This is a genomic window from uncultured Stenotrophomonas sp. (genome assembly GCF_945952405.1).
Lineage (GTDB): Bacteria > Pseudomonadota > Gammaproteobacteria > Xanthomonadales > Xanthomonadaceae > Stenotrophomonas.
This window is the reverse complement of the sequence record NZ_CAMFIA010000004.1, coordinates 112,204-169,166: the sequence shown is the minus strand read 5'-3', so window position 1 is coordinate 169,166 and position 56,963 is coordinate 112,204. Positions and strand designations below refer to the sequence as shown.

Below are 56,963 nucleotides of genomic sequence, written 5' to 3'. Positions count from 1 at the left end.
AGGCGCCACGCCAGGTGCTGGCCCGGCGTCATCAGGATGAAGCTGGCCATCGCCAGGCCCACCAGCACGGTGTTGACCATCAGCACGCGGCGGTAGCCATAGCGCTCGACCAGCTTCACCGCCAGCTTCTTCGAGACCATGCCGGCGGCCGCCACCGGCACCATCATCAGGCCGGCGTTCATCGGGCCGAGGCCGAGGCCCACCTGCAGCAGCAGCGGGATCAGCATCGGCATGGCACTGCTGCCGATGCGCGAGAACAGGTTGCCGAGGATGCCGATGCGGTAGCTGGGCACGCGGAACAATGCCAGCGAGAACAAGGGTGCGGTCGAGTTGGCGGCATGCAGCCAGTAGCCGACCAGCGCCGCCAGGCCGGCGACGGTCATCAGCATCACCAGCGCATGCGGCGTGCCGAGCCCGGAAATGCCGTCCAGCGCCAGCGACAGCACCACCATCGCGAAGGCCAGCATGGTGTAGCCGCGCAGGTCGAAGCGGGTGCGATGGCTGGCGTAGTGGTCCGGCATGATCTTCATCGCAGCGATGAAACCGATCACGCCGATCGGCAGGTTGATCAGGAATACCCAATGCCACGAGGCGATTTCGACCAGCCAGCCGCCCAGGGTCGGGCCGATCAACGGGCCGACCAGGGCCGGGATGGCGATGAAGCTCATGGCACGCAGGAAATCCTCGCGCGACACCGAGCGCATCACTGCCAGGCGGCCGACCGGCAGCAGCATTGCGCCGCCGATGCCCTGCAGCACCCGCGCACCGACCAGCTGGTGCAGGTGCTGGGCCAGCGCGCAGGCCAGCGAGCCGAGGGTGAACAGGATGATCGCCACCAGGAAGGTGCGCCGCGTGCCGTAGCGGTCGGCGATCCAGCCGGAAGCGGGGATGAAGGTGGCCACCGCCAATGCGTAGCTGAACACCACCGATTGCATCTGCAGCGGGCTCTCGCCCAGGCTTGCGGCCATCGCCGGCAATGCCGTGTTGACGATGGTCGAATCCAGCATCTGCATGAAGATCGCCAGGGACACCAGCCACAGCAGCGGGCGGTGGCGGTTGTAGGTCGATGGCGATGTGGGCATGGCGTGCGGCCGGTGCAGCGTGGGGGCCGCCATGATCGCGCAATGCGGGTCATGGCGCGATCAAGATCGCGCTATGCCTGCCTGCGTGGTGCTCAGCGCTGGCTGTGCGCGTGCACCGCGTCGACCAGCACCTGCACGTGGGCCGGGTCCATGTCCGGCGACATGCCGTGGCCGAGGTTGAACACATGGCCTTCGCGCGAACCGCCGTTGCCGGCGGCATAGGTATCCAGCACGCGCGCGGCGGCGGCGGCGATCGCATCCGGCGAGGCGTACAGCGTGGTCGGGTCGAGGTTGCCCTGCAGGGCAACGCGGCCACCGGTCCGGCGCATCGCTTCATCCAGGTCCAGCGTCCAGTCCAGGCCCAACGCATCCGCACCGGTCTGCGACAGCGCTTCCAGGTGCAGGCCGGTGCCCTTGCCGAACAGGATCAGCGGGGTGCGCTCGCTGCCCTCGCCACGGTCCAGCCCTTCGGCAATGCGCTGCAGGTAGCGCAGCGAGAACTCACGGTACATCGCCGGCGAAAGCACGCCGCCCCAGGTGTCGAACACCTGCAGTGCCTGCGCACCGGCCGCGCGCTGCGCGCCGAGGTAGGCGATCACCGCTTCGGTGGTGACGTCCAGCAGGCGGTGCAGGGCCTGCGGGTGGTTGAGCGCCATCGCCTTGATGCGCGAGAAATCCTTGCTGCCACCGCCCTCCACCATGTAGCAGGCCAGCGTCCACGGGCTGCCGGAGAAGCCGATCAGCGGCACCTGGCCGTCCAGTTCACGGCGGATCAGGCGCACCGCGTCCATCACGTAGCCCAGGTCCTGTTCCATGTCCGGCACCGCCAGCCTGGCGATGGCGGCTTCATCACGCACCGGGTGGCGGAACTTCGGGCCTTCGCCTTCGACGAAGTACAGCTCCAGGCCCATCGCATCGGGAATGGTGAGGATGTCCGAGAACAGGATCGCCGCGTCCAGCGGGAAGCGGCGCAGCGGCTGCAGGGTGACTTCGCAGGCGATCTCCGGGGTCTTGGCCATGGCCAGGAAGCTGCCGGCCTTGGCCCGGGTCGCGCGGTATTCCGGCAGGTAACGGCCGGCCTGGCGCATCAGCCAGACGGGGGTGCAGTCCACCGGTTCGCGGCGCAGGGCGCGCAGCAGGCGATCGTTGCGGAGAGGGCTGGTCACGATGGGCATTCCTTGGACGAAAGGGGCAGCGGCGTCAGTCGCCGTGCGAAAGGATCTGGAAGCCGCGATGCAGTTCGGCGTCGCGGGCCTTCTCGAAGGCGTGGCGGGCTTCGTCGGCCTGCAGGAACAGCTCGCGCCGCAGCTGCGAGCGGCTGCCGACGCGACCGCTCTCGCGCAGCAGTTCCCAGCCGCCGAACAGGTCCGGCAGCAGGCTCAGGCGCAGGAAGCGCGGTGCCTGCGCACCGGCGTCGGGATGTTGCAGGTAGACGTGCATGGGCCGATTGTAGCGGGGCAACGGTGAGCCTTGCCGCAACGCGGTAGTGCCGGACGCTGGCCGGCAACCCCAGGAACCTGGGGATCTGACCTGGATGCCGGCCAGCGGCCGGCACGACCACTCAGCCTTCGCCCAGCACCGTCAGCACGGCGGCTTCATCGACGTCCGCCACCACTTCGGCGCGGCCCATGCCCCGCCACAGCACCAAACGCAGGCGTCCGGCCACGTTCTTCTTGTCCAGCCGCATGCGGCCGAGCAGTGCCTGTGGATCCAGTCCAGCCGGGATCGCCACCGGCAGGCCGAGGCGTTCCAGCAGCGCTTGCAGGCGTGCACGGTCGGCATCCCCGGCCAGGCCGAGCTGGGTGGACAGCTTCGCGGCCAGCACCATGCCCACCGCGACCGCCTCGCCGTGGTTCAGCGCATCGCGGCCCGGCGCGGAATAACCCTGTTCGGTCTCGATGGCATGGCCGAAGGTGTGGCCGAGGTTGAGCAGTGCGCGCTCGCCCTGCTCGAACGGATCGCGCTCGACGATGGCGGCCTTGTGCCGGCAGCTGCGCGCGATGGCTTCGGCAAGCACATTGTCTTCGCCGGCGACCAGCGCCTCGGCGTTGTGCTGCAGCCAGTCGAAGAAGTCGGCATCGCCCAGGGCGCCGTACTTCACCACTTCGGCCAGGCCCGCCCGCAGTTCGCGTGGCGGCAGCGTGGCCAGCACACGGGTATCTGCGATCACCGCGCGCGGCGGATGGAAGGCGCCGACCAGATTCTTGCCGGCCGGGATGTCGACCGCGGTCTTGCCGCCCACCGACGAATCGACCATCGCCAGCAGGGTGGTCGGCAGCTGCACGCAATCCACGCCGCGCATCCAGCAGGCCGCGGCGAAACCGGCGAGATCACCGACCACGCCGCCACCCAGGGCGAACACGCAGGCATCGCGGGTGGCACCGAGCGATGCCAGGGCCTCGATCGCGCGGCCGAATTCGGCCAGGGTCTTGGAGGCTTCGCCCGCGGGCAGCACGTGTTCGCCGATGATCAGCTGCGGACGCGCCGCCAGCAGGGCCTGTTTCACTGCGGACAGGTAGCGCGGGGCGACCTCGCTGTCGCTGAGCAGCAGTACGTGGCGGCCACGCACATGTGCGGCCAGCGCAGCGCCATCGGCCTGTGCACCGGCGCCGATGGTGATGGAGTAGGGGCGGTCGCCGCCAACGGCGACCTGCAGCAGGGCGGGGGAGGTCATGCGGTCAGGTCCTGGCGCTGCCATTGCGTGGCCAGCTTGACCACAAGCTGGGCGGTCGCATCGGCAGCGGTGTACGGGTCGGTATCGAGGGTGAGGTCGGCCAGCGCACGGTACAGCGGGTCGCGGTGCGCGGCGAGGTCGTGCAGCACCTGCTCGCGGTCCGGGCGCTGCAGCAGGGGCCGGCCCTTGTCGCGGGCCAGGCGTTCCAGCTGGGCCGCCACGCTGACCCGCAGGTAGACCACGAAGCCGCGTTGGGCGATCAGTGCGCGGTTGTCCGGGTCCAGTATCGCGCCGCCACCGGTGGAGACCAGCTGGCCCTGGCCTTCCAGCACGCGGGCAAGGGCTTCGCGTTCATGGCTGCGGAAGCCGGTTTCGCCCGAGTGCTCGAAGATGGCCGGGATGCTGGCGCCGACGGCATCGACGATGGCCTGGTCGACATCGACGAATGCCAGCGTGAAGCGCTCGGCCAGGCGGCGGCCGATGCAGGTTTTGCCGGCGCCCATCGGGCCGATCAGGATCAGGTTCGGAGCGGGATTCATGCCCTCTGATGCTAACACCTCCGTGCCCCGGCCTTTACGTTCTTCACGTCAGGGTGGTCCTTCCTGCGGGGTTTCCCGCGCCAGCCGGAGTACAGGCCATGACGGTCGCCAAGGTCATCGAAATCACCGCGTCCTCGCCAAAGAGCGTGGAGGATGCGGTGCGCAGCGGGCTGAAGAAGGTCTCGGAGACGGTCAAGGGCATCCAGGGCGCCTGGGTGAACGAGACCAAGGTCGTCACCAACGGCAGCGGCGACATCACCGAATGGCGGGTCAACCTGCGGGTGACCTTCCTGGTGGAATAGGCGCCTTCAGCGCACGGCCTGCACCTGGCGCTGGCCGTCCAGCACCACCACATGGTCGGCGCGCCCGGGCAGGGTGTGCAGCGCTTGCCGGCTGACCCGCTCGTAGTACTGCACGAAGCGCTCCAGCTGCGGCCGGCTCATGCCGTGCCGGCCCGGCTGCGCCGACTGCAGGTTCTGCTCCTGTTGCCAGCGCCAGCGCGGCACCACCGAGAAATCCGGTGGCTGCAGGAACCACAGGCGGTCACAGCGCTGCCACAGTGCCGGGTAGTCGCGGGCCAGCGCCTGGTTGCACCAGCGCCGCCAGCGGCCATCGGCGTCGGCTTCGCGTTCCAGCGCGTTCAGCGGGCTGTCCAGCGCATCGTCATCCTGTGCGGGCGTGCCGAGGAACCAGCCCTCGAACACCAGCAGGTCCAGCGGCTGCTGCAGCCGCGGCCACAGCGCCTCGGGCAGGCGTTCGTCGGCCAGCTTGTCGAAGCGCGGCAGCGCGAACGGCTGGCGTGCGGCGGCGGCGTCGAACACGGCGTGGGCCAGTGCCAGGTCGTGGGTGCCGGGTGGGCCACGGGTGATCAGCAGCGGATGCACCTGGCGGGCCAGCCGCTGGCGCTGCGCGCGGGTCAGGTAGACGTCATCGATCGACAGCGTGGCAGCGTTCAGGCCGCGCGCCTGGGCGCGCGCCACCACCTGCGCGGCCAGCGTCGATTTGCCGCTCCCCTGCAGGCCGCTGATCGCCAATACTGGAACCGCTGCGCCGCTGCCCAGCGCATCATCCAGCGCCTGCTCGGCCAATGTTTCGGGGAATCCTTTCACCTGGGGCATATACGCAGCAGCGGCCATGCAGCCACAATAGCCCAATCCGTGTGAGAAGAACGCAATCATGAGCGACCTGTACGCCGAAGCCCTGTCCACGTTTGCCGCCCTGTTCGAAGAGGCCAAACAGAGCCGCGAGGTCGAGCCGAACGCGATGACCGTGGCCACCGCCGACGTGCACGGCCGTCCCTCGGCCCGCACCGTGCTGCTGAAGGCGTTCGACGAGCGCGGTTTCGTGTTCTACACCCACCTGGACAGCCACAAGGGCCAGGAGTTGCTGGCCAATCCGCAGGCCGCGCTGCTGTTCCTGTGGCGCAGCCTGCGCGAGGCCGGCATCCAGGTGCGCATCGAAGGCCGCGTTGAACAGGTGGCCGACGCTGAAGCCGACGCCTATTTCGCCAGCCGCCCGCGCATGAGCCAGATCGGCGCATGGGCCTCGCAGCAGTCGAAGACGCTGGCGACACGCGAGGAATTCGACGCGCGCGTGGCCGACATCGAGGCCCGCTTCGAGGGCCGGGACGTGCCGCGTCCGGATGGCTGGAGTGGCCTGCGCGTGGTGCCTGATCGCATCGAGTTCTGGTACGGCGCGCAGTTCCGCCTGCATGAGCGCTGGTGCTATGAGGCCGGCGCCGAAGGCCGCTGGAGCAAGCGCCTGCTGTACCCGTGATGGAGGGCGGCCACCCCGGCCAGTAGATTCACGCCATGCGTGGATGGGCGGGCGCGTGCTGCGTGACCGTCGGCTGCACTTCGCGGGGGAGCGGCAAGCCGAGCATGGGCTCGGCTCTACAAGGGGTTACAACCCCTCCGCGCGCAGCCAGCGCCACAGCGTGGTGCGCGATACGCCCAGCACCTGCGCCATGCCTTCGCGGTCATTGCGGTGTTCCTGCAGCAGTGTTTCCAGCTGCGCGCGTGATGGGCGCTTGCCGTGGCTTTCCGCCGGCAGTGAAACGGCGCCCTCGCGTGCCAGTTCGGGTGCCAGCTGCAGCAAGCGGGCGGCATCGATCAGGCCTTCGCCCGGCTGCCAGTGGATGCGCAGCCGATCGACCAGGTTGCGCAGTTCGCGCACGTTGCCGGGCCACTCGGCGGCGCTCAGCAGGGCCAGCGCCTCCTGATCCAGCGGCGCATCGACGCCACGCAGCTGTCGGAAGAAATGCTGTGCCAGCAGCGGGATGTCAGCACGGCGAGCACGCAGCGTCGGCAGCGCGATACGCAGTGCCGCGAGGCGGTAGTAGAGATCGCGGCGGAAGCTGCCGGCGGCTGCGCGCTGCTCCAGCGACTGCAGCGTCGCGGCGACCACGCGCAGGTCGACCGGGGTGGGTTCGGTGGCGCCTACGCGCAGCACTTCGCGCTCTTCCAGTACCCGCAGCAGTCGGGTCTGCAGCGGCAGGGGCAGTTCGCCGATCTCATCCAGGAACAGGGTGCCGCCGTCGGCCGCCTCGACCAGGCCGACGCGGCCACCACGGCGTGCGCCGGTGAAGGCGCCATCGCTGTAGCCGAACAGCTCCGCTTCCAGCAACGACTCGCTGATCGCGCCGCAGTTGAGCGCCACGAAGCGGCCGCGGCGACCACTGGCCGCGTGCAGCTGCCGTGCGACCAGCTCCTTGCCGGTGCCGGTTTCTCCGCTGACCAGTACCGTGCTGTCATGCGGGGCATACAGCGCGATCTGCGCGCGCACCTGTGCCATCGACTCGCTGTCACCGAGCAGCTCATGGACGTCGCTGCGCACTGCAACGCGCCGGCGTGGGGCCGGCCGGTTGCCACCGGAACGGGTCAGCGCCTGGGTCAGTTCCAGTGCGTGCTCGAAGGCCTGGCGCACCGAATCGGCCGAGTACAGCAGCACGCCGGGCAGGCCGGCCTGCTCGGCGTGGTCGATGGCCATGCCGGTACCGACGATCACCTCGATACCGTTGGCACGCAGGTCGGCGATGCAGTCGCGCGCATCTTCACGGGTCACGAAGCGGCGGTGCTCGATCTCCAGGCCGAAGCTCTGCTGGAAGTTGCTGAACACCGGTACGTCGCTGGCGTGGGTGACCAGGCCGATGCGGCTGGCGATGCGGCGTGCGCGCGCCAGCGCTTCCATCAGGTCGAAGCCGTTGGCCTGGATCGGCACCAGCGGCAGCTCCAGGCGGCTGCGCAGCCATGCCGCATTGGAGCCGCCGGCGATCACCACGTCGCAGTGCTCGCGGCGCAGGCGCTGGCCGATCACGTCCACCGCGTCTTCGAAGCCGAGGTTGATCTGCTCGATGCGCGCGCGACGGTCGAACTCGGGAATGACGTCGCCGAGCAGGCCGGTCAACCGCGAGACGCTGACCGTCCAGATCACCGGTCGGCCGGGGTCGGCATCGGCATGGCGCAGGGGCGAGCGGGGCAGGTACATGGCGGCAGAGGGCGGGCAGGGTGTTTCATGATACATCTGTTTCAATGTTTCATATGTTTCATGTCGGTACGCCGGTCATGCCTATGAAATCAACCGCTTGCAGCTTGGCATGGTGCTTGCGCCTCACTTCCTGTTCTTCAACCTGGATTGCCGCATGACTGCTTCCACCCTTTCCTCCGCCGGTGCCCGCTTCCGCGAAGCGCTGGCTGCCGAATCGCCGCTGCAGGTGATCGGCGCGATCAACGCCAACCACGCCCTGCTGGCCAAGCGCGCCGGCTTCCGCGCCATCTACCTGTCCGGCGGCGGCGTGGCTGCAGGTTCGCTGGGCCTGCCGGACCTGGGCATCAACACGCTGGAAGACGTGCTGGTGGACGTGCGCCGCATCACCGATGTCTGCGACCTGCCGTTGATGGTGGATATCGATACCGGCTTCGGCCCGAGCGCGTTCAACATCGCACGCACCGTCAAGTCGCTGATCAAGGCGGGCGCCGCTGCCTGCCACATCGAGGACCAGGTCGGCGCCAAGCGCTGCGGTCACCGTCCGGGCAAGGAAATCGTCTCGCAGGGTGAAATGGTCGATCGGGTGAAGGCGGCTGCCGATGCCAAGACCGATCCGGATTTCTTCCTGATCGCACGCACCGACGCCATCCAGGTGGACGGCGTGGACAAGGCCATCGAGCGCGCCATCGCCTGCGTCGAGGCCGGTGCCGACGGCATCTTCGCCGAGGCCGCCTACGACCTGGACACCTACCGCCGCTTCGTCGATGCGGTGAAGGTGCCGGTCCTGGCCAACATCACCGAATTCGGTGCCACTCCGCTGTTCAGCCGCGATGAACTGGCCTCGGCCGGCGTCGCCATCCAGCTGTTCCCGCTGTCGGCGTTCCGTGCGGCCAACAAGGCGGCCGAGGCGGTCTACCAGGCGGTGCGCCGCGATGGCCACCAGCGCAACGTGGTGGAGACCATGCAGACCCGCGAGGAGCTCTACGACCGCATCGGCTACCACGCCTTCGAGCAGCAGCTCGATGCACTGTTCGCCGCCAAGAAATAAGCAGTACCCTGCACCATCAAGTTTTCGGAGGGAAACATGAACGATACGACCGCAACCCCGACCTTCAAGCCGAAGAAGTCCGTCGCCCTGTCCGGCACCGCCGCCGGCAACACCGCGCTGTGCAGCGTCGGCCGCAGTGGCAACGACCTGCACTACCGTGGCTATGACATCCTGGACCTGGCCAATACCAGCGAGTTCGAGGAAATCGCCTACCTGCTGGTGCACGGCAAGCTGCCGACCCGCGCCGAGCTGGTTTCGTACAAGGCCAAGCTGAAGTCGCTGCGTGGCATTCCGGCCGCGGTGAAGGCGGCACTGGAAGAGCTGCCGCCGTCGGCACACCCGATGGACGTGATGCGCACCGGCGTGTCCGTGCTCGGCTGCGTGGCACCGGAGAAGGATGACCACAACCATCCGGGCGCGCGCGACATCGCCGACAAGCTGATGGCCTGCCTCGGTTCGATGCTGCTGTACTGGTACCACTGGAGCCACAACGGTCGTGCCATCGACGTGGAAACCGATGACGACTCCATCGGTGGTCATTTCCTGCACCTGTTGCATGGCGAGAAGCCGCAGGATTCGTGGGTGAAGGCGATGCACACCTCGCTGATCCTGTACGCCGAACACGAGTTCAACGCTTCGACCTTCACCTGCCGTGTCATCGCCGGCACCGGCAGCGACATGTACAGTGCGATCTGCGGTGGCATCGGTGCGCTGCGTGGCCCGAAGCACGGTGGCGCCAACGAAGTGGCGTTCGAAGTGCAGAAGCGCTACGACAACCCGGACGAGGCCGAGGAAGACATCAAGGCCCGCGTCGAGCGCAAGGAAGTGGTGATCGGCTTCGGCCACCCGGTCTACACCGTCTCCGATCCGCGCAACAAGGTGATCAAGGACGTGGCCCGCGAGCTGTCCGAAGAGCAGTCGAGCATGAAGATGTACGACATCGCCGAGCGTCTGGAATCGGTGATGTGGGACATCAAGAAGATGTTCCCGAACCTGGACTGGTTCAGCGCCGTCAGCTACCACATGATGGGCGTGCCGACCGCCATGTTCACCCCCCTGTTCGTGATTGCCCGCACCGCCGGCTGGAGCGCGCACATCGTCGAGCAGCGCATCGACGGCAAGATCATCCGCCCGAGCGCCAACTACATCGGGCCGGAAGACCGCGACTTCGTCGCCATCGACAAGCGCGTCTGATCCACCTGCTGTATCCGTCCGGCCGGCCCTGTGCCGGCCGGATGCTTTCGCCGCCGCATCGCCGGCACCCGGCCCGCCCCAAGTACTCCGCCAGCCCATGAATACCGATTACCGCAAGAACCTCCCCGGCAGCTCGCTGGACTATTTCGACGCGCGTGCCGCCGTCGATGCGATCCAGCCCGGCGCCTACGCGACCCTGCCGTACACCTCGCGCGTGCTGGCCGAGAACCTGGTGCGCCGCTGCGATCCGGCCACGCTGGAAGCGTCGCTGCAGCAGCTGATCGAGCGCCGTCGCGACCTCGATTTCCCCTGGTTCCCGGCGCGCGTGGTATGCCATGACATCCTCGGCCAGACCGCGCTGGTCGACCTGGCCGGCCTGCGTGACGCGATTGCCGACAAGGGCGGCGATCCGGCCAAGGTCAATCCGGTAGTGCCGGTGCAGCTGATCGTCGACCACTCGCTGGCGGTCGAGTGCGGTGGCTTCGATCCGCAGGCGTTCGAGAAGAACCGTGCGATCGAGGATCGCCGCAACGAAGACCGTTTCCACTTCATCGACTGGACCAAGCTGGCGTTCCAGAACGTGGACGTGATTCCGCCGGGCAACGGCATCATGCACCAGATCAACCTGGAGAAGATGTCCCCGGTGGTCTACGTGCAGGACGGCGTGGCGTTCCCGGATACCTGCGTGGGTACCGACAGCCATACCCCGCACGTCGATGCACTGGGCGTGATCGCGATCGGCGTTGGCGGCCTGGAGGCCGAGAACGTGATGCTGGGCCGTGCCTCGTGGATGCGCCTGCCGGACACCGTCGGCGTCGAACTGAGCGGCCGGCCGCAGCCCGGGATCACCGCGACCGACGTGGTGCTGGCCCTGACCGAGTTCCTGCGCAAGGAGCGGGTGGTCGGCGCCTGGCTTGAATTCTTCGGCGAAGGTGCCGCGGCACTGACCATCGGTGACCGCGCCACCATCTCCAACATGTGCCCGGAATACGGCGCAACCGCTGCGATGTTCTACATCGATGCGCAGACCATCGATTACCTGCGCCTGACCGGGCGCGAGGAATCGCAGGTGGCGCTGGTGGAGAACTACGCGCGTAGCACCGGCCTGTGGGCCGATGCACTGTCCACTGCACAGTATGAGCGCGTGCTGCGCTTCGACCTGTCCAGCGTGGTGCGCAACATGGCCGGCCCGAGCAACCCGCATCGCCGCCTGCCGGTGGCCGAGCTGGCCGAGCGCGGCATCGCCGACGCGGCCAAGCTTGAAGCCGGCAAGGCCGAACAGTCGCAGGGCCTGATGCCGGACGGCGCGGTGATCATCGCCGCCATCACCAGCTGCACCAATACCTCCAACCCGCGCAACGTGATCGCTGCCGGCCTGCTGGCACGCAAGGCCAACGAGCGCGGCCTGCTGCGCAAGCCGTGGGTGAAGTCGTCGCTGGCGCCGGGCTCGAAAGCGGTGCAGCTGTACCTGGAGGAGGCCGGCCTGCTGCCGGACCTGGAGAAGCTGGGCTTCGGCATCGTCGCCTTCGCGTGCACCACCTGCAACGGCATGAGCGGTGCGCTGGACCCGCAGATCCAGCAGGAGATCATCGACCGCGACCTGTACTCCACGGCCGTGCTGTCGGGCAACCGCAACTTCGATGGCCGCATCCACCCGTATGCGAAGCAGGCCTTCCTGGCCTCGCCGCCACTGGTGATCGCCTATGCTATCGCCGGCACGGTCCGCTTCGACATCGAAAAGGATGTGCTGGGCGTGGATGCCGATGGCAACCCGGTGCGCCTGAAGGACATCTGGCCGAGCGATGCCGAGATCGATGCGGTGGTCAAAGCGGCGGTGAAGCCGGAACAGTTCCGCAGCGTCTACAACCCGATGTTCAACGTGCGCGTGGAGCACGCCGCCGCGGTCAGCCCGCTGTACGACTGGCGCCCGCAGAGCACCTACATCCGCCGTCCGCCCTACTGGGAGGGGGCACTGGCCGGCGAGCGCACGCTGGCGGGGATGCGCGCGCTGGCGGTGCTGCCGGACAACATCACCACCGACCACCTGTCGCCGTCCAATGCGATCCTGGCATCCAGCGCGGCGGGCGAGTACCTGGCGAAGATGGGCCTGCCGGAAGAAGACTTCAATTCCTACGCCACCCATCGGGGTGACCACCTGACCGCGCAGCGCGCCACCTTCGCCAACCCGAAGCTGTTCAACGAGATGGTGCGCAACGACGACGGCAGCGTGAAGCAGGGTTCGCTGGCGCGTGTCGAGCCGGAGGGCCGGGTGATGCGCATGTGGGAGGCGATCGAGACCTACATGGAGCGCAAGCAGCCGCTGATCATCATTGCCGGTGCCGATTACGGCCAGGGCAGCTCGCGCGACTGGGCCGCCAAGGGCGTGCGCCTGGCCGGCGTGGAAGCGATCGTGGCCGAAGGGTTCGAACGCATCCACCGCACCAACCTGATCGGGATGGGCGTGTTGCCGCTGGAGTTCAAGCCGGGTACCACCCGCCTGACCCTGGGCATCGACGGCACCGAGACGTTCGATGTGATCGGTGAACGCACGCCACGCGCCGACCTGACCCTGGTCATCCATCGCCGCGATGGGCAGGACCTGATCGTGCCGGTCACCTGTCGCCTGGACAGCGACGAGGAGGTGGCAATCTACGAAGCCGGTGGCGTGCTGCAGCGATTCGCCCAGGACTTCCTGGAAGGCGCCAAGGTGGCGTAAGCCATTCGACGGCCCGGCAACGGGCCGTTTTTCATTGCAAGGAACTGATCCATGGCCTTTCTCCCGCAACTCCGTATTCCCGCCACCTACATGCGTGGTGGCACCAGCAAGGGCGTGTTCTTCCGCCTGCAGGACCTGCCCGAAGCCGCGCAGGTGCCGGGCGCCGCGCGTGATGCCCTGTTGATGCGCGTGATCGGTTCGCCCGATCCGTATGGCAAGCACACCGATGGCATGGGGGGCGCGACCTCCAGCACCAGCAAGTGCGTGATCATCTCGACCGCCTCGGTGCCGGACCATGACGTGGATTACCTGTACGGCCAGGTCTCGATCGAGACCGCCTTCGTCGACTGGAGTGGCAACTGCGGCAACCTCAGCACCGCAGTGGGCCCGTTCGCGATCGCCAACGGCCTGGTCGATCCGGCCCGCGTGCCGCGCGATGGCCTGTGCCGCGTGCGCATCTGGCAGGCCAACATCGGCAAGACCATCATCGCGCACGTGCCGATGCGCGATGGCGAAGTGCAGGAAACCGGTGATTTCGAACTGGATGGCGTGACCTTCCCGGCCGCCGAGATCCAGCTGGAATTCATCGATCCGTCCGATGACGGGGACGCTGGTGCGATGTTTCCGACCGGCAATACGGTGGACACCCTGGACGTGCCCGGTGTCGGCAGCTTCGAGGTGACGATGATCACCGCCGGTATCCCGACCATCTTCCTCAATGCCGCCGATCTGGGTTACAGCGGAACCGAACTGCAGCCGGCGATCAACGAGGACAAGGCGGCGCTGCAGAAGTTCGAGACCATCCGTGCCCACGGTGCACTGCGCATGGGCCTGATCTCGACGCTGGAAGAGGCGGCGACCCGGCAGCACACGCCGAAGGTGGCCTTCGTGGCGCCGGCGCAGGACTACGTGTCGTCCAGCGGCAAGGCGATTCCGGCGTCGGCCATCGACCTGCACGCACGTGCACTGTCGATGGGCAAGCTTCACCACGCGATGATGGGCACCGCCGCCGTGGCGATCGGCACGGCGGCGGCGATTCCGGGCACCCTGGTCAACCGTGCCGCCGGTGGCGGTGAGCGCGAAGCGGTGACCTTCGGCCATCCGTCCGGCACGCTGCGCGTGGGTGCGCAGGCCGGGCGTGTTGACGGGCAGTGGACGGTGACCAAGGCCATCATGAGCCGCAGCGCCCGCGTGCTGATGGAAGGCAAGGTGCGGGTGCCGGCCGGATAACCCGCAGAGGAGATCGATGATGTCGAGCAGCCAGCCCCCTTCCAACGAGCGTGCAGCGTGGGATGCGCTGCTGGTCGACATCGTCGATTACGTGCGCGAGGCGCGCATCGACTCGCCACTGGCGTTCCAGACCGCGCACCATTGCCTGCTCGATACGCTGGGCTGTGGCCTGGAAGCACTGTCCTTCCCGGCCTGCAGCAAGCTGCTGGGGCCGCTGGTGCCGGGCATCAGCGTGGTCAACGGCGCACGCGTGCCGGGCACCCATTACGTACTCGATCCGGTGCAGGCCGCGTTCAATCTTGGCGCGATGGTGCGTTGGCTCGATTTCAACGACACCTGGCTGGCGGCCGAATGGGGCCACCCCTCGGACAACCTCGGTGGCATCCTGTCCGTCTGCGATTGGCTGGGGCGCAACGCGCAGGCCCTGCGCCGGCCGCCGCCGACCCTGCATGACGTGCTGCTGGCGATGATCAAGGCGCACGAAATCCAGGGCGTGCTGGCGCTGCAGAATTCCTTCAACCGGGTCGGGCTCGACCATGTGGTGCTGGTCAAGGTGGCGACCACGGCGGTCGTGGCACATCTGCTCGGGCTGGATCGCGAGCGCATGCTCAATGCGCTGTCGCTGGCCTGGGTCGATGGCCAGGCGCTGCGGACCTACCGGCACGCGCCGAACACCGGCTCGCGCAAGAGCTGGGCGGCGGGCGACGCGACCAGCCGTGGCGTGCGGCTGGCGCTGATGGCAGCCAGTGGCGAGATGGGTTATCCCAGCGTGTTGAGTGCGCCCACCTGGGGCTTCGAGGCGGTGTCCATGCACGGCCAGGCGCTGACCCTGGGGCGACCGCTGGGCAGCTACGTGATGGAGAACGTGCTGTTCAAGATCAGCTACCCGGCCGAGTTCCATGGCCAGACCGCAGTGGAGGCGGCCATCGTGCTGCACCAGCAGCTGCGTGCGGCAGGGCGGCGGGTCGAGGACATCGCGCATATCGCCATCCGCACCCAGCAGGCCTGCATCCGCATCATCGACAAGCAGGGGCCGCTGCATAATCCGGCCGACCGCGACCACTGCGTGCAGTACATGGTCGCCATCGCGCTGCTGCATGGACGGCTGGTGGCCGAGGACTACGAGGATGACGTTGCCGCCGACCCGCGCATCGACGCGCTGCGCGCGAAGATGGCCTGCCATGAGGACGCACAGCTCAGTGCCGACTACCTGGACCCGGACAAGCGCAGCATTGCCAATGGCCTGAGCGTGCGCTTCAGCGATGGCAGCGAACTGCCGGAAGTGCTGGTGGAGTACCCGCTCGGCCACGCCCGTCGCCGCGAGGAGGGAATCCCCTTGCTGATGGACAAGTTCCGCCGGCACCTGGCCCACCGCTTCCCGACCGCCCAGCAGCAGCGCATCCTGGCCGCCTCGCTGGACCCGGTCGCGCTGGCCGCGAAGCCAGTGACCGACTACGTGGACCTGTATCTGCCCGAGTAGCGGATGCCGCTACGGGTATCAGCCGACATGGCATGGAGGGCCCTGTGGCGGGCGTATACGCGCGTGCTATCGCCGGTCATCGCACTCGGCTAAAGTGCAGGGCCTTTCACCCGGCAGTGCGGCGGATGCTGCCTGCTTGAACCCGGCCGGATGCCACCATGCCCCATGCTGCTGCTCGCCTGCGCGATACCGTCCATCATGCAACCCGCGGTCTGATTGACCGCGAACAGTTGGCTGAACTGATGCTGCTTGCGGCCGTGGCCGGCGAACACCTGCTGGTGGTTGGACCACCAGGTACGGCCAAGAGTGCGGTGGTGCGGCGGGTTGCGGCAGGCCTGGGCGGGCGCTACTTCGAATACCTGCTGGGCCGGTTCACCGAACCGTCCGAACTGTTTGGACCGATCGACCTGCGCCGCCTGCGCGAAGGGCGTGTCGAAGCCGATGTGCAGGGCATGCTGCCCGAGGCGGACGTGGCGTTCCTGGACGAGGTCTTCCTCGGCTCCACCGCCATCCTCAATACGCTGCTGGGCGTTCTCAACGAACGGCGCTTCCGCCGCGGCCATACCGATATCGCCTGCCCGCTACGGGTCTGCGTGGCGGCTGCCAACGGCCTGCCGGAAGACCCGGCACTGGCAGCATTCGCCGATCGCTTCATGCTGCGGCTGTTCGTCGGGCCGGTCAGCGACGATCGGCTGGAGCTGCTGCTGGAAGGCGGTTGGGCCAGCGAGTCGACCACGCTGCCGCCGTCGACATCGTTGGCGGATCTGGATCTGCTGGCCACGCGGGTGCCGCAGGTGGATATGTCGCGGGTGCGTCCACGACTGGCGCAGGAACTGCGGCGACTGCGTGCAGACGGGCTGGAACTGTCCGACCGGCGGATCGTCAAGACGCAGCGCCTGGTTGCCGCAGCAGCCGTACTGGCGGGCCGAGAGTCTGCGACCGAGGCGGACCTGTGGCCGCTGATGTATGTGCTGCCCACGGCCGAAGCACAGCGCAAGGCGCAGGACCTGCTTCGTGATTCGTTGCTTGCAACGGCCAACCCGATCCTGCGCAGTGCTGCGGAAGCGGCCGTACTGCAACCGCGCTCGCGGGAGGACCGGCTGCTGCAGGCCGCGCAGGAGTGCCTGCAGGCCGACGCTGCGGAGCGCGGACGTCGTGCCGAGGCGGTCCTTCGCGAGATCGATGCCAACTTCACCCGGGCGGCATTGGGGCCCGAGCTGGCCGCGGCCCGGGGGCAGCTGGCGGAGCAGGTCAGTGCCGATGCATGAGTGGGGCTGGCGGGCAACCGTCGAGCCGCCTGCCGCACAAGGCGTGATTGCACTGGGGGAACCCGCACACGCGCTGCTGGCAGTGCTGCAGCGCAGGCTGGAGCGCAATGCCGACCCCGGCCTGCTGGCGGTGGCCGGGCCGGACCTGCTGATGCTGGCTGCGCCGGCGGATCGCCTGCCCTGGGTGGAGGGCGTGCAGTACGTTGCGCCAAGCCCGGTAGCGGCTTCGCTGTGGCTGCCGACGACCCAGCAGCCGGACGTGGCGGTTGATCTGCTGGCAGCCGGGCTGGCTGCACGCTACCGCACCGAGCCGCTGCTGCTGCTGGCACAACCGGCGTTGGTGGTGCCGCTGTCGGGGCTGCTTCCTGTAAGCCTGGACTGGATGCAGCAGCTGCGCCGCTGCCGGGAGATGGCATGACCGCTGTGCTGGAGCTGCCGCGCGACCTGCTGCCCTGGCAGCCCTGGTTGCAGGTGTTCGACCCGGAGATTGCGGCGATGCTGGGCGACCTGCTGCTGCGGCTGGATCCCCTGCTGGGCAGCGGAATCAGCCAGGTGCAGCACGCACCGGCCACTGCCGACGGCTATTCCGGAGTCGCCGCCCGTGGCAGCTATGAGCGCTTGCTGCTCAGCGAGTGGGGGCTGGCCGACGCAATGCCCGACGAGTTCATCCGGCGCGCGGCGCAGGGCGAACATCTGTTCCTGGCGCCCCAGTTCCATCAGGTGCGCAACGAACCGTGCGTGGTTGCCCTGTTCGATGCCGGCCCGCGCCAATGGGGAGAGCCTCGCCTGGTGCACGTGGCGATGTGGATCCTGTTGCAGCGTCGTGCACGCGACAGCCGTGCCCGGCTGCTGTGGGGAGTGCTGCACCGCCCGGGTGAGCTGCACGATGCTTCGGCCCAGGACATGCTGCTCAGGCTGTTGCATGAGCGCAGCCATGAAGCCGCGGGCCCCGCGCAGTGTCGGGACTGGGCCGTGGATCTGCAGGAGCAGCAGCCCGGCGTGGCGGAGCTGTGGCTGCTGGCGGCCGACAGCAGTGCCGCACAGGTGCTCGGCGCAAGCCATGTGGTCCGCGCGCGCCGCACCTTCGACGCGACCCTGCAGGTTGCGCTGGGACCGGCTGCGCGCCCGCGCGAACTGACCCTGCCATTGCCGGCGCCGATGGCGTCATCGCGATTGCTGCAGGGGCAATGGCTGCAGGTGGTGAAAGGCGATCGGGTGATGTCCACGGCGTCGCGGTTGTCGCTGCGCCAGCCCCCACAGTTCAGTAGCAGTGGGCGCAATGTTGCCGTCGCCTTCGCCGAAGGACAGGCGCATTCGGCATGCATCCTGCGGATCGGGCATGACAACCAGCGCAAGCCTCCGATCCTGCGGTTGCAGGATTGGACCAGGGGACAACGCATGCTCTGTGCGCACGTGGGGGAAAAGAACCTGGGAGGGGTCGTCGGCGACGATGCCCATCTGGTTTTCTGGCAACGTCCAGGCGGGGTGATACGGCGACCTTCCGCGGACGCGCTGACGATCCACCCGGGTGTCGGCCGCTGGCTACCGGCGATCGAGGTGTTCACCGGGCATGATCAGCGCAACCTGCATGTGGTCGACAATGCCGGCCGCCTGCTGCAATGGTCGCGCAAGGCTGGCGGCACGCCTGAGCTGGTGCGGCTGGCTGAAGTGGTCGTGGCGATGCGCGAGGCCGGGCAGGGGGAGCTGCTGTTCGCGCAGTACCGGGCCGCGGAAGTGGTGATCAGCCGGCGGAGCCGCCTGGGCAAGTCCAAGGTCATCATCATGCTGCCAGGCGTAAGCAATCTGAAGAACGTCTGGTTGGCGGCCCCACGCAGCTGGAGCGACCCGCTGTGCTTCGCGCTGGAGCGGCCCGACGGCGACGGAGGGCGCCTGTGTGGCTTCTACCGTGTGCAACGCGAAACCGTGGTTGACCGCCAGGACGTTCGTCTTGCGCCTGGTTTCAAGGTCATTGGCCTGCTTGAAGAGGATGAACATGAAGCCAGCCCGCGTTTGCTGGTGCTGGGCAGTGACCGTCGGAGCCTGATGCTGATCCATCCACAGGGACAACGGATGCTGCACCGATCCCCGGTCGCTGTCGCGACCGCCAGCGTGTCGCCCTGTGGACGACGCCTTGCGTGGGTGGATATCGATGGCCGGCTGCAGGTGATGACCGTTGCCGGCAGAAGCCTGCTGACGCTGTTGGATGGCCGGCGAGGAGCGTCCAATGGATGAGATGTCGGGGAGTGCATTGGCGGTATCCAATGTGCGTCATCCGTTGTGGCGGGGATGGCAGAGCGTGGCCGCTTTCTGGTTCCCGGCACAGGGCGTGTCTGTTGCGCAGCGCGACCGGCGCCTGCTGCAGGCCTGGGCGACCGGCAGCCGCGCATGGCGTTTCGCCGATGGCGACCTGCTGTGCCTGGCACAGCCCTTGTCACTGCAGTGCGACAGCGCCCCCGGCCTCGCGCTGTGCCGCATCGATGGCGTGCTGCATGCCGCTCCCCTGACCGCCGGCGAGCGTCGAGCGCTGCCCAGCGCCGATCTGGTCCTGGTGCAGGGCGCGCAGCCACAGCCGCGCAGGCTGCATGAGGGGGAGCCCCTCGACCTGTCGTCGCTGCTGGATTTCAGCACGCTGGCACTGGCCACGGTGTATCCACTGCGGCCACCGCCATTGCCGGCGGCCGTGAAACTGCCGGGCAGCGATGTGCGCGGTCTGGTCGGCGGCAAGGTGGGGCCGCGCAGCGCGGCAACCGAGTCACTGATGCAGGTGATGCGGGGTGAGCCTGCTGCCCCGGCGGAAGGGCCTGTGCTGCGCCGCGCCGCGCGGTGGGGACGGGATGCCGTGGCGGGCGCTACCGTCGGCCTGCTGGGACGCCTGGCGGGAAAACTCGCGCGCGCTTCCGGTGGTCAACCGGCTTCCGGGTTGCAGGCCCGGCACCCGCCGCAGCGTCCTTCGGCCTGGCGACGGCAGCTGGCCCGGCTGGCCATGCTGACCCGGATCGGTACGGCGTTGGGCCATCGCCAGAGCGCACATCTGCGCAGGATGATGAGCATGTTCGAACGCGGAGACCTCGACGAGGGGTTGCGCAATGCGCTCCCGCTGGACCTGGATGCATCCGTTCCAGAAACCGGCCCGGCATTCGGCGTTCCGGGGCGGCGTGATTCGCTGCAGGTGGGCGCACGCAGGGGCGGGCGGTCGTCAATCGCGCTGGACGATGACCTCGTGCAGAACCTGCAGCGCATGTATCGTGCCGCGTTCGAGCAGCTCGATCGCCGTGGGCGGGTGGACGAGGCCCTGTTCGTGCTGGCTGAACTTCTCGGCGCCCGCACCGAAGCGCTGGACTATCTGGTCCGGCACGGGCGTGCGCGGGAGGCCGCCGAGCTGGCGGTGGGCTGGGACCTGTCGGCGCCGGTTCTGATCCGCTTGCTCCTGCTGGCAGGCGATCACCAGCGCGCCGTGCTGGTGGCACGGCGCGACAATGCCTTCGCCGAAGCCGTCGTACAGCTGCAGCATGAGCATGCGCCGCTGGCCGACCGGCTGCGGTTGGAATGGGCGCGACAGCGCCAGCAGCAGGGGGAGTGGCTGGAAGCGGTGGAGACCGCATGGCCATTGCCGGATGCCCGCGAAGAGGCGTTGGGCTGGTTGCTCGATGCCGAGCGCAGCGGGCAGCTGCTTTCGGCGCGGGCGCTGATGGTGCGTACCGCGCTGTTGCCCGCAACCCTGGTCGAGCATGCGCGCCGGATCGAAGCACTGGTTGCTGCGGACGGCGATCCAGCGCAACGCCTGGCGGCGGCAGACGCGCTGCTGCAGATGCAGCAGCCTACGCCGGCCATCCGCGCGATGGCCGGTCACCTGCTGCCGGCACTGGCGGCGGACCGGGCGGCCAACGTGGCCGATGTACCGCTGGAGCGCCTCAAGGGCCTGCTGAAACTCTCCAGGAACACGGTGCTGAGTGCCGATGTGCCGGACTGGAGCGTGGCCCCGCAGCTGGCAAGCCAGCCGCTGGCCCAGCGCGGTGAGCCGCTGCGGCTGCGCATGCAGCTTGCCGGCAGCTCGGCCCTGGCGCTCCGCGATGTCGTGGTGTTGGAGGGCGAGCGCTGCCTGGTGGCGCTGGGTGAAGCGGGTGTGGCGATGCTGGACGCGCGCGGCAGGGTGCTGCAGCGTCATCGATCTCCTGCCAGCCGGCTGGTTCTCGCGCAGAGTGGCGAGGTTGCGCTGGCCGTGGCCGAACGCGAGCAGGTCTGCCATGTGGCGCGCCTGGATCTGGTGACCGGGCAGTCGCGGGAACTGGGCAGCCTGGTTGCCGATGCCATGTCCCCTGTTTTCGATGGCACCCGTTGGACGGTTCAGAGCGGGCGGGACATCCGCCTGCTGGATGTGTGCAGCAGCCTGCATGAGGTGCTGTGGCACGTGGATCTTCCTGCGGCGCCGGTTGCCCATGGCTTCTTCCGTGAACGCGAGGTCTGGCTGGTGCCCGAGCCCGGCCGGGTCTCGCCGTGGGCCTATACGACGGAGCGCCGTCGACGCATTGCCCAGGAGCCGGTGCCCATCCAGGACGTTGCCGAGCTGGTGGCCTGCCCGCGGCATGGGGCGCTGCAGGTGCAGCTGGCCGCAGGCGACGGCGACAGCCTGCAGTTGCTGATCAGCAGCAGTAGTGGCGGTCATGCCTGCCGCTTGCTGGACGCGGGGGCGGCGCAGGTGCGGGCCGGTGGCGCGATGAAGATGCTTGATTCGGGGCTGCTGGTGACGGTGCCGATGGCGGACGCCACCCATTGCTTCCTGGTCCGTGTCGCCGATGGTGGCCTGCTGGCACAGATCGAATGGCCGCCCGGCGTGGGGGTCCGCGCAGGCGAGCAGGGCGGCCGCGTGTGGCTGCACGACCCGCAGGGCCGGCTGCTGCAGATCGACACCAGGACCTCGGCCAGTACCACCCGCGTATTGGCCGTGGGCTGAGCCATTGCCGAATTCGCGTCAACACCTTGACGCGGCCTGCCTATAATGGCCGCCTCGATCAAGGAGTGACGACATGAGCGGTCCGGCACGGCGGAAGCGGTGGGGATGGGCGGCGGCGGTACTGGCAGGAGGCCTGTTGCTGGGCCTGGCCGGCTGCCGCAACGACAGTGGGCAGTTGCCCAAGGCCAGTGGTGAGGCGATCACCACCAAGGCCGAGCAGGTGAAGGAATTCACCCTGCTGCGCGCGTACCCGGACCAGAAGAATGAAGGCCTGTCGCTGGCGCTGGAGTTCTCGCGACCGCTGGTCGGCACCCAGGATTTCGACAAGCTGGTGCGCTTCGAGGAGAAGGTCGGCACCGACGACAGCAGCTGGACCCTGTCCGATGACGGCCTGACCCTGCGCTATCCGTTCGTCGAGGCCGGCAAGGAGTTCAGCCTGGTGGTTTCGCCCGACCTGCTGGCGGCCGATGGCAGCCGCCTGGGCAAGGAGCTGAAGCAGAAGGTGTTCAGCGGCGAGCTGAAGCCGGTGGTTGGCTTCGCCTCGCAGGGCAGCGTGCTGCCGGCCAAGGACAGCCGCGGCCTGCCGGTGGTCTCGGTGAACGTGCCGGAAGTGGACGTCGAGTTCCTGCGCGTGCGCGAGAAGGACCTGCCGACCTTCTTCAGCCAGTACCAGCGCGGCGGCCGCCGTGGCAGCTGGGAGCTGAGCAGTGACTACGAGCGCAGCCCGATCAACAAGCTGGCCGAGCCGGTCTATGTCAATCGCTTCATCCTGGGCGGCAAGAAGAACGAGCGGGTGCTGACCTACCTGCCGACCCAGGACATCAAGGAACTGCAGGAGCCGGGCCTGTATTTCGCCCTGCTCAAGCGCACCGGTGATTACGAAGGCGAGTTCGATACCGCGTTCTTCTCGGTCAGCGACATCGGTCTGCACACCCGTGCCTACAAGGACAAGCTGTTCGTGCACACCGCCGGCCTGAAGGATGGCGCGCCGCTGAAGGGCATCGACCTGCGCGTGCTGGATGCCAAGGGCGAGGTGGTGCTGAAGGGCAGTACCGATGGCAACGGCAATGCGCTGCTGAACTACACCCTGGATGCCACCCACGTGCTGGTCGCCAGCAGTGGCAAGGACACCAGCTTCCTGCCGTTCAACCAGCCCGCGCTGGACCTGAGCGAATTCGCCGTGGCCGGCCGTGACAATGCCTGGTTCGACGTCTACGCGTGGTCCGGCCGCGACCTGTACCGCCCGGGCGAGACGGTGCGCCTGTCCGCGCTGCTGCGCGACAACGACGGCAAGCCGGTCGGCGGGCCTGGTAAGAGCGTCCAGCCACTCTTCCTGCGCCTGAAGCAACCCGACGGCAAGACTTTCCGCGAGACCCGCCTGCAGCCGGGCGACCAGGGCTACGTCAGTTTCGAGCAGGTGATCCCCGCCGAGGCGCCGACCGGGCGCTGGCAGGTCGAGTTCCGCACCGACCCGGCCAGCAAGGAAGCGATCCAGGGCATGACCCTGCGCATCGAGGAGTTCCTGCCCGAGCGCATGAAGCTGGACCTGGACAGCGCGCAGAAGACGCTCAAGCCGGGCGAAGACCTGCGCCTGCAGGCCAATGGCGCCTATCTGTACGGGGCACCGGCCGACGGCAACCGCTTCACCGCGCGCATGGCGGTGGCCGCCGAGCAGAAGCCGGTGGAGGGGCTGCCGGGCTATTTCTTCGGTGACCCGACCCTGCAGCTGCCGCGCGAAGCCAAGGACGTGATCGATACCACGCTGCCGGCCAATGGCCAGCTGCGCGAAGACGTGGCGTTGCCGGAAGAGGCCGCCAAGGCCAAGGCGCCGGTCGCCGTGGTGCTGTCCGGCAGCCTGTACGAAACCGGTGGCCGCACCGTCACCCGCACCGTGAAGCGGGTGATGTGGCCGGCCAACGCCCTGGTTGGCGTGCGCCCGCTGTTCAACCCGGAGGACGGTGCTGATTCCAATGGCAATGCGCGCTTCGAGCTGATGCGCGTGGATGCTGCGGGTACGCCGCAGCCGGCCAAGGGCCTGAAGATCACCCTGGTGCGCGAACTGCGCGACTATCACTGGACCTTCAATGACAACCGCTGGGATTACGATTTCACCCGGCGCTTCGAGAACAAGGAAACCCGCACCGTCGATGCCGGCAGCAGCGCGGTCGCGTTCGACTTCCCGGTGGAGTGGGGCGAGTACCGGGTGGACGTGTTCGATCCGGCCACCGGCCTGACCAGCCGCTATCCGTTCCGTGCCGGCTGGAGCTGGGGCGATGACAACCGCGGCCTGGATGCACGCCCGGACAAGGTCAAGCTGGGCCTGGACAAGACCGGCTACAAGGCCGGTGACACCCTGGAGGTGACGGTGACCCCGCCGCACGCCGGCAAGGGCATCCTGATGGTCGAGACCGACCGCATGCTGTACGTGCAGGACATCGAGGCCAAGCCGGGTTCGACCTTCAAGATCCCGGTCACCGCCGACTGGGAGCGCCACGATGTCTACATCACCGCGCTGGTGTTCCGTGGCGGCAGCGCGCCGAGCAAGATCACCCCGGCCCGCGCCGTGGGCGTGGTGCACGTGCCGATGGACCGCAAGGGCCGCACCGTTGCCGTCGGCCTGGTCGCGCCCAAGCAGATGCGTCCGGAGCAGGACCTGCCGGTAACGGTCAGCGCGCCGCAGCTGGCTGGCAAGACCGCGCACGTCACGGTCTCGGCGGTGGACGTGGGCATCCTCAACATCACCCGCTTCCCGGTGCCTGATGCCGGTGCCCACTTCTTCGCCCAGCGTCGCCTCGGCATCGATGCGTACGACATCTACAGCCGGGTGATCGAGAGCTTCGATGGCGGCAGTGGCAAGCTCAAGTTCGGTGGCGACATGGCGTTGCAGGCGCTGCCGCAGGCCAAGCGCCCGACCGCGCGCGTGCAGACCGTGGACCTGTTCTCCGGCCCGGTCCAGCTGGATGCCAAGGGCATTGCCCGGATCCGCCTGAAAGTGCCGGATTTCAACGGCACCCTGCGGGTGTCGGCGCTGGTCTACAGCGATGACCAGTATGGCAAGCGCGATGTGGAAACCGTGGTGCGTGCGCCGATCCTGGCCGAGGCCAGCATGCCGCGTGTGCTCGCACCGGGTGACCGCAGCACCGTGACCCTGGACGTGCAGAACTTCACCGGCAAGCCGGGCCAGTTCAACGTGCGGGTGGACAGCGTGGGCCCGCTGAACCTGGGCGAGGGCAGCCGCAGCCTGCAGTTGAATGCCGATGCCAAGACCACGTTGAGCTTCCCGCTGTCGGCACGCGAGGGCCACAGCGTGGCCAAGGTCCGGGTGCGGGTGGACGGCAACGGCTTCAAGGCCGATCGCAGCTACGACCTGCCGGTACGTGCGGCCTGGCCGCAGGTGTTGCGTTCGCAGGTGCGCACGCTCGATCCACTGGCCGCGGTCAGCCTGGACAACAGCCTGACCGACGGCCTGATGCCGGACTCGGTGAATGCCCGCCTGCTGGTCAGCCCGCTGCCGCCGATCCCGTTCGCCAGCGCGCTGCAGGGGGCGCTGAACTATCCCTACGGCTGTGCCGAGCAGACCACCAGCAAGGGCTACGCCGCACTGATCCTGGACCAGGCAACGTCGTCGATGCTCGGTGCCGATGGCCTGGATGCCAAGACCCGCCGTGAACGCATGGAAGGCGCGTTCGGCCGCCTGGCGTCGATGCAGGTGGCGAACGGCAACTTCTCGATGTGGGGTGACGACGGTTACGTGAACCCCTGGCTGACGCCGTACATCACCGAGTTCCTGCTGGATGCCAAGGACGCGGGGTTCGCCGTGCCCGACAATGTGCTGCAGAAGGCGCTCAACCGCCTCAGCGAGGACCTGCTGTCCGGTGGCAACCCGTTCTACGGCCAGGACGACCGCGAGAAGCTGAAGTTCGCCAACCAGGCGTATTCCGGCTATGTGCTGGCCCGGGTCAACCGCGCGCCGCTGGGAACCCTGCGCACGCTGTATGACAACGAGCGCGGCAAGGCGGTCGGCGGCCTGTCGCTGGTCCATCTGGGCGTGGCGCTGTCGCTGCAGGGTGATGCCAAGCGTGGCCAGGCGGCACTGGCGGCGGCCTTCGCCAAGTCCAGCAGCGAACGCCCGTCGTACTTCGGTGACTACGGCAGTGCGATCCGTGATGACGCGCTGATGATCGCGCTGACCCACGAGAACAAGCTGGCCAAGCCGGCCTGGGATGCACGTGCGGTTGACCTCGGCCGTGGCCTGGATGCGCGCCGCAATGCCGGCTGGATGTGGCTGAGCACGCAGGAGCAGGTGGCCATCGCCCGCCTTGGCAAGGCACTGGCCGCCAACCAGAAGGCACTGGTGGCCGGTGAGCTGGTGATCGGTGGCAACACCGAAGCGATCGGCGAGCGCAAGCTGTTCGGCCGCAACTTCAGCGCGGGCGAGCTGGCCAGTGGCGTGCGCTTCACCCCGCAGGGCCAGCCGCCGATGTTCGCCAGCATCGATGTCGCCGGCATCCCGCGTACTGCGCCGGCGCCGGACACCAGCGTGCTGGGGGTCGAGCGCAGCTACTTCGGCACCGATGGCAAGCCGTGGTCGCCACGCCCGCTGAAGGAGGGCGAAGCCCTGATCGTGCGCGTTACGGTCACTGCTGATACCACGATGCCTGATGCACTGCTGACCGATCTGTTGCCGGCCGGCCTGGAGATCGAGAACTTCAACCTGGGCGATGCCAAGCAGTGGGCGGACGTGGTGGTTGATGGCATCACCATCAGCGACCGCGGCGAAGCCGCCGATACCAAGCACGAGGAGTTCCGCGACGACCGCTACGTGGCCGCGCTGAAACTCTCGCGTGGCAGCAAGGCCAACGTGTTCTACCTGGTGCGTGCGGTGACCCCGGGCACCTACTCGGTGCCGCCGCCGCTGGTGGAGGACATGTACCGGCCGCAGCTGCGTGGCGTCGGCCGCAGCAATCCGACCACGATCACGGTGGTGCAGCCGTGACCGCGCGGACGGGCCGCGACGGCGCGGCCCGTCCCACCGGCACCCGGCAATGAAGCGCGCGATGCCGCCCCGGCTGGCGGCCCTGCGCCGCTGGCTGCAACCGCTGTGGCCGTGGCTGCGCTGGGGCACGGCGGGCCTGCTGGCCCTGCTGCTGGTGCTGGATCTGGCGTTCCCGCCGCCGCTGCCGAAGCAGCGCGACACCAGTACCCTGGTGGTGGCTGCCGATGGCACGCCACTGCGTGCGTTCGCCGATGCCGAGGGCGTGTGGCGCTATCCCGCCTCGGTCGACAGCGTCTCGCCGTTGTACCTGCAGGCGCTGCTGACCTACGAGGATCGCTGGTTCTGGACCCATCCCGGCATCAACCCGCTGGCGATCCTGCGTGCCGGCGGCCAGCTGCTGCGGGGAGGGCGCATCGTGTCCGGTGGCTCGACCCTGACCATGCAGGTGGCACGCATCCTCGACCCGCACTCGCGCACGCCGTGGGGCAAGCTCAAGCAGATGCTGCGCGCGGTGCAGCTGGAAGTGCACCTGAGCAAGCAACAGATCCTGGCGCTGTACCTGGAGCGCGCGCCCTACGGTGGCACCATCGAGGGCGTGGAGGCCGCCAGCTGGGCCTATCTCGGCAAGCCGGCCGCGCAGTTGTCGCATGCCGAAGCCGCGCTGCTGGCGGTGCTGCCGCAGGCGCCGAGCCGGCTGCGCCCGGACCGCCACCCGCAGGCGGCGCAGAAGGCACGCGACAAGGTGCTGTCACGCATGGCCGAACTGGGGGCGTGGACCCCGGAAGAAGTGCAGGATGCGCGCATCGAGAACGTGGTGGCGCGCTCGCTGCGGCCACCGCTGCATGCTGCGCTGCTGGCGCAGCGCCTGCATTCGACGCATCCGGGCCAGGCGCGCATCCAGAGCAGCATCGACATCGGCCTGCAGCGCACGCTGGAAGAACGCGTGGCCAGCTATTTCTCGACGCTGCCCGAGCGTACCTCGGCGGCGCTGCTTGTGGTCGACAACCAGACCCTGCAGGCGCGTGCCTATGTCGGCACCTTGTCCTTCGGCGACCGCCAGCGCCTGGGTCATGTGGACATGGTGCAGGCATGGCGCTCGCCCGGCTCCACGCTCAAGCCGTTCCTCTATGCAATGGCGCTGGATGATGGCCTGATCCATTCGGAAAGCCTGCTGGTGGATGCGCCGCAGAGCTTCGGCAGTTATCGGCCCGGCAATTTCGACATGTCCTTCAATGGGCCGGTCGGTGCGTCCACTGCGCTGCGCCTGTCGCTCAACGTGCCCTCGGTGGACCTGCTGCAGCGGGTCGGCGCCGCGCGCTTCGCCGCGCGTCTGTCGCACTCCGGCATCCAGCTGCGCTTCCCGCCGGGCAGCACGCCCAACCTGTCGCTGATCCTTGGCGGTACCGGTGCGCGGCTGGAGGACCTGGTCGGTGCCTTCGCCGCGTTCAACCGCAATGGCATCGCCGGCCGCGTCCGCTACACCGATGACGAGCCCTTGATCGAACGGCGGCTGGCCTCGCCCGGGGCCAGCTGGATCGTGCGCGAGATGCTGGAATCGAATCCGCGCCCGGGCTACAGCGTCGGCACCTTCGACGTCGGTGGCCGCCCGCGCGTGGCCTGGAAGACCGGCACCAGCTACGGCTACCGTGATGCCTGGGCGATTGGCAGTACCCGCCATTACACCGTGGGCGTGTGGGTCGGGCGGCCGGACGGCACGCCGTTGCCGGGGCAGTATGGTGCGGTCACCGCACTGCCGCTGATGTTCGAGGTGGTGGACAGCCTGCCGCGCCAGCGCGGCGATTCGGCGGCCGCACCGATGCCGGGCAGCGTCAGCCAGGAGGACATCTGCTGGCCGACCGGCGAACGGGCCGAGGGCCTGCCGGCGGCGTTGTGCCAGCGCCGGATGCAGGCGTACCTGCTGGAAGGTGCCGCGCCCCCCACGTTCCCCGAGCGCGAGGCGCGGCGATGGCAGCCTGGCCGCCAGCGCTACCTGGCCGACGCGCGCAGTGGCCTGCGCGTGTCCGCCGATTGCCGGGCTCCGCATGAAGAAGTAGCACGTGAGGTCGCACGCTGGCCGGCACTGCTGTCGCCATGGTTGTCGCAGGCCACGCGTGAGGCGTCGCGGTTGCCTCCGTTGGCGCCGGACTGCCGCGACGATGGCCGTGAAGCCAGCGTGGCCCTGCATGTGGATGGCCTGAATGATGGCGCCACGCTGGCGCGTGCGCCGAATGCCGAGCACGGCGTGCGCCTGCAGCTGCGCGCGCTGGGCAGCGAGCAGGCGGTGGACTGGCTGCTGGATGGCCGCTGGATCGCGCAGACCCGCGGTGCCCAGCTGATGCAGCGTGAGTTCGCCGAGCCGGGCGCGCATACGCTCACTGCGCTGGCTGCCGATGGCGCGTGGACGCAGGTAAGGTTCAACGTCCTCAGGTAGGTGCCGGGCCCCTGTAGAGTCGAGCCATGCTCGACTCGAGAGAACCAGTCGAGCATGGCTCGACTCTACAGGGAGCGTTGGGCCGCTATTCCCCGATCCAGCCATCCAGCAGGTCGGCGAATTCGTCGGCGTGCTCTTCTTCCTGGGCCAGGATCTCTTCAAGGATGCGCTTGGTGGTGGTGTCGCGGTCGCCGATGACGTTGATCATCTCGCGGTAGCTGTCGATCGCGATGCGTTCGGCCACCAGGTTTTCGCGGACCATGTCGCGCAGGTCGCTGCCTTCCTTGTATTCGGCATGCGAGCGCGCAGTCAGCGTATCCGGATTGAAGTCCGGTTCGCCTCCCAGCTGCACGATGCGCTCGGCCAGCTTGCCGGCATGCGCCTGTTCCTGTTGCGCGTGTTCCAGGAACTCGGCCTTGACCGCGTCGGCCAGCATGCCCTTGGCCATGAAATAGTGCCGGTAGTAGCGCAGCACGCACACGTACTCGGTGGCCAGGGCGTCGTTGAGCAGCTTGATCACCACCTTGCGGTCGGCGCTGTAGCTGTCGGTGATCGCCCCGTCCTCGAGGTTGCGCCGGGCACGCTCGCGCAGGGTCTTGCGGTCGCTGATGCCGGGAATCTTCGCGGCGGGCTTGGATGCTTTGGCTGGCTTGCTGGACATGGCTGGCCGTTTCCTTCTGCGGTGGGGAATCAGGTGGGCAGGTGCTCCAGCACGTACTCGGCGGAAGACACCTCGAACTGGCCGGGCTGTTCGATCCAGGCCGCACGCACCACGCCATCGACCACGTACAGGGCGAAGCGGCGCGAGCGGATGCCCATGCCCGATGCGCTTGCGTCGAGCTCCAGGCCGAGCGCGCGGGTCAGTTCGGCATTGCCGTCGGACAGCATCAGCAGGCCATCGGGCACGTCCTGCGTGGCGGCCCAGGCCTTCATCACGAAGGGATCGTTGACCGCCATGCAGTAGACGTCGATGCCGCGCTGGCGGAATGCCTCGAACTTCTCGACGTAACCGGGCAGGTGCCGGGCCGAGCAGGTCGGGGTGAACGCACCGGGCACGGCGAACAGCACCACCTTGCGCGCATCGAACAGCGAATGCGTATCGAGCGTTTCGATGCCCTCGCGAATGCGCTTGAGGGTCACTTCCGGAATGCGGTCACCGACATGGATGGTCATGGGGAACTCCTTGCAGGGGCAGGCTAGAGGGCCGGATGGGACAGGGGTGTCAAGACATTGGAAAACCGGCGTGCAGGCCCCATCTTCAGGCTTTGCGGCGCGGGCTTCCAGCCACAGGCTGGGGCATGGGGATGGCAACCGCATTGCGCAGGATCAGTCGGCCTCACCGGGGCCGCACGAGGCGCGGCGTAGCATCGCCGGCGCGTAGAATGAACCCGGGGCGGCGCCACCGGCGCGGCCGAAGCGAATCGAGGTAGCTGGATGGAATTCAAGGATTACTACGCCACCCTGGGGGTGGAACCGAGCGCGGGCGAGGCGGAGATCAAGACCGCCTACCGCCGGCTGGCACGCAAGTACCACCCGGACGTCAGCAAGGAGGCCGGGGCCGAAGACAAGTTCAAGGCGGTCAACGAGGCCTATGAAGCGCTGCGTGATCCGGAGAAGCGCGCGGCCTACGACCAGCTGCGGGCGCAGGGCTACCGCCCGGGCGAGGAGTTCAACGTGCCGCCGAACTACGGTGGTGCCGGTGGCTTCAATTTCGAGGAAGTGTTCGGCGGCGGCGGCCCCAACGGCGGTTTCAGCGACTTCTTCGAAAGCCTGTTCGCACGCCAGCGTGGCGGTGCCGGTCCGGGGCCGGGCTTCAGCAGCCAGGGCCACGCCCCCAACCGCGACACCCGCGCCAAGCTGTCGGTGCCGCTGGAAGCGGCCTACGGTGGCGACAGCCTGCGCATTACCGTCAATGGCAAGCAGCTGGACGTGCGCGTGCCCAAGGGCATCCGCCCGGGCCAGGTGATCCGCCTGGCCGGGCAGGGCAACCACGGCGGCAACCTGCTGCTGGAAGTGGAATATGCCGCGCACCCGCAGTTCGAGGTCGATGGCCGCAACATCCTCTACACGCTGCCGGTCACGCCGTGGCAGGCCGCGCTGGGCACCAGCCTGAGCGTCCCGACGCTGGGCGGCACGGTGGAACTGAAGATCCCGGCCGATTCCGACGCCGGCCGCAAGCTGCGCCTGCGTGGCCGCGGCCTGCCGGGCAACCCGGACGGCGACCAGATCGTGGAGCTGGAAATCGTGGCGCCCGCTGCGACCGACGAGGCGCAGAAGAAGGCCTATCGCAATCTGGCCAAGGCCTTTGGCGAATCCATCTGAGGCCGATGCTGGTGGGTGCGGACCTTGGTCCGCACGCCTTCCGGTAGTGCCGGCCGCTGGCCGGCAATTTCATTACCCGGGACGGTGATGCGTGGTTGCCGGCCAGCGGCCGGCACTACCGCGCGCGCCTCAGCCCTGGCCGGCGAACACCCGCTCCAGCACTTCGGACAGTTCGTCTTCCGAGAACGGCTTGGTGATGTAGGCCTTGGCGCCCTGGCGCATGCCCCACATGCGGTCGGTGTCCTGGTCCTTGGTGGTCACCAGGATCACCGGGATATGCCGGGTCGCTTCATCGCGGGCAAGCGTGCGGGTGGCCTGGAAACCATTGAGGTTGGGCATCACCACGTCCATCAGGACCAGGTCGGGCAGTTCGGCCTTGGCGGTTTCGACGCCGGCCGCGCCATCGGTCGCGGTCAGGATCTGGTGCCCGAGCTTCTCGACGATGCGCTGTATCCCCAACAGCTGCGACGGTGAGTCGTCGACGATCAGAATGCGTGCCATGTTGTTCCCCATGTAATGCCCGCAGTGTAGTGCGGGCACATTACCGACGGGAGGGGCGCGTCTGCCGTCCGTCGCCTGCCTGCGACGTTCAGTCGATCCGCACCACGGTGCGGCCCAGCGAACGACCGGCCAGCATCCGCTCGAACACGGCAGGCAGCTCATCGAGGCCGACCTCGGCGGTGCAGATGCGGTCCAGCTGCTGTGGCTTCCATTCGCCCCCCAGGCGCGACCACACCACCTCGCGCAGCCGGCGGGGGGCATTGGCCGAGGACACCCCCAGCAGCGACACCCCGCGCAGGATGAACGGCATCACCGTCATCTCCAGCGAAGGGCTGGCCGCCAGCCCGGCACTGACCACGCTGCCGTAGGGCACGGTCTGTGCCAGCAGGCTGGCGAGCATGCGGCCGCCGGCATTGTCGAGGCCACCGCCGAAACGGGCCGACTGCAGCGGGCCGGTATCGGCCAGGGCCTCGCGCGGCAGCACCTCGGCGGCGCCGATGGCGCGCATGAAATCGGCCTGGTCCGGTTTGCCACTGACCGCATGCACGGTGTAGCCGGCGCGGCTGAAGATCGACAGCGCCAGTGCGCCGACACCGCCACTGGCGCCGGTGACCGCCAGCGGCCCGAGGTCCGGAACCTGGCGGTTGTCCTGCATGCGCAACAGGGCCAGTGCCGCGGTGAAGCCGGCCGTTCCCAGCACCATCGCCTCGCGCGGGCTCAAGCCGGGCGGCTGGGCGATCACCGCGCGTGACTCCAGCCGCACGTACTGGCTGTAGCCGCCATCGCGGGTCTCGCTGAGGCCGCAGCCGGTGGCCAGCACCGCATCGCCTTCACGCCAGTCCGGATCGGTGCTGGCGACCACGGTGCCGGCCACGTCGATGCCGCCCACCAGCGGGAAGCGGCGCAGGATCCTGCCCTTGCCGGTGCCGGCCAGGGCGTCCTTGTAGTTGACCGAGGACCACCCGGCGCGGATCAGCACCTGGCCGGGGTTGAGGTCATCGACACCCAGCTGGGCCAGGCCGCTACGGTAGCCGGCGTCGTCGTTTTCGATGCGGAAGGCGGTGAACGGGGTGGTGGGGGCCATCGGCGTTGCCTGACTTCGAGGAAAACGCCACCTTACCCCGTCGGCCCCCTTTCGATCCTGCCGATCCGCCCCATCTTGTATGATCGGTGATGGTTTCACGGCTGGCGCCGCGGGAAGGGCCCGCGCCGCAGCCCAAATCTTGATGGAGCGTGCATGGCCTGGAATACACCCGGCGGCAACAAGGGCGGACAAGGCCCCGAGGACAAGCGACGCGGGCCGTTCGGGTCGCGCGGCGGTGGCAATGGTGGTGGCTGGGGCGGATTGCCCGGGCCGCTGAAGGACCTGTTCGACGGCGGCATCGTGCGTTGGGTGGTGGCCGCAGTGGTGTTGCTGGTGCTGTTCTCCAGCTTCCAGCTGATCGGCGAGCAGCAGCGTGGCGTGGTACTGCGCTTCGGCCAGTTCTCGCGGATCCTGCAGCCCGGCCCGAACTTCAAGCTGCCGTGGCCGATCGAATCGGTCACCAAGGTCAACGCCACCGAGATCAAGACCTTCTCGATCCAGGTGCCGGTGCTGACCCGCGACGAGAACATCGTCAACGTCTCGCTGAACGTCCAGTACCGCATCGATGACCCGCAGCAGTACCTGTTCGGCACCGTGGATGCCAACCAGGTGCTGGAGCAGTCGGCACAGAGCGCGGTACGCGAGGAAGTCGGCCGTGCCGACCTCAATGCCGTGCTGAACAACCGCGGCCCGCTGGCCGTGGCCGCCGAGGAGCGCCTGCAGGCGCTGCTGCGCGCGTTCAAGACCGGCCTGACCGTGACCGGTCTGACCCTGCAGGACGCCCGTCCGCCGGAGGAAGTGAAGCCGGCCTTCGACGAGGTCAACGGTGCCCAGCAGGTCAAGGAACGCCTGATCAACGAAGCCCAGGCCTACGCGGCCAAGGTCGTGCCGGAAGCCCGTGGCCAGGCCTCGCGTGCCCGTACCACCGCCGAAGGCTACAAGCAGGCCGTGGTCTCCAAGGCCGAGGGTGATGCGCAGCGCTTCAGCCTGTTGCAGGCCCAGTACAAGGACGCCCCGGAAGTGACCCGCAAGCGCCTGTGGCTGGAAACCGTGCAGCAGGTGCTGAGCGAGAACCGCAAGGTGATCGGTGGCGATGGCCGCCAGCTGATCTACGTGCCGATGACCGGCGATACCCGTCCCAGCACTTCGGCCCCGGCCGCAGTGCCGAACCCGGAGGTGGTGATGCCGTCGCTGCCGGGCGCGGCGGTGGAACAGTCCCGCGATCCGGGCCGGCCGGTAGGCCGCCCGAGCGGGCGACCGAGCGGCCGTGAGGAGGGCAGCCGATGAAGAGTCCTATCTGGATCGCCGTGATCGTGGCGGTGGTGCTGGGCCTGCTCGGCTCGGTGTACGTGGTCCGTGAGGACCAGACCGCCATGGTCCTGAACCTGGGCAAGGTGGTGCGTTCGGACATCAAGCCGGGCCTGCACTTCAAGGTGCCGGTGGTGGAAACGGTGAAGGTCTTCGACCGCCGCTTCCAGGTGCTGGATACCGCGCCGGCGCGTTACTTCACCGCCGAGCAGAAGGACGTCAGCGTCGACTTCTTCGCCATCGGCTACATCTCCAATGTGGGTGACTACTTCCGTGCCACCGGCGGCGATCCGCGCATCGCCAATGCCCGCCTGGCGCCGATCATCACCGACTCGCTGCGCAACCAGATCAACTCGCGCACCCTGCAGCAGCTGGTTTCCGGCGACCGCAGCGAGCTGATCGCCGAGCAGCTGAAGGGGATCAACGAAGCCGTGGCCGGCCTCGGCATGCAGATGATCGACCTGCGCATCAAGCAGGTCGACCTGCCGACCGACAGCCAGGTCATCAACGACGTGTACGAGCGCATGCGCGCCCAGCGCAAGCAGGAAGCGGCGAAGCTGCGTGCGGAAGGCGAGGAACAGTCGCTGACCATCCGCGCCCAGGCCGACCGTGACAGCACCGTGCTGATCGCCGAAGCCGAGCGTGACGCGCAGCGCCTGCGCGGTGAAGGCGATGCCGACGCTGCCCGCATCTACGGCAAGGCCGGCTCGGCCGACCCGTCGTTCTATGCGTTCTACCGCAGCCTGGAGGCCTACCGTGGCTCCATGACCGACGGCAACGGCGTGATCGTGCTCGACAAGAACGACCCGTTCCTGCAGTACCTGAAGAACGACCGCTGAGGTCGCAGGGCATTACCCCACGGGGCCCGGCCAGATGCCGGGCCCCGTGCTTTTTCCGGAGTCCCCGATGAAAGATCTGTTCGCCGCCATCTGCCTGGTCGCGGTGCTGGAAGGCCTGTTCCTGTTCGTTGCACCGTTCGCCTGGAAGCGCATGGCTGAACGCCTGCTCGACATGCCCAGCCCGGCCCTGCGCAGTTTCGGCGGGCTGGTCCTGCTGGCCGGGCTGAGCCTGCTGTGGTGGGTGCGACATTAGCCGGGGTCCGATCCCTTCCTGCGGAAAGGGATCGGACCCCGTTCCGGACCTCCAGGCGGGCGGCTGACCGGCCGGTGAAGCCGCCCGTCGGAAAGGTGGCACCGGACCCCGGAAACCCGGATAATGCACAAAAGCCGGACGGGCCTCCCCCGTTCGGCTTTTTCCGTGTCTGGGCCTTCCATCGCCGGCCGCTCCCCGTTTGGAGCCGCCTTCCAGGTGCTGGCCGGCCCCGCTGCGGTTCAACCGTCCGCGGCCCCGATGGCCGCAACATATGAGGAGCCCGTCATGGGTCAGTCTGTCGTAGTGCTTGGTGCCCAGTGGGGCGATGAAGGCAAGGGCAAGATCGTCGATCTGCTCACTGAGGAAATCGGCGCCGTCGTGCGCTTCCAGGGCGGCCACAATGCCGGCCACACCCTGGTCATCAACGGCAAGAAGACCGTCCTGCACCTGATCCCGTCGGGCATCCTGCGTGACGATGCGCTGTGCCTGATCGGCAACGGCGTGGTGATCTCGCCGGCCGCGCTGCAGAAGGAAATCGCCGAGCTGGAATCGTCCGGCGTGGAAGTGCGTTCGCGCCTGAAGATCTCCCCGGCCGCGCCGCTGATCATGCCGTACCACATCGCCCTGGACCAGGCGCGCGAACGCGCTGCCGGTGGCAAGGCGATCGGCACCACCGGCCGTGGCATCGGCCCGGCCTACGAAGACAAGGTGGCGCGTCGCGGTATCCGCATCGCCGACCTGCATTACCCGAAGCAGCTGGAAGAACTGCTGCGCACGGCGCTGGACTACCACAACTTCGTGCTGACCAAGTATCTGAACACCGATGCGGTCGATTTCCAGAAGACCTTCGACGAAGCGCTGGCGTTCGGCGAGTACGTGCAGCCGATGAAGTCCGACGTGGCCGGCATCCTGCACGACCTGCGCAAGCAGGGTAAGCGCGCGCTGTTCGAAGGCGCGCAGGGTGCGCTGCTGGACATCGACCACGGCACCTACCCGTACGTCACCAGCTCCAACACCACCGTCGGCGGTGCGCTGGCCGGTTCCGGCGTCGGCGCCGATTCGATCGACTACGTGCTGGGCATCGCCAAGGCCTACGCTACCCGCGTCGGCGGCGGCCCGTTCCCGACCGAGCTGGACGACGAAGTCGGCCAGGGCATCCGCGACCGCGGCGCCGAGTACGGTGCGTCGACCGGCCGCCCGCGCCGTTGCGGCTGGATGGACATCGTCGCGCTGAAGCGCGCCGTGGCCATCAACGGCATCAGCGGCCTGTGCATCACCAAGCTGGACGTGCTGGACGGCATGGAAAAGCTGAAGGTCTGCATCGCCTACGAATACAACGGCAAGCGCACCGAGTACGCGCCGCTGGACGCGCAGGGCTGGGAAGACTGCACCCCGGTGTACCTGGAGTTCCCGGGCTGGAGCGAGAACACCCACGGCATCACCAACTGGGACGACCTGCCGCCGGCCGCACGCGCCTACCTGCGTTCGCTGGAAGAGCTGGCCGGCTGCCCGATCAGCATCGTCTCCACCGGCCCGGACCGCGACCACACCATGGTCCTGCAGGATCCGTTTGCCTGAGTGGATGACCGCTGGCAGCGGGCCTTGCCCGCCATTGCTGGATGAAGGAGCCCCGCGCAAGCGGGGCTTTTTCGTTACTGTGCCCGGGGGCCCAGCGGAACGTACAGCGATGACCGGGATGCCAGCATGAAAGGGCGGACGCTGATGTGGGGTGTCCTGTGGGCACTCTGGAGCCTGTGGGGCCTGGCCTGCCTGGTGCTGGCGCTGGGCGCCCTCGGCAATCATCTGGCCTCGCGGACCCAGACCCTGCCGCTGGCGTTGAGCCCGGGTGCCAGCGCCGAACTCAGCGTCTACCGCTTGATCGATGACCGCCTGCGGCTGCGCCTGCGCTACGCGGAGGAGGACCGGGTCACGGCCGCCGCGACAGCGCCTGCTTCCGCAGGGATTGATTCCTCGGCGCCTGAGCCTGACGTGCTGCTGCGCATCGAAACCCCGACCGATCACGCCGACTTCCGTGCCGGCACGCGCTCGGGCGTGGCCGGGCAGGGCGTCAACCGCGCACTGCAGTCGGTCGAGCCGGATCGCTTCGCCGCCTCCTATTTCGGCTATGGCCGCGCTGACGCGCTGCCGCAGGGCCGCTCATGGCTGCGGGTGACCGTGCTGGCGGTGGACCCGGCGCTTGCAGGCCGGGCGGCGGCCATTGAAGTGCAGCCGCCACTGGACCTGCTGAAGCTGACCGACCTGGACTACGCCTGGCTGTGGCCGTTCTTTTTCTGGAAGATGGCAGCACTGTTGCTGCTGATTCCGGGCGCGGTGCTGGCGGTTTTCACCTTCAGCCTGCGCCGCTGGCAGCATCGGCAGACGCAGCCGCGTGCTTCAGCAGGGGATAGGGGTTGATCGACTCTCCCTTCCACCACTGTTTTTCCGGTCCAAGCATGTGCACCTCGAAGTGCAGGTGCGGGGCCTCGGCGCTGGCGTTGCCGGTGCTGCCCACGTAACCGATCACCTGCCCGCGCTTGATTGACTGCTTTTCGGCCAGGCCATCGGCGTAGCGCTGCAGGTGCGCGTAGTAATAGCACCAGCGCCCGCTGGGCTCGAACTGATAGATCGTCAGGCCACCGCGCTCGCTGTCGAACAGCTTTTCCACCGTGCCATCCGCCACCGCCAGCACCGGCGTGCCGGCGTCGGCCATGATGTCGATCGCATCGTGCACGCGGCCCTCGCTGCGCGCATCGGTGAAGGTGTCGCGCAGTTGCGAGGCCAGCACTCCGCGCACCGGCAGCAGCAGGCCGCGCGGTGCATCGGCCGCCTGCGCGATCGAAGGCGCGGCGATGGCGGGTGGGGCCGTGACACGCGCGACCGGTTCCTTCAGCGCTGCCGCGGCCACCGGCGGCTGCGCTGCTGGGTGCGATGCGGCGACCGGCTCAGCCGCATCGCGGCGCAGCCACCCGCCCGCGCCCAGCCCCAGCAGAACGCCCAGCACGATCAGATGGGAAAGACGCATCGGCTCACTCCTGCATCAGCACGGGCACGGTGGTGTCCACGGCGTCGGCGACGCGCACTGCATCCCAGTTGGTCATGCGCACGCAGCCATGTGATTCGGTCTTGCCGACATGGCCGGGTTCGGGCGTGCCATGCAGGCCGTAGTGCGGCTTGGACAGGTCGATCCAGACCCGCCCGACCGGATTGTTCGGTCCCGGCGGCAGCGTGGCCTTCTTCTCGCCCTTGCGGGCATCCCAGAACAGCTTGGGGTTGTAGTGGAACGGCGGGTCACGGTAGACACCCAGAATCTTCCATTCGCCGATCGGCAACGGGTCGTGCTGGCTGCCGGACGACACCGGCACCTGCGCGATCACCTTGCCCTGCGCATCCAGCAGCTGCAGGGTGGAATCGGATTTGTCGACCACGATCTTCGCTGCCTTCGGCAATGCCGCCGGCGCGATGTTGGGCACCTGGATCGGGTTGCCTGCCCTGGCCAGGTCCACGCCTGGATTCAGGGCCTTGAGCAGCCCGGGGAACGCGTGGAAGCGCTCGCCCAGGGCTTCTTCCACACTGCTGTAGCCCAATGACTTCAGCCTGGCCTGTGCGGCCGGCCCTTTGGGAATGGCCTGGAACGGACCGGCGACATCGGCTGGGGTCAGCGTGTAGCTGGCCAGCGGCTGGACCGTATCGGCCTGCAGGGCGCGCCAGGTGGCCTCGTCCAGCTCGCCGCTCACGCTCAGGCCGCGTGCGGCCTGGAAGCCGGCGACCGCGCGGCGCTGGTTGCTGCCGACCTCGCCATCAATCTGGCCAGGCGAGAAGTTGGCGCGATCCAGCAGGACCTGGGCGTGCAGGGCCGACCTGGGCGCGGTATCGGGGCCGGCCTTCTCCGCAATCGGGGCCGGCAGGCCGGCTGGCGCCGCCTGGGCGAAGACGGCCGGGGCCAGCAGGGTGAGCGACAGTACGGCGACACGGGCTGAAAGCATGGACAACTCCCTCAGGATACCGCTCCACCTTGCCTGCCCGGCACGAGCATTCCGCGTGAAGTCGCTGACGCGCGGCTGAGCGCGGCATCGCCAGCGCCGCTCGTCACATGCCTGAACCGCATCCACCCCGGGCGCCAACGGCGTATCAAGTGCGGCGCTTGCGCGGCCGATAGGGGCGCATCCCCCCGTTTTGGATGTACCGATGAACTACTTGAGGAATGTCAGGGTTGCCTGGCGTCTTGGGCTGGGCTTTGGCCTGTTGCTGCTGCTGGTCGCGGCCGTGGTCGCCACCGGAGCCACCGCCAGCGTCGTGCAGAAGCGCGCGATGCAGCAGGTGGTCGATGTCAGCGTGGCCAAGGTGCGCCTGCTGTCGCAGATGCTCGACGCCAACAACCAGATGATGGTGGTGCGCCGCGAGATGCTGATCCGCCAGGGTGACGACCGTGGCCACGACGAAACGCGCATCGCCGAGTTGGTGAAACGCTACGAGGCCAGCTGGAACGCCTACCAGACACTGCCCAGCGATGCGGCAGGCAAGGCCATCGCTGAGACCATTGCGGCCAAGCGTGCCATTGCGCGCCCGCTCAACAAGCAGACCAGCGAGCTGATGGAGCAGGGCGATTATCCCGGTGCCGTGGCGCTGACCCTGGGGCCGGTGCAGGAAGCCGCGAATGGCTGGAACAAGGCGCTGTCCGACGGTGTCGACTTCGAAGAGAAGGAAAGCCGGGATGCCGCTGCCGAGGCGATCCGCCTGGGCGAGCGCAGCCTGCTGCAGCTGCTGGTGCTGGGCGGCGTTGCGCTGCTGGTCGGCATTGCTGCTTCGGTGATGATCGGCCGCAGCCTGACTGGCCCGCTGGCGCGTGCGGTGAACCTGGCCGAGCGCCTGTCCAAGGGCCAGCTGGACCAGGAGTTCCGCCTCGGCGGCCGCGACGAGCTGACCCAGCTCGGCGAGGCGATGGCCAGCGTGCGCCAGAGCGTGCAGGCCGCGATCGGCGCGCAGCTGCAGATGGCCGAGCAGCATGAGGCCGGTGCGATCCGCTATCGGATGGATGCCAGTGCCTTCCCCGGCGATTTCGGGCGCATGGTGCAGGCCACCAACACCCTGGTCGAGTCGCACGTGCAGGTGGAACTGCTGATGGCCGAGGTGATGCAGCGCTATGCCATCGGTGACCTCAGCCGTGACCTGCCGGATTACCCGGGCGAGAAGGGCGCTTTGACCCGCACCCTGGCTGCGGTCAAGCAGAGCCTGATGGCGATCAACGCGCAGATCGATGAACTGGCCCGCGCTGCGCGCGCCGGTGACTTCAGCATGCGCGGCGATGCCGCCGCGTTCCAGTACCAGTTCAAGGCGATGGTCGAGCACCTCAATGGCATGATGGCCAGTTCGCAGGCCAGCATCGCCGACGTCTCCGACGTGCTGCGCGCGATCTCGCACGGCGACCTGACTGCACGCATGGACGGCGAGTACGACGGCGTGTTCGCGCGCATGCGCGACGATGCCAACACCACCACCGCCCAGCTGACCGGCATCGTGCGTGGCATCCAGGTGGCAGCCGACAGCATCAACAATGCGGCGCAGGAACTGGCCGCCGGCAACAATGATCTGTCGCGCCGCACCGAGCAGCAGGCGGCGAACCTGGAAGAGGCGGCCGCCTCGATGGAGGAACTGACCTCGACCGTGCGCCAGAATGCCGAACTGGCACGCCAGGCCGACAGCGAAGCGCATGCCGCCGGTGCCGCGGTGCGCGAGACCGAACAGGCCATGGCACAGATGGCATCGGTGATGGGCGAGATCGACCAGTCGTCGGCACGCATCTCGGAAATCTCCACGGTGATCGATGGCATCGCCTTCCAGACCAACATCCTGGCCTTGAATGCCGCGGTGGAAGCCGCGCGGGCCGGTGAGCAGGGCCGTGGCTTTGCGGTTGTCGCCAGCGAAGTGCGCACGCTCGCGCAGCGTGCCGGTGTCGCCGCCAAGGAAATCAAGGAACTGATCGAAGATGCCGCCGCCAAGGTGCAGAGCGGCCTGGCGGTGACGGTCGAGTCGGAAGCGGCGATTGCACGCGTAGCACAGGCAAGTTCACGCACGACCCAGCTGATGAGCGACATCGCTGCAGCCAGCAAGGAGCAGGCCGCCGGCATCGAGCAGGTCAACCAGGTGGTGGTGCAGATGGATCAGGTGACCCAGCAGAACGCCGCCCTGGTGGAGGAAGCCACCGCCGCCAGCCGGGCGCTGGAGGAACAGGCGCACGCACTGACCACCTCGGTGTCGGTGTTCAAGGTGGAAGGCGCAGCGGTTCCGGGCGTGCCGCGTCGCGTGGCCTGAGCAGGCTGCTGACTCCGTGAAGGGAATGCGGCCGCCCTGAGCGGCCGTATTTCCATTGCCTGATCAGGCCGGCGGACACACCGTCATCATTGTTCCAGGACACTGCCGAGCATGGCCCCAGCCGCATACAGAACGGCCAGGGTCGGGGGCACCACCAGAAGGTAGACGGTCATCCAGGTTTTTCCGGAAAGCCACGCACGCATGTCGATGACGTCGAGCGCTGCGGTCTGCAGCATCACCGGCAGCTCCATGAGGATGTAGGCGCTCTTGGGATCACTGTTGGTCTGTGCATCGAGCACCAGCCAGACGGTCAGCGCGAGATAGAGTGTGCATACGGCAATGCCGGCCCAGCTGAGCCAGCGTGGCTTGCGCATTCCGCCTTCTCCGTTCCGTCGGGATCATCAGGGTAGCGCGCTGCGTGCGCCGCCGTGAACTTCCTTACGTTGAGCCAATGAGCGAAGCTGCAGGCAGGAAGCCGTGCGAAGAGACCTGAAGGGTGATCGATGTGACGAATGTCGTGATGCTGCCTGGACTGGATGGCACCGGCCTGTTGTCGACACGCTTCGTGGAGGCGATGCAGGCGCAGGGCCTGGGGGTGCAGGTGCTGCCGATGCCCGCGCAGGGGCCGCAGGACTACGCCACGCTGGCGTCGATCCTGCGCCCGCACCTTCCGGCATCTCCCTTTGTACTGCTGGCCGAATCCTTCGCCGGTCCCCTGGCCATCGAACTGGCGGTGGCTGGACCGCCCGGATTGCGAGGGTTGGTACTGAGTACGACCTTCGCACGGAGGCCGGTGCCGTTGCCTGCGGCGAGCGCACGGATACTGACCCAAGCGTGGCCGTTGCCGCCACTGGCGTTGATCGCCCGATTGCTGCTGGGGCAGTGGCGGACGCGCACGAACCTGCGTGAGCTGGGCCTGGCAATCACCCAGGTGCCGGCGGCAACCCTGCGCCGGCGTGCTGCAGCCACGCTGCAGGTGGATGTTCGTGCACTGCTGCCGGAACTTGTGTTGCCAACGCTGTGCCTGCATGCCCGGCAGGACCGCCTGCTGTGGCCGCCCAGCGTGGCCGAACTGCAGGCCTTGTTGCCCGATGCCCGCCATGTGTCGTTGCAGGGGCCACATCTGCTGCTGCAGGCACGCGCCGACGCAGCTGCAGCCGAGGTTGCAGCCTGGATGAAGACGCTGCCGCCCTGACCGACGCGCTCAGCCGCGCGTGCGGGTATGCGCCGCCTTTTTCGCCACTGCCTTGCTGGCGGCCTTTTTCGCCGGTGCCTTCTTCGCTGCCTTGCGCCCACTGCCACTGCGCTTGCCACCCCCATCCTGCTTGTTCACGGTGGCCCAGGCGATGCGTTCGGCCGTGCTTTCACTGGCGCCGCGTTCGCGTTCGCTTTCTTCGATGTGTCCGGCCTGGCGCTTCTGCTTTTCGGTATAGGCGGCCTTGTCACCTCGGGGCATGACCGGGTCTCCGCTGGGGGCTGGCCCCCACGGTGGCCCTGGCCGCGTTAAGTGCAAGTCCCGCAAGGGTGATCGCACCGGCAAGGTGCCTCGGCTATGCTTGCCGCATGCGAGTCGAGCCCGCCGACATCGAAGCCCTGTTCGACGCCATCCCGGACGTGCTGTTCTTCATCAAGGACCGCCAGGGGCGTTACACCCACGTCAACCAGACCATGCTGCGGCGGCTGGGCCTGCGCGCGCGCAAGGATGTGATCGGGCGTACCGCCGCCGAGATCTACCCGACCGGGCTCAGTGCCGACTACGTCGACCAGGACGCCCGCGTGCTGTCCGGCGAGGTGATCGAGAACCTGATGGAGCTGCATCTGTTCGCCAACCGCGAACCGGGCTGGTGCCTGACCTGCAAGCGGCCGCTGCTGGTCGACGGCGCCATCGAGGGCCTGATCGGCATTTCCCGCGATCTCGGCCAGAAGGACAGCCTGGGCACCCAGTACGAACAGCTGCGGCTGGCCCTGGCCCACCTCAACGCGCACTACGCCGAGAATGTGCGCATGCAGACCCTGCTGGACATCACCGGCTTCTCGCTGTCCAAGCTGGAGCGCAGTTTCCGCAAGGTGTTCCAGATGACCCCGCAGCAGGTGCTGACCCGGTTGCGGATCCAGATGGCCATGCACCTGCTGCATGGCGACGACAGCATTGCCTGCATCGGCCAGGCCTGCGGTTTCAGCGACCAGAGCGCGTTCACCCGCAAGTTCAAGGCTGAAACCGGTTTCTCGCCGCGCGCCTACCGTGCCCGTATTGGCGGGACCCTCGGCGAGCCTGCGCTGGCCTGAGCCGCCTGCTGCGCTGTGCCTATCCCCGTGGGCACGGGACAGGGTAAGGTGTCGCCCCTGTAGCCCGCCGCCAGCCCCGCCGATGCCCAACTCGATTCCGACCGCTTCGCCGTCCCGTCTCGGACATTCGCTCAAGCCCCGCCAGCTGATCATGATGGGCCTGGGCAGCGCCATCGGCGCCGGGCTGTTCCTGGGCTCGGGCGTGGGCGTACAGGCGGCCGGTCCGGCGGTGCTGGTGTCGTACCTGGTGGCCGGTGCGCTGGTGATCATCGTGATGAACGCACTGGGTGAGATGGCGGCGGCCAAACCGACCAGCGGCGCGTTCTCGGTGTATGCCGCCGACGCCATGGGCGCCACCGCCGGCGCCACCGTCGGCTGGTTGTGGTGGGTGCAGCTGGTGATCGTGATCGCGGCCGAAGCGGTCGGTGCGGCCGGGCTGCTGGCCACCGTATGGCCGGCAGTACCAGTACCGATGGCGGCACTGGCCTTCATGCTGTTCTTCACCGCGATCAACCTGCTCGGCGTGAAGAACTTCGGCGAATTCGAATTCTGGTTCGCCATCCTCAAGGTGGCGGCCATCCTGGCGTTCATCGCCATCGGCGTGGCGCTGCTGATGGGCTGGCTGCCGCAGGTGACCTCGCCGGGGCTGAGTAATTTCACCGAGCATGGCGGCTTCGCGCCGAAGGGCCTGGCCGGCATCGGCGCTGCACTGCTGGTGGTGGTGTTTGCCTTCGGTGGCACCGAGATCGTGGCCGTGGCAGCGGCGGAAACCGAAGATCCCGAGCGCAGCATCGCCCGTGCCATCCGCACCGTGGCCTGGCGCATCCTGGTGTTCTACATCGGCTCGCTGAGCGTGATCATTGCCGTGGTGCCGTGGACCAGCGAGGCGCTGAAGTCGCCGTTCGCCGCGGTGCTGGACATTGCGCGCATTCCGGGCGCCGGCACCGCCATCACCCTGATCGCGGTGATCGCGCTGCTGTCGGCGCTCAATGCCAATCTCTACGGCGCCTCGCGCATGATGTATTCGCTGGCGCAGCGCCGCGAAGCCCCGGCCGTGCTCGGCTGGACCGATCCGCGCCAGGTGCCGGTGGTCGCGGTACTGGCCAGCGTGCTGTTCGGTTTCGCTGCCACGGTGATGGAGCTGCTGTTCCCGGACCGGGTGCTGCCGGTGCTGCTGAACATCGTCGGTTCCACCTGCCTGCTGGTGTGGACCCTGTCGCTGGTTTCGCAGCTGGTGCTGCGCCGCCGCGCCGATCGCCTGGGGACCCGCCTGCCGTTCCGCATGGCCGGTTTCCCGTGGCTGACCTGCTGCGCACTGGCGATCCTGGCGTTGATCTTCGGCCTGCTGCTGAGCGAGTCGCACACGCGGCTGCAGTTCCTGTCGATGGTCGCGCTGACCGCTACGATCGCCGCCGGCAGCGCCATCGCGCGACGCATGCGCGAAGCCTGAGCGAGGCTGCCGGCCAGCGGCCGGCACTGCCACGAGGGCTGCACATCCATCGTGGCACTCTGATCGGGTGGGCCGTCATCGGCCCGTTGCCCGGGAGTACCGCATGCTGCGCAGCCGTCCCTTCCTGATGTTCACCGGCCAGGCCGAGGCCGCCCTGGCCCTGTATGCCGAAGCCTTCGCCGATTTCCGCCTGCTGGCCCTGCAGCGCCACCCGGAGGGGCCCGGCGCCGGCGTCCCCGGGCAGGTGCGCCAGGCCATCTTCCTGCTCGGCGGCACCCACTACCTGTGCTTCGACAGCCTCGACGTGCACGGTTTCACCTTCACGCCATCGATCTCGCTGTTCGTCGAGTGTTCCGGTGCCGAACAGTTCGAGCGTGCGGCGCGCGTGCTGGGCGATGGCGGCCATTGGCTGATGCCGGTCGGCGATTATGACTTCAGCAACCGCTACGGCTGGGTGCAGGACCGCTTCGGCGTGTCGTGGCAGCTCAGCCTCGGGCAGATGCCGGACCCGTGAGAACACGGCCTGCATGCGCGGCGTGGCTCCATCGCAGCCGCAAAACGAGAACGGCCCGCTTGCGCGGGCCGTTCTCGTTACCGATCAAGCGCAGGCTTACGCCTCGACTTCATCATCCTTGTAGGCGTCGACCGGGATGCAGGCACACATCACGTTCTTGTCGCCGTACACGTTGTCGACGCGGGCCACCGGCGGCCAGTACTTGGCCTGCTTCAGGCTGGCCAGCGGGAACGCGGCCAGTTCGCGCGGATAGGCGTGGGTCCATTCGCTGGCGGTCACCGCGGTCGCGGTATGCGGCGCGTTCTTCAGCGGGTTGTCCTCACGGTCCAGGCGGCCGTCTTCGATCGCGCCGATTTCCTCGCGGATCTGGATCATCGCGTTGATGAAGCGATCCAGCTCGTGCAGCGATTCGCTCTCGGTCGGCTCGACCATCAGCGTGCCGGCCACCGGGAAGCTCAGCGTAGGCGCGTGGAAGCCGAAGTCGATCAGGCGCTTGGCCACGTCCTCGGCGCCAATGCCGCTGGTCTTCTCCAGCGGGCGCACGTCGAGGATGCACTCATGTGCCACCAGGCCGTTGCGGCCGGTGTACAGGGTCTTGAAGTGCGGGGCCAGGCGCTTGGCGATGTAGTTGGCGTTGAGCTGCGCGACCTGGGTGGCCTTGCGCAGGCCTTCGCGGCCCATCATCGCAATGTACATCCAGCTGATCGGCAGGATCGAGGCGCTGCCGAAGCTGGCCGCGCTGACCATGCCGACCGGGCCGTTGTCGCCCAGCTTGCCCGGCAGGAACGGCGCCAGGTGCTCCTTCACCGCGCACGGGCCGACGCCCGGGCCACCACCGCCGTGCGGGATGCAGAAGGTCTTGTGCAGGTTCAGGTGCGAAACGTCCGAACCCCACTTGCCCGGCTTGGCCACGCCGACCAGGGCGTTCATGTTGGCACCGTCGGTGTACACCTGGCCGCCGTGCTTGTGGATGATCTCGCAGATCTCGACCACCTCTTCCTCGAACACGCCATGCGTGGAGGGGTAGGTCATCATGATCGCGGCCAGGCGGTCGCTGTACTTCTCGGCGTTGAGGCGGATGTCCTCGACGTCGACGTTGCCGTTGGCATCGGTCTTGGTCACCACCACCTTCATGCCGCACATCTGCGCCGAGGCCGGGTTGGTGCCGTGCGCCGAATCCGGGATCAGGCAGATGTCGCGATGGCCCTCGCCGCGTGAGCGGTGGTAGGCGCGGATCGCCAGCAGGCCGGCGTACTCACCCTGCGCGCCGGAGTTCGGCTGCAGGCTGACCGCATCGTAGCCGGTGCACTCCACCAGCATCGCTTCCAGCGTGTCGATCAGTTCCTTGTAGCCCAGCGCCTGGTCGGCCGGTACCAGCGGGTGGATCTGCGAGAACTCCGGCCAGGTCACCGGGATCATCTCGGCGGTGGCGTTGAGCTTCATGGTGCACGAGCCCAGCGGGATCATCGTGCGGTCCATCGCCAGGTCCTTGTCGGCCAGCGAACGCAGGTAGCGCAGCAGTTCGTGCTCGCTGTGGTGGGTGTTGAACACCGGGTGGGTCAGGAATGCGGACTGGCGCAGCAGGCCAGCCGGCAGCGCGTCGGCGGTGCCGGCATCCAGCGCGTCGACGTCGGCCTGGGCGCCGAACACGGCAGCCAGGGCAACCACGTCGGCGCGGGTGGCGGTCTCGTCCAGGCTGATGCCGACCGAATCGCTGTCGATCGCACGCAGGTTGTAGCCGGCGGCGCGGGCCTTGGCGTGGATCTCATCGGCATGCACGCCGGTGACATGCAGGGTGTCGAAGAAATCGCCACCAACCTGCACGCCGGCCGTGCGCAGCGCCGCGGCCAGGATCGAAGCCAGGCGGTGGGTGCGGCGGGCGATGCGGGTCAGGCCTTCCGGGCCGTGGTAGACGGCATACATCGAGGCCATCACCGCCAGCAGCACCTGTGCGGTGCAGATGTTGGAGGTGGCCTTCTCGCGGCGGATGTGCTGCTCGCGGGTCTGCAGGGTCAGGCGGTAGGCCGGGTTGCCCTGTGCGTCGACCGACACGCCGATCAGGCGGCCCGGCATCGAACGCTTGTAGGCATCACGGCAGGCCATGAACGCCGCATGCGGGCCGCCGAAACCGAACGGCACGCCGAAGCGCTGGCTGTTGCCGACCACGATGTCCGCACCCCATTCGCCCGGGGCCGCCAGCAGGGTCAGTGCCAGCAGGTCGGTGGCCACCGCCACCAGGCTGCCGCGCGCGTGCACGGCATCAACCAGCGCCTTGTAATCGCCGACCTGGCCGAAGGTGTCCGGGTACTGCAGCAGCAGGCCGAAGGCTTCCGCTTCCAGCGCCTCGGCCGGGGTGCCGACACGCAGCACGATGCCCATCGGTTCCGCGCGGGTACGCAGCAGTTCCAGGGTCTGCGGGTGCACCGCATCGTGCACGAAGAAGGTGTCCGACTTCGACTTGGCCGAACGCTTGGCCAGGGTCATCGCTTCAGCAGCGGCGGTGGCTTCGTCCAGCAGCGAGGCGTTGGCGATTTCCATGCCGGTGAGGTCGGCGCACAGGGTCTGGAAGTTGATCAGCGCTTCCATGCGGCCCTGCGAGATCTCCGCCTGGTACGGCGTATAGGCGGTGTACCAGGCCGGGTTTTCCAGGATGTTGCGCAGGATCACGTTCGGCGTGTGGGTACCGTAGTAGCCCTGGCCGATGAAGCTGCGCAGCACGGTGTTCTTGTCGGCGATCGCACGGATCTTCGCCAGTGCCTGCACTTCGGTCATCGACTCCGGCAGTGCCAGCGGCGCCGGCGACTTGATCTTGGCCGGCACGATGGCATCGGTCATCGCATCCAGCGACGCGTGGCCGACGACGTCGAGCATCTGCGCGATCTCGGCATCGTTGGGGCCGATGTGGCGCTCGACGAACGCAGTGTGGTGCTCGAGCTCACGCAGGGAAGGGGTGTTCTGGGACATGGCGAAGGATCCGTCAGGAAAGGGCACACGCACGGGCACAAGCCGCCGGTTGGCGGTCTGCGGGGCGCCCCTCTGTCCTTTTGCCTGAGAGTTTGGAAGTGCGGCTGGCCGCAGCTTCGTGCCCCTTCGGCGCCGGATCGAACCGGTCTCTCCAGAGTTGTGTTACGGGTGGTATCGGGCCTGAGCGATTACGGGCGTTGCGCCTTCGGCAGCGGTGTTCCGCTTCTCCCACCGTGTTGCCCGCCGATTATAGCCCGTTGCGGGCGCGCGGGCCGCCTCCAGGCACGGCTCGCGTGCCTGAATGGCCGATGGCCCGGGCATGCGTTTTGTGCAGCGCTGCATGGCGCCGGGCGCAATCCCCACCTATGATGGGCGGATACCCGAATTCATCTGGCGCCGTCCCTGCTGCAGGGGACCGGCGCCCGCCGTGCGTGTGACGCATGGCCCTGCCGGACGCCTCTTCCATGACCGCCGCTGTTGCTGCTTCCACCCGCCGCATGGCCCTGCTGCTTGCCGGCCTCGCCATGTTCGGCCCGTTCTCGATCGACACCATCTTCCCGGCGTTCCCGCAGCTGGCCCAGCGCCTGGCGGTGGACGAGGTGGCGGTGCAGCAGACCATCAGCGTGTACCTGCTGTTCTACGGCCTGATGAGCCTGGCGCATGGCCCGCTGTCCGATGCCTGGGGCCGCAAGCGGGTGATCCTGGGCGGGCTGGTGGTCTTCGTCGGCGCCTCGGTCGGTTGCGCGCTGTCCACCGACCTGGGCACGTTGCTGGCCTTCCGCGCGCTGCAGGGCCTGTCGGCGGGCGTCGGCATGATTGTCGGCCGCGCGGTGATCCGCGACCTGTACCACGGCCATGACGCGCAGCGGCTGATGAGCCAGGTGTCGATGCTGTTCGGCATCGCCCCGGCCATCGCCCCGATCATCGGCGGCTGGATCCTGCTCAGCGGCGCCGGCTGGCCGCTGATCTTCTGGTTCCTGGTGGTGTTCGCACTGGTGCTGCTGGCGGCCACCGCGCGCTACCTGCCGGAAACCCATCCTGTCGAAGCCCGGGTAGCGCTGTCGCCGCGGACGCTGCTGCGCGATTACGTGCGCATCGGCTTCAACCCGCGCTTCCTGCGCCTGGCGCTGGCCGGCAGCATCGGCTTCGGCGGCATCTTCCTGTACATCTCCTCGGCGCCGGTATTCGTGATGCAGCACCTGCACCTGGGTGAAGGCGGATTCGCCTGGCTGTTCATCCCGACCATCGGTGGCATGACCACCGGCTCGTTCCTGTCCGGGCGCATGGCCGGGCACACCACGCCGACCCGCCAGGTCGCCATCGGCTTCGGCTTCTGCGCGCTGTCGGTGCTGCTGAACGTTGGTTACGTGGCCCTGGCCCCGCAGTTCGTGCTGCCGTGGGCGGTGCTGCCGATCTTCCTGGGCGGCATGGGCATGGCATTGATCTTCCCGATCCTGGCGCTGGCGGTGCTGGACATGTATCCGCACCAGCGCGGCCTGGCCTCGTCGCTGCAGGCCTTCGTGCAGCTGATGATCAGCACCGTGGTGGCCGGCGTGGTGTCGCCGCTGCTCAGCGCCAGCCCGCTGCACCTGGCGCTGGGCCAGGCGGCGTTCTTCGTCGCCGGTTTCGTGTTCTGGTACTGGGAACACCAGCGTGAACGCGCGGCGCAGGCAGCCTGCACGGGCCATTGAGCAGCGCGCAGGGGTAGGGCGGGGCGCGATGCCCGCAGCCCTTGCGACGGGCGGGTACCGGACTAGGCTGGACACTCCAGCCAGCCGGTGCGTGGATGCACGACAGCCAGCCGATCCGATGTCGTTGCATGAGGTTCCCCCATGGCTGCGCAGCAGACCTACCGCCTGTTCGAGGTGGCGCTGAAGGAGCGCCGCGTTCTTTCCCCTTCCCTGGACCGCATGGTGTTCACCGGTGCCGACGTGGCGCGGATGAAGACCGAAGGCCCGGACCAGCGGATCAAGGTGTTCTTCCCGCTTCCCGGCCAGGACGTGCCGCAGGTCCCCAGCGGCGAAGACTGGTACCCCCGCTACCGGGCCCTGCCCGATGACCAGCGGCCACCGATGCGGACCTATACGATTCGCCAGCTGCGGGCCGAGCAGGGCGAGGTGGACGTCGATTTCGTCATCCATGGCGAAGCCGGTCCCGCCTCGCGCTGGGCCATGCACGCCCGCCCCGGCGACCGCGTAGTGCTGCTGGCGCCGGACGCCGACTGTGCCGAGAGCAGCCTGGGCTGGGAGTGGAAGCCACCGGCCGGTGTCGGCCAGGTACTGCTGGTGGCCGATGAAACCGCATTGCCTGCGGTGGCCGGCATCCTCGAGGAGCTGTCAGCCATGGTCGACCCTCCGCGCACGCTGGCCCTGCTCGAAGTCGCCCAGGCCGGCGACGCGGTGCCCCTGAAGGCGCCTTCCAGCGCCGAGCTGGTCTGGCTGCCGCGCGGGCAGGCGGCCTACGGACAGCCGTTGCTGCAGGCGGTGCAGGCGCGATTGGCAGCGGCCTCGGGCGTGGCTGCCGGGGATGCGCTGGAGGAGATCGACGTTGATACGCAGATCCTGTGGGAGCAGGCCGATGCCGGCGTGATCGGGCCGCTGTACGCCTGGGTGGCCGGCGAGGCCGGCGCGGTGATGGCGATCCGCCGCCATCTGGTCCGCGACTGCGGCCTGGACCGCCGCGCGATCACCTTCATGGGCTACTGGCGGGACGGCAAAGTGCTGGACTGACCGCGCGGGTGCGGGCGCGCGTGAAACGGCGCCGCGGCTGGGGTGCGCTATCCTTGCGCCCCCCTCGCTGCGGTACCGCACCATGTCCACCAGCTCCAAGACCCGCCGCGACCAGCGCCGTCGCCAGGAAAAGCAGGCCGCCAACAAGGCCGCTGCCCAGGCCTCGCCGGTGGAACCGCATGCCGAACTGCGCGACGCACAGCGCACCCTGCTGGCCGGTGTCGTGCGCCGCGATGGCGAGTGGGTGCTGGGCATGGATGGCCGCATTGCCGGCCACAGCGACAGCGCCGCACAGGTGCTGGCGCTGATCATGCAGGCCGGTGAACTGCACGAGCGCAACGGCACGCCGGTCCGGCTGATGTATTCCGATGCGCTGCGTGATGCCGCGCAGGCCGAAGCGAAGGAGAAGGGCCAGACCTTCGAGGAGTTCAAGGCCGAGCTGGCCGCCGCGATGGCGGCGAAGAAGGACAGCTGACGCTCATTGCGGTAGCGCCGGCCGCTGGCCGGTTGCCCGTTGGATCTTGATCGCGCAGGTTGCCGGCCAGCGGCCGGCGCTACCAGATGAAAGGGGCGGATCCTCGCGGACCCGCCCCTTCTTTCATTTCGCCGCCGGGGCCGCGTTGGCCTGCCAGCCGCACATCTGGCCTTCGTTCTGCTGCTTCAGCCATTCGTTGACCGGCGTGAAGTACTCGATCATCGGGCCGGCATCGAGCTTGTCGGTGCCGGTCAGCTCCTTCAGCGTGGCCTGCCACGGCTGGCTGGCACCCTTGCTCAGCATCGCCCAGTACTTCTGGCCGGCTTCCTTGTTGCCGTAGAAGGTGCACTCATGCAGCGGGCCCTTGTAGCCGGCGGCATCGCACAGGCCCTTGTAGAACTGGAACTGCAGGATGCGGGCCAGGAAGTAGCGGGTGTACGGGGTGTTGCCCGGCACGTGGTACTTCGCGCCCGGATCGAAGAATTCCTCGCCGCGGCTGCTGGCCGGGGCCACGCCCTGGTACTTGGCCTTCAGGTCCCACCATGCCTTGTTGTAGTTGTCGGCGGTGATCGAACCATCGAACACGCCCCAGCGCCAGCGGTCGATCATCAGGCCGAACGGCAGGAACGACACGCCCGACAGCGCCATGCGCATCTGGTTGTTGATGACTGCCTCGCGGCTTTCGGTCGGTGCGTCGACCAGGCCGATCGAGCTGAGGTACTTGGGCGTCATCGCCAGCACGATGGTGTCGCCGATCGCCTCATGGAAGCCATCGTTGGCGCCTCCCTGGAACAGCGGCGGCAGCGGGTTGTAGGCCAGGTCGTAATAGATGTGGCCCAGCTCGTGGTAGATGGTGGTGAAGTTCTCTTCGTTCGGCTTGATGCACATCTTGGTGCGCACGTCGCCTTCCATGTTCATGTCCCAGGCGCTGGCGTGGCAGACCACGTCGCGGTCATCGGGCTTGATGAACTGGGTCTTCTCCCAGTACGACTGCGGCAGCGACGGCATCCCCAGCGAGACGTAGAAGTCCTGCGCGCGCTCGGTCATCTGCCTGGCGGTGCGCAGTTCGGCTTCACGCTGCGCCTTGTACTGCGCGGCCACGTTGGCGTCCTTGCCGGCCTTGGCCAGCGCCGCGCTCAGGTTGGTCTGGTACTGCTTCTCCAGCGCGGCGGTGATGTCCAGGCTGCCGGCGCCCGGATACGGCTCCAGCTGGTCCCACAGGTTCGACCAGTCCTGCTGCCACATGTTGCCCAGCAGGTGCGCGGCGATCAGGCCGTTGCCCACTTCGGCCTTGTCCTTGCCGTAGGTCTTGTCCAGCTTGCCGCGTGCGTAGCAGTGCAGCTGCTCGTACATCGGCTTGACCTGCTCCCACAGGCGGTCGGTCTCCGGGCCGATCTGTTCCGGCGGCATGTCGTAGCCGCTGCGCCACATCTGCCCGGCATCGGTGAAGCCCATGCCCTTGGCACCTTCGTTCACCAGGCCGACGAACTTCTGGTAGTCGCCTCGCATGTTCCTGGTGGTGCTGTGCCAGCCCTGCCAGGCATCGAGCTGCTTGTCGTAGTCACGGCTGCGTGCCAGCACCTGCTCCAGCTCGCCCAGCTGGCGGCAGGAGTTCGGATCGTTGGCGTCGGTGCAGTACTTGCCGGCACCGTAGCTGCCTTCCATGCGGGTGGCGATCTGGGTCAGCTCGGCCAGCTTGGCCGGGTCACGCGGCGCCGGCATCGACGACATCAGCTTCAGCAGGTGGATCGCGCGCTTGCTGTCCTCGCTCATCGGCTTGCCGTCGAACCTGGCGGCCTGTTCGATCCAGCTGTTGAGCTGGGTCAGCGAGCGCTCGTTGGCCTTGGCTGCGATCCGTTCGGAATCACTGTTGATGTAGGTGGAAGACAGCCACTGCGCCGAGGTCATCTCCGGGTAGGCGGCCTTGAATTCGGCATTGATGCGGGCCACGAACTGGTCGGCGGTTTCGCCGGCCGCGGCGCTGCTGCTGGCGGCCTCGGTGCCTGGGGCTGCTTCCTTCTTGCAGGCAACCAGGGCCAGCGTGGCGGCGGCGATTGCCGAGGCCAGCAGGAGATGACGGTGTTTCACGGGCGGTCCTTGGGTGGTGAACGACGGCCGAAGGCTAGTGGGCGGTCGCCGTCACCGCAAGTGGCGGAAGTCGGTCGGGTTCGGCAGGGCTGCGCCCTGCACCTGCCGAAGCCTTCAGGCAACGGCAACGTCAGGAGCGGGTATTCCGGGGATGGCGGGGCGGTGTCGGAGCATCAGAATGGGGTCAGATCCGTTTTCCTTCGGAAAACGGATCTGACCCCAAGGTCGCAGGAAACCAGCTTCTGCTGTTGCTGTTGCTGTCGAGGCTGCCGGCCAGCGGCCGGCACTACCGCGGGTGCAGGGCTGCAAGCCCTGCCGAACCTTCCCCTCAACTCTCGCAGTTGGCGAACACGTCGCGGTCGCGCTCGTACAGCGAGGTCTTCACCTGCATCAGGCCCAGCACCGACGGGAACAGGTTGTCGTGGTCGGTATAGGCCGCCGAGCGCTTGCGCACGCACTGCAGGTCCAGCCCGCGGCTGCTGGCGAAGCCCTGCGAGAACCACATCGTCATCGGCACCCGGGTCTGTTCGGCCGGAGCGATCGCGTAGGGCACGCCGTGCAGGAACAGTCCCTTCTCGCCCAGCGATTCGCCGTGGTCGGACAGGTAGATCATCGCGGTGTCGTAGTCCTGCATGCCCTTCAGCGTGCCGATGGTCTTGCTCAGGAAGTGATCGGTGTACAGCACGGCATTGTCGTAGCTGTTGGTGATCTCTTCGCGCGAGCAGCGGCCGATGTCACGGGTATCGCAGGTCGGGGTGAAACGGCGGAACGCGGGCGGATAGCGCTCGAAGTAGGCCGGGCCGTGGTTGCCCAGCTGGTGCAGCACCACCACGCGGTCGCCGGGCTTGGCACGCACCTGGGTGGCCAGGTCCTGCAGCAGGATCTCATCCATGCAGCGGCCATCGGCACACAGTCCCGGCGTGGTCGCATCGGACAACGACTGGAACTCCAGGTCCTCGCACACGCCCTTGCAGCCGGACTGGTTGTCGCGCCACAGCGGTGCGATGCCTGCGCGGTTCAGTACATGCAGCAGCGACTGGTGCGCGCGGATCTTCTTCTCGTCATAGTCGTGACGGCCCCACGGCGAGAACAGGCACGGCAGCGAAACCTCGGTACTGGTGCCGCAGGAATGCATGTCCGGGAAGTTGACCACGCTGGCCTGGGCCAGTTCCGGCGTGGTATTGCGGCCACCGTTGAGGCCCCAGTTCTGCGCGCGCACGGTCTCGCCCATGACGATCACCAGAAGGCGCGGCTTGCTGGTGGGCGCGCGCGGCGTCGCCTTGGCGTCGGTGCCGATCGGCAGCTTCGGCGCGCGCTGCACCGGATTGTCGCCCCGCAGTGCACGCGGCAGGCCCAGCAGCACGTTGGCCGGGGTGGCGAGGTAGCGCACTTCGCGCTGGTTGCGCATCAGCGCCGAGACATCCTGGAACGAGATCAGCGCGCCGCCGACCGCGGTCACCGCCGCCACCAGCAGGAAGCCGAGGCGCCACAGCAGGCTGCGGCCCCAGCTGCGGCGGCGCAGCTGCACCCGCCACAGCACGATCATCGGCAGAACCGCCAGCAGCAGCACCGGCCACAGCAGCGACACGGTCATCAGCTCGCGGCTTTCCTTGGGATCGGTCGCCAGCACATTGCGCAGCATGTCCGCATCCAGGTAGATGTGGTAGCGGCTCATGTAGTGCGCGGCGAACGCGGTCACCAGCAGCAACAGGCTGATCACCACCTTGGCGTTCCAGCGCCAGACCAGGATGCCGAGCAGCACGCCATGCGCGCCCAGCAACAGCAGCAGCAGCGAGAGCGCATAGCGCAGGCTGCCCGGATGGCTGGCCATTGCGCTGTGCCAGAACAGCCCGTTGCCGGCCACCGCGAAGAACAGGCTGGTCAGCGCGATCAGTGCTTCGGTGGACAGCTGCGGCCGCCAGCGGCGAAGGCTCGCCAGGGCAGGAAGGCGGGCGGGGCGTTGGACCGATGCACTCATGCGTTTGCCTCCTGGCGGTTGGGACGGTCCAGCTGACGGCGGATCAGGACATACAGGCCGAGCGAAAGCAGCCAACAGATCAATGCCGTGGCGACGTCATGCGAAAGGAAATGTGCGCCCCGCAGCTGCTGGCTGATGCCGAACACGAGGCCGGCGCCGAGGCCGATCCACAGCCCGGCCCAGCGCCAGGACGGGCGCCACAGCAGTGCGAAGAAGTATAGGCAGAGCCAGGCGTAGCCGGCGCTGGCGTGGCCGGCCGGGAAGCAGGCCTGTGCGGCCATGCCGGCCGGGCGCAGGGTGAACAGCCCGATGAAGGGCTCGTGGCCACCGTAGCGCAGCAGGTCCCAGGGGCATTCCATCGGCACCAGCGACTTCAGCAGCGAAATCACACCAGTACCCAGCGCCATGGCAATCACCACATAGAGCAGCGCCCAGCGCAGGGTGCGGTCACGCCCGCGGCGCCAGTGGTGGAAGCACAACAGGATCGCCACCAGCGCTGCGGCCGTGCTCAGCCACTTGCCGACCTTGTGCACCAGGGTGCGGGTGACCCAGGCGTCCTGCAACGCCCAGTGGCCGCCCTCAAGGCGGAACAGGTGGTCGGCTACCCATTGGTCGCCGCCGAAACCCATCAGCAGCGTAAACACGGGCAGTCCGATTGCGACAGGCAGCCAGAGGTGAGTTACGGCAAATCTTGACGCCAGTGGCGATGTAGCAAGCGGTGCTACCGAATCAATGGGTTGGACGGGCATGCTGGGAAGGGGCGGTTCG

At 68.0% G+C, this 56,963-nt stretch carries 45 protein-coding genes, 1 pseudogene and 1 riboswitch (1 of these 47 running past the window's edge); of the genes and pseudogenes, 27 read left to right on the top strand and 19 right to left on the bottom strand.

Going from position 1 to position 56,963, the window contains the following annotated elements; genetic code table 11:
• From mdtD to Q0P60_RS05990, 5 genes are all read right to left on the bottom strand, one after another.
• Positions 1-1,082, bottom strand: partial view of a multidrug transporter subunit MdtD gene (gene mdtD / locus Q0P60_RS06010; protein WP_294989681.1) — the 5' portion only. 328 nt of this gene lie to the left of the window's left edge; only the first 1,082 of its 1,410 coding nucleotides appear in the window; it begins with the start codon at positions 1,080-1,082; its stop codon lies off the left edge, out of view.
• Positions 1,083-1,174: 92 nt separating this feature from the next.
• On the bottom strand, positions 1,175-2,257 hold the full coding sequence (gene hemE, locus Q0P60_RS06005; RefSeq protein WP_294989678.1) for a uroporphyrinogen decarboxylase: 1,083 nt from the start codon (positions 2,255-2,257) through the stop codon (positions 1,175-1,177).
• Positions 2,258-2,282: 25 nt separating this feature from the next.
• On the bottom strand, positions 2,283-2,522 hold the full coding sequence (locus Q0P60_RS06000; RefSeq protein ID WP_014038141.1) for a WGR domain-containing protein: 240 nt from the start codon (positions 2,520-2,522) through the stop codon (positions 2,283-2,285).
• Between the two features lie 121 nt (positions 2,523-2,643).
• Complete coding sequence (aroB, locus tag Q0P60_RS05995; RefSeq protein WP_294989675.1) at positions 2,644-3,756, bottom strand: 3-dehydroquinate synthase; 1,113 nt, start codon at positions 3,754-3,756, stop codon at positions 2,644-2,646.
• On the bottom strand, positions 3,753-4,295 hold the full coding sequence (locus Q0P60_RS05990) for a shikimate kinase (RefSeq protein WP_294989672.1): 543 nt from the start codon (positions 4,293-4,295) through the stop codon (positions 3,753-3,755). Before Q0P60_RS05990 ends, aroB begins: the two co-directional genes overlap by 4 nt.
• A 98-nt stretch (positions 4,296-4,393) precedes the next feature.
• On the opposite strand from Q0P60_RS05990, the gene Q0P60_RS05985 reads away from it, so the two are divergent.
• Positions 4,394-4,597 carry a dodecin family protein gene (locus Q0P60_RS05985; protein ID WP_294989670.1) on the top strand — a complete coding sequence of 68 codons (204 nt, stop codon included), beginning with the start codon at positions 4,394-4,396 and terminating at the stop codon, positions 4,595-4,597.
• 6 nt (positions 4,598-4,603) lie between these two features.
• Here Q0P60_RS05985 and Q0P60_RS05980 read toward each other — a convergent pair whose 3' ends face one another.
• On the bottom strand, positions 4,604-5,431 hold the full coding sequence (locus Q0P60_RS05980) for a kinase (RefSeq protein WP_294989668.1): 828 nt from the start codon (positions 5,429-5,431) through the stop codon (positions 4,604-4,606).
• A gap of 40 nt (positions 5,432-5,471) precedes the next feature.
• On the opposite strand from Q0P60_RS05980, the gene pdxH reads away from it, so the two are divergent.
• The gene (gene pdxH, locus Q0P60_RS05975) at positions 5,472-6,071 is read left to right on the top strand and encodes a pyridoxamine 5'-phosphate oxidase (RefSeq protein WP_294989665.1); all 600 of its coding nucleotides are present in this window, start codon (positions 5,472-5,474) and stop codon (positions 6,069-6,071) included.
• A 126-nt stretch (positions 6,072-6,197) separates the two neighbouring features.
• Here pdxH and prpR read toward each other — a convergent pair whose 3' ends face one another.
• On the bottom strand, positions 6,198-7,781 hold the full coding sequence (gene prpR, locus Q0P60_RS05970) for a propionate catabolism operon regulatory protein PrpR (protein WP_294989662.1): 1,584 nt from the start codon (positions 7,779-7,781) through the stop codon (positions 6,198-6,200).
• A 154-nt stretch (positions 7,782-7,935) separates the two neighbouring features.
• Here prpR and prpB point away from each other — a divergent pair, with 154 nt between their 5' ends.
• The 11 genes from prpB (at position 7,936) to pbpC (ending at position 29,095) form a co-directional block, all read left to right on the top strand.
• Positions 7,936-8,829, top strand: a complete 894-nt coding sequence (gene prpB / locus Q0P60_RS05965; RefSeq protein WP_294989659.1) for a methylisocitrate lyase — start codon at positions 7,936-7,938, stop codon at positions 8,827-8,829.
• A gap of 36 nt (positions 8,830-8,865) precedes the next feature.
• A complete protein-coding gene (gene prpC, locus Q0P60_RS05960) occupies positions 8,866-10,023 on the top strand; it encodes a 2-methylcitrate synthase (protein ID WP_008265338.1) in 1,158 nt (385 codons plus the stop codon).
• 97 nt (positions 10,024-10,120) lie between these two features.
• Positions 10,121-12,739, top strand: a complete 2,619-nt coding sequence (acnD, locus tag Q0P60_RS05955; protein ID WP_294989654.1) for a Fe/S-dependent 2-methylisocitrate dehydratase AcnD — start codon at positions 10,121-10,123, stop codon at positions 12,737-12,739.
• Between the two features lie 51 nt (positions 12,740-12,790).
• Complete coding sequence (gene prpF, locus Q0P60_RS05950; protein WP_294989651.1) at positions 12,791-13,969, top strand: 2-methylaconitate cis-trans isomerase PrpF; 1,179 nt, start codon at positions 12,791-12,793, stop codon at positions 13,967-13,969.
• A gap of 19 nt (positions 13,970-13,988) precedes the next feature.
• Positions 13,989-15,449 (top strand): bifunctional 2-methylcitrate dehydratase/aconitate hydratase, encoded by a 1,461-nt coding sequence (locus Q0P60_RS05945; RefSeq protein WP_294989648.1) that lies wholly within the window; start codon positions 13,989-13,991, stop codon positions 15,447-15,449.
• A 158-nt stretch (positions 15,450-15,607) separates the two neighbouring features.
• A complete protein-coding gene (locus Q0P60_RS05940) occupies positions 15,608-16,717 on the top strand; it encodes an AAA family ATPase (RefSeq protein ID WP_294989645.1) in 1,110 nt (369 codons plus the stop codon).
• Positions 16,710-17,135, top strand: a complete 426-nt coding sequence (locus Q0P60_RS05935; protein ID WP_294989641.1) for a hypothetical protein — start codon at positions 16,710-16,712, stop codon at positions 17,133-17,135. Before Q0P60_RS05940 ends, Q0P60_RS05935 begins: the two co-directional genes overlap by 8 nt.
• Positions 17,132-18,949 carry a hypothetical protein gene (locus tag Q0P60_RS05930; protein ID WP_294989638.1) on the top strand — a complete coding sequence of 606 codons (1,818 nt, stop codon included), beginning with the start codon at positions 17,132-17,134 and terminating at the stop codon, positions 18,947-18,949. Before Q0P60_RS05935 ends, Q0P60_RS05930 begins: the two co-directional genes overlap by 4 nt.
• Positions 18,942-21,668 (top strand): bpX6 domain-containing protein, encoded by a 2,727-nt coding sequence (locus Q0P60_RS05925; RefSeq protein WP_294989635.1) that lies wholly within the window; start codon positions 18,942-18,944, stop codon positions 21,666-21,668. Before Q0P60_RS05930 ends, Q0P60_RS05925 begins: the two co-directional genes overlap by 8 nt.
• Before the next feature lie 73 nt (positions 21,669-21,741).
• Entirely contained in the window at positions 21,742-26,664 is a 4,923-nt protein-coding gene (locus Q0P60_RS05920) for an alpha-2-macroglobulin (protein WP_294989632.1), read from the top strand.
• Positions 26,665-26,725: 61 nt separating this feature from the next.
• A complete protein-coding gene (gene pbpC / locus Q0P60_RS05915) occupies positions 26,726-29,095 on the top strand; it encodes a penicillin-binding protein 1C (protein WP_294989629.1) in 2,370 nt (789 codons plus the stop codon).
• Positions 29,096-29,180: 85 nt separating this feature from the next.
• Here pbpC and Q0P60_RS05910 read toward each other — a convergent pair whose 3' ends face one another.
• On the bottom strand, positions 29,181-29,756 hold the full coding sequence (locus Q0P60_RS05910; protein ID WP_294989625.1) for a ferritin-like domain-containing protein: 576 nt from the start codon (positions 29,754-29,756) through the stop codon (positions 29,181-29,183).
• A gap of 29 nt (positions 29,757-29,785) precedes the next feature.
• Positions 29,786-30,268 (bottom strand): peroxiredoxin, encoded by a 483-nt coding sequence (locus Q0P60_RS05905; RefSeq protein ID WP_294989622.1) that lies wholly within the window; start codon positions 30,266-30,268, stop codon positions 29,786-29,788.
• A 261-nt stretch (positions 30,269-30,529) separates the two neighbouring features.
• On the opposite strand from Q0P60_RS05905, the gene Q0P60_RS05900 reads away from it, so the two are divergent.
• Positions 30,530-31,417, top strand: a complete 888-nt coding sequence (locus Q0P60_RS05900) for a DnaJ C-terminal domain-containing protein (protein ID WP_294989619.1) — start codon at positions 30,530-30,532, stop codon at positions 31,415-31,417.
• Positions 31,418-31,546: 129 nt separating this feature from the next.
• Here Q0P60_RS05900 and pilH read toward each other — a convergent pair whose 3' ends face one another.
• Positions 31,547-31,918 (bottom strand): twitching motility response regulator PilH, encoded by a 372-nt coding sequence (gene pilH, locus Q0P60_RS05895; RefSeq protein ID WP_005410644.1) that lies wholly within the window; start codon positions 31,916-31,918, stop codon positions 31,547-31,549.
• Positions 31,919-32,006: 88 nt separating this feature from the next.
• Positions 32,007-33,002: a YhdH/YhfP family quinone oxidoreductase gene (locus Q0P60_RS05890; protein WP_294989613.1), complete on the bottom strand. Its 996-nt coding sequence runs from the start codon at positions 33,000-33,002 to the stop codon at positions 32,007-32,009.
• A 153-nt stretch (positions 33,003-33,155) separates the two neighbouring features.
• Between Q0P60_RS05890 and hflK the strand changes: the two genes are divergently transcribed.
• From hflK to Q0P60_RS05865, 5 genes are all read left to right on the top strand, one after another.
• Positions 33,156-34,289 carry an FtsH protease activity modulator HflK gene (gene hflK / locus Q0P60_RS05885; protein ID WP_294989610.1) on the top strand — a complete coding sequence of 378 codons (1,134 nt, stop codon included), beginning with the start codon at positions 33,156-33,158 and terminating at the stop codon, positions 34,287-34,289.
• Positions 34,286-35,149, top strand: coding sequence for a protease modulator HflC (locus Q0P60_RS05880; RefSeq protein ID WP_010482785.1), 864 nt, complete (start codon positions 34,286-34,288; stop codon positions 35,147-35,149). Before hflK ends, Q0P60_RS05880 begins: the two co-directional genes overlap by 4 nt.
• 67 nt (positions 35,150-35,216) lie before the next feature.
• Positions 35,217-35,402, top strand: a complete 186-nt coding sequence (locus Q0P60_RS05875; protein ID WP_294989606.1) for a DUF2065 family protein — start codon at positions 35,217-35,219, stop codon at positions 35,400-35,402.
• Between the two features lie 285 nt (positions 35,403-35,687).
• Positions 35,688-36,980 (top strand): adenylosuccinate synthase, encoded by a 1,293-nt coding sequence (locus Q0P60_RS05870; protein ID WP_294989603.1) that lies wholly within the window; start codon positions 35,688-35,690, stop codon positions 36,978-36,980.
• A 126-nt stretch (positions 36,981-37,106) separates the two neighbouring features.
• The gene (locus Q0P60_RS05865; protein ID WP_294989600.1) at positions 37,107-37,817 is read left to right on the top strand and encodes a hypothetical protein; all 711 of its coding nucleotides are present in this window, start codon (positions 37,107-37,109) and stop codon (positions 37,815-37,817) included.
• Here the strand turns inward: Q0P60_RS05865 and Q0P60_RS05860 are convergent.
• Complete coding sequence (locus tag Q0P60_RS05860) at positions 37,753-38,424, bottom strand: M23 family metallopeptidase (protein WP_294989597.1); 672 nt, start codon at positions 38,422-38,424, stop codon at positions 37,753-37,755. The two genes, Q0P60_RS05865 and Q0P60_RS05860, sit on opposite strands and share 65 nt — an antisense overlap.
• A gap of 4 nt (positions 38,425-38,428) precedes the next feature.
• Positions 38,429-39,385, bottom strand: coding sequence for a L,D-transpeptidase family protein (locus Q0P60_RS05855; RefSeq protein ID WP_294989594.1), 957 nt, complete (start codon positions 39,383-39,385; stop codon positions 38,429-38,431).
• A gap of 202 nt (positions 39,386-39,587) precedes the next feature.
• Between Q0P60_RS05855 and Q0P60_RS05850 the strand changes: the two genes are divergently transcribed.
• Complete coding sequence (locus Q0P60_RS05850; protein WP_294989591.1) at positions 39,588-41,711, top strand: methyl-accepting chemotaxis protein; 2,124 nt, start codon at positions 39,588-39,590, stop codon at positions 41,709-41,711.
• Positions 41,712-41,797: 86 nt separating this feature from the next.
• Here the strand turns inward: Q0P60_RS05850 and Q0P60_RS05845 are convergent, their stop codons facing one another.
• Positions 41,798-42,085, bottom strand: coding sequence for a hypothetical protein (locus Q0P60_RS05845; protein ID WP_294989588.1), 288 nt, complete (start codon positions 42,083-42,085; stop codon positions 41,798-41,800).
• Between the two features lie 146 nt (positions 42,086-42,231).
• Here Q0P60_RS05845 and Q0P60_RS05840 point away from each other — a divergent pair, with 146 nt between their 5' ends.
• Positions 42,232-42,906, top strand: coding sequence for an alpha/beta hydrolase (locus tag Q0P60_RS05840; protein WP_294989585.1), 675 nt, complete (start codon positions 42,232-42,234; stop codon positions 42,904-42,906).
• A 33-nt stretch (positions 42,907-42,939) separates the two neighbouring features.
• Here Q0P60_RS05840 and Q0P60_RS05835 read toward each other — a convergent pair.
• Positions 42,940-43,167 (bottom strand): annotated as a pseudogene (locus tag Q0P60_RS05835) (hypothetical protein); the annotation flags it as partial.
• A 107-nt stretch (positions 43,168-43,274) separates the two neighbouring features.
• Here Q0P60_RS05835 and Q0P60_RS05830 point away from each other — a divergent pair.
• The 3 genes from Q0P60_RS05830 to Q0P60_RS05820 all read left to right on the top strand — a co-directional run bounded on the left by Q0P60_RS05830 (position 43,275) and on the right by Q0P60_RS05820 (position 45,961).
• Entirely contained in the window at positions 43,275-43,997 is a 723-nt protein-coding gene (locus Q0P60_RS05830; protein ID WP_294989579.1) for an AraC family transcriptional regulator, read from the top strand.
• 82 nt (positions 43,998-44,079) lie between these two features.
• A complete protein-coding gene (locus Q0P60_RS05825; RefSeq protein WP_100440413.1) occupies positions 44,080-45,447 on the top strand; it encodes an amino acid permease in 1,368 nt (455 codons plus the stop codon).
• 103 nt (positions 45,448-45,550) lie between these two features.
• Entirely contained in the window at positions 45,551-45,961 is a 411-nt protein-coding gene (locus Q0P60_RS05820; RefSeq protein ID WP_294989572.1) for a VOC family protein, read from the top strand.
• A 96-nt stretch (positions 45,962-46,057) separates the two neighbouring features.
• Here the strand turns inward: Q0P60_RS05820 and gcvP are convergent, their stop codons facing one another.
• Positions 46,058-48,925, bottom strand: coding sequence for an aminomethyl-transferring glycine dehydrogenase (gene gcvP / locus Q0P60_RS05815; RefSeq protein ID WP_294989569.1), 2,868 nt, complete (start codon positions 48,923-48,925; stop codon positions 46,058-46,060).
• Between the two features lie 62 nt (positions 48,926-48,987).
• A riboswitch (glycine riboswitch) is annotated at positions 48,988-49,090 on the bottom strand.
• Positions 49,091-49,389: 299 nt separating this feature from the next.
• On the opposite strand from gcvP, the gene Q0P60_RS05810 reads away from it, so the two are divergent.
• The 3 genes from Q0P60_RS05810 (at position 49,390) to Q0P60_RS05800 (ending at position 52,129) form a co-directional block, all read left to right on the top strand.
• A complete protein-coding gene (locus Q0P60_RS05810; protein WP_294989567.1) occupies positions 49,390-50,616 on the top strand; it encodes a multidrug effflux MFS transporter in 1,227 nt (408 codons plus the stop codon).
• 141 nt (positions 50,617-50,757) lie between these two features.
• Positions 50,758-51,654 carry a siderophore-interacting protein gene (locus Q0P60_RS05805; protein ID WP_294989564.1) on the top strand — a complete coding sequence of 299 codons (897 nt, stop codon included), beginning with the start codon at positions 50,758-50,760 and terminating at the stop codon, positions 51,652-51,654.
• Between the two features lie 82 nt (positions 51,655-51,736).
• Positions 51,737-52,129 (top strand): hypothetical protein, encoded by a 393-nt coding sequence (locus tag Q0P60_RS05800; RefSeq protein ID WP_069116224.1) that lies wholly within the window; start codon positions 51,737-51,739, stop codon positions 52,127-52,129.
• A gap of 123 nt (positions 52,130-52,252) precedes the next feature.
• Here Q0P60_RS05800 and Q0P60_RS05795 read toward each other — a convergent pair whose 3' ends face one another.
• The 3 genes from Q0P60_RS05795 to Q0P60_RS05785 all read right to left on the bottom strand — a co-directional run bounded on the left by Q0P60_RS05795 (position 52,253) and on the right by Q0P60_RS05785 (position 56,944).
• Positions 52,253-54,217, bottom strand: coding sequence for a M2 family metallopeptidase (locus Q0P60_RS05795; RefSeq protein ID WP_294989558.1), 1,965 nt, complete (start codon positions 54,215-54,217; stop codon positions 52,253-52,255).
• Between the two features lie 328 nt (positions 54,218-54,545).
• Positions 54,546-56,195 (bottom strand): phosphoethanolamine--lipid A transferase, encoded by a 1,650-nt coding sequence (locus Q0P60_RS05790; protein WP_294989555.1) that lies wholly within the window; start codon positions 56,193-56,195, stop codon positions 54,546-54,548.
• Positions 56,192-56,944 carry a phosphatase PAP2 family protein gene (locus Q0P60_RS05785; RefSeq protein WP_294989552.1) on the bottom strand — a complete coding sequence of 251 codons (753 nt, stop codon included), beginning with the start codon at positions 56,942-56,944 and terminating at the stop codon, positions 56,192-56,194. Before Q0P60_RS05785 ends, Q0P60_RS05790 begins: the two co-directional genes overlap by 4 nt.
• Positions 56,945-56,963: the final 19 nt, after the last annotated feature.

What these genes read in the sequence shown, in the direction of transcription:
- hemE (WP_294989678.1), bottom strand. Translation starts at nt 2,257, where the DNA reads ATGCCCATCGTGACCAGCCCTCTCCGCAACGATCGCCTGCTGCGCGCC.
- Q0P60_RS06000 (WP_014038141.1), bottom strand. Translation starts at nt 2,522, where the DNA reads ATGCACGTCTACCTGCAACATCCCGACGCCGGTGCGCAGGCACCGCGC.
- aroB (WP_294989675.1), bottom strand. Translation starts at nt 3,756, where the DNA reads ATGACCTCCCCCGCCCTGCTGCAGGTCGCCGTTGGCGGCGACCGCCCC.
- Q0P60_RS05990 (WP_294989672.1), bottom strand. Translation starts at nt 4,295, where the DNA reads ATGAATCCCGCTCCGAACCTGATCCTGATCGGCCCGATGGGCGCCGGC.
- Q0P60_RS05985 (WP_294989670.1), top strand. Translation starts at nt 4,394, where the DNA reads ATGACGGTCGCCAAGGTCATCGAAATCACCGCGTCCTCGCCAAAGAGC.
- Q0P60_RS05980 (WP_294989668.1), bottom strand. Translation starts at nt 5,431, where the DNA reads ATGGCCGCTGCTGCGTATATGCCCCAGGTGAAAGGATTCCCCGAAACA.
- pdxH (WP_294989665.1), top strand. Translation starts at nt 5,472, where the DNA reads ATGAGCGACCTGTACGCCGAAGCCCTGTCCACGTTTGCCGCCCTGTTC.
- prpR (WP_294989662.1), bottom strand. Translation starts at nt 7,781, where the DNA reads ATGTACCTGCCCCGCTCGCCCCTGCGCCATGCCGATGCCGACCCCGGC.
- prpB (WP_294989659.1), top strand. Translation starts at nt 7,936, where the DNA reads ATGACTGCTTCCACCCTTTCCTCCGCCGGTGCCCGCTTCCGCGAAGCG.
- prpC (WP_008265338.1), top strand. Translation starts at nt 8,866, where the DNA reads ATGAACGATACGACCGCAACCCCGACCTTCAAGCCGAAGAAGTCCGTC.
- acnD (WP_294989654.1), top strand. Translation starts at nt 10,121, where the DNA reads ATGAATACCGATTACCGCAAGAACCTCCCCGGCAGCTCGCTGGACTAT.
- prpF (WP_294989651.1), top strand. Translation starts at nt 12,791, where the DNA reads ATGGCCTTTCTCCCGCAACTCCGTATTCCCGCCACCTACATGCGTGGT.
- Q0P60_RS05945 (WP_294989648.1), top strand. Translation starts at nt 13,989, where the DNA reads ATGTCGAGCAGCCAGCCCCCTTCCAACGAGCGTGCAGCGTGGGATGCG.
- Q0P60_RS05940 (WP_294989645.1), top strand. Translation starts at nt 15,608, where the DNA reads ATGCCCCATGCTGCTGCTCGCCTGCGCGATACCGTCCATCATGCAACC.
- Q0P60_RS05935 (WP_294989641.1), top strand. Translation starts at nt 16,710, where the DNA reads ATGCATGAGTGGGGCTGGCGGGCAACCGTCGAGCCGCCTGCCGCACAA.
- Q0P60_RS05930 (WP_294989638.1), top strand. Translation starts at nt 17,132, where the DNA reads ATGACCGCTGTGCTGGAGCTGCCGCGCGACCTGCTGCCCTGGCAGCCC.
- Q0P60_RS05925 (WP_294989635.1), top strand. Translation starts at nt 18,942, where the DNA reads ATGGATGAGATGTCGGGGAGTGCATTGGCGGTATCCAATGTGCGTCAT.
- Q0P60_RS05920 (WP_294989632.1), top strand. Translation starts at nt 21,742, where the DNA reads ATGAGCGGTCCGGCACGGCGGAAGCGGTGGGGATGGGCGGCGGCGGTA.
- pbpC (WP_294989629.1), top strand. Translation starts at nt 26,726, where the DNA reads ATGCCGCCCCGGCTGGCGGCCCTGCGCCGCTGGCTGCAACCGCTGTGG.
- Q0P60_RS05910 (WP_294989625.1), bottom strand. Translation starts at nt 29,756, where the DNA reads ATGTCCAGCAAGCCAGCCAAAGCATCCAAGCCCGCCGCGAAGATTCCC.
- Q0P60_RS05905 (WP_294989622.1), bottom strand. Translation starts at nt 30,268, where the DNA reads ATGACCATCCATGTCGGTGACCGCATTCCGGAAGTGACCCTCAAGCGC.
- Q0P60_RS05900 (WP_294989619.1), top strand. Translation starts at nt 30,530, where the DNA reads ATGGAATTCAAGGATTACTACGCCACCCTGGGGGTGGAACCGAGCGCG.
- pilH (WP_005410644.1), bottom strand. Translation starts at nt 31,918, where the DNA reads ATGGCACGCATTCTGATCGTCGACGACTCACCGTCGCAGCTGTTGGGG.
- Q0P60_RS05890 (WP_294989613.1), bottom strand. Translation starts at nt 33,002, where the DNA reads ATGGCCCCCACCACCCCGTTCACCGCCTTCCGCATCGAAAACGACGAC.
- hflK (WP_294989610.1), top strand. Translation starts at nt 33,156, where the DNA reads ATGGCCTGGAATACACCCGGCGGCAACAAGGGCGGACAAGGCCCCGAG.
- Q0P60_RS05880 (WP_010482785.1), top strand. Translation starts at nt 34,286, where the DNA reads ATGAAGAGTCCTATCTGGATCGCCGTGATCGTGGCGGTGGTGCTGGGC.
- Q0P60_RS05875 (WP_294989606.1), top strand. Translation starts at nt 35,217, where the DNA reads ATGAAAGATCTGTTCGCCGCCATCTGCCTGGTCGCGGTGCTGGAAGGC.
- Q0P60_RS05870 (WP_294989603.1), top strand. Translation starts at nt 35,688, where the DNA reads ATGGGTCAGTCTGTCGTAGTGCTTGGTGCCCAGTGGGGCGATGAAGGC.
- Q0P60_RS05865 (WP_294989600.1), top strand. Translation starts at nt 37,107, where the DNA reads ATGAAAGGGCGGACGCTGATGTGGGGTGTCCTGTGGGCACTCTGGAGC.
- Q0P60_RS05860 (WP_294989597.1), bottom strand. Translation starts at nt 38,424, where the DNA reads ATGCGTCTTTCCCATCTGATCGTGCTGGGCGTTCTGCTGGGGCTGGGC.
- Q0P60_RS05855 (WP_294989594.1), bottom strand. Translation starts at nt 39,385, where the DNA reads ATGCTTTCAGCCCGTGTCGCCGTACTGTCGCTCACCCTGCTGGCCCCG.
- Q0P60_RS05850 (WP_294989591.1), top strand. Translation starts at nt 39,588, where the DNA reads ATGAACTACTTGAGGAATGTCAGGGTTGCCTGGCGTCTTGGGCTGGGC.
- Q0P60_RS05845 (WP_294989588.1), bottom strand. Translation starts at nt 42,085, where the DNA reads ATGCGCAAGCCACGCTGGCTCAGCTGGGCCGGCATTGCCGTATGCACA.
- Q0P60_RS05840 (WP_294989585.1), top strand. Translation starts at nt 42,232, where the DNA reads ATGCTGCCTGGACTGGATGGCACCGGCCTGTTGTCGACACGCTTCGTG.
- Q0P60_RS05830 (WP_294989579.1), top strand. Translation starts at nt 43,275, where the DNA reads ATGCGAGTCGAGCCCGCCGACATCGAAGCCCTGTTCGACGCCATCCCG.
- Q0P60_RS05825 (WP_100440413.1), top strand. Translation starts at nt 44,080, where the DNA reads ATGCCCAACTCGATTCCGACCGCTTCGCCGTCCCGTCTCGGACATTCG.
- Q0P60_RS05820 (WP_294989572.1), top strand. Translation starts at nt 45,551, where the DNA reads ATGCTGCGCAGCCGTCCCTTCCTGATGTTCACCGGCCAGGCCGAGGCC.
- gcvP (WP_294989569.1), bottom strand. Translation starts at nt 48,925, where the DNA reads ATGTCCCAGAACACCCCTTCCCTGCGTGAGCTCGAGCACCACACTGCG.
- Q0P60_RS05810 (WP_294989567.1), top strand. Translation starts at nt 49,390, where the DNA reads ATGACCGCCGCTGTTGCTGCTTCCACCCGCCGCATGGCCCTGCTGCTT.
- Q0P60_RS05805 (WP_294989564.1), top strand. Translation starts at nt 50,758, where the DNA reads ATGGCTGCGCAGCAGACCTACCGCCTGTTCGAGGTGGCGCTGAAGGAG.
- Q0P60_RS05800 (WP_069116224.1), top strand. Translation starts at nt 51,737, where the DNA reads ATGTCCACCAGCTCCAAGACCCGCCGCGACCAGCGCCGTCGCCAGGAA.
- Q0P60_RS05790 (WP_294989555.1), bottom strand. Translation starts at nt 56,195, where the DNA reads ATGAGTGCATCGGTCCAACGCCCCGCCCGCCTTCCTGCCCTGGCGAGC.
- Q0P60_RS05785 (WP_294989552.1), bottom strand. Translation starts at nt 56,944, where the DNA reads ATGCCCGTCCAACCCATTGATTCGGTAGCACCGCTTGCTACATCGCCA.